Raw genomic sequence first — 57671 nt, forward strand, 5'->3', positions numbered from 1 at the left:
TTGTGCTGGCGACAATAGCAAGAGTGAACCACCTGATCCCTTCCCGAACTCAGAAGTGAAACCTCTTTGCGCTGATGGTAGTGTGGGGTTACCCATGTGAGAGTAAGTCATCGCCAGCTCATTATTCGAAACACCCCCTGCATGAGCAGGGGGTGTTTTTTTGTGTGTGGGAGTTTATAGCAAAATTAAATATAGTAAAAATAATATTCTGAATTTACTCAAGGTTATTTGCTGTTTTTAAATCAGCCTGATTATGTTTTAATCATTAAAATTTAAAGTCTAGGAATCTGCGTGTTTGAGGTATTTACACAGCTCTGTGGTGGAATCGGTTTATTTTTGCTTGGTATGACTTTAATGACCGAGAGCCTTAAAGATATTGCAGGTGAAACATTAAGACAATGGTTAGGTCGGTTTACTGGTTCTCCTTTTAAAGCAATGACTTCAGGTATTGCCTTGACCTTGATTGTGCAATCCTCCACAGCCACGACTCTAGCAACCATTGGCTTTGTCAGTGCAGGCGTACTCTCTTTTTCGCAAGCCATTGGTGTAATTATTGGCGCCAATATCGGTACAACCAGTACTGGCTGGATTGTGGCTTTTTTAGGTTTAAAGTTTTCTATTGGACAAGTGGCTTTGCCTCTTATTGCCATAGGCGCTTTACTTAAAATATTAGCACATGGACGTACAGCGCTTACCGGCTTGGCGCTTGCGGGATTCGGCCTGATTTTCTTTGGAATTGATTTGCTTCAAGTAGCAATGTCAGGTGTCGCAGAACATCTCGATCTTTCAATTTTCTCGACCGAAAGTTTTGCTGCCAAACTGTTATTGGTGCTTTTCGGTTTGGTCATGACTGTGATTTTGCAGTCCTCTAGTGCCGCCATTACAGCGACACTTGCTGCATTAGCAAGTCAGGCGATTCAGCTCGATCAAGCGCTTGTGCTCGTCATTGGTCAGAATATTGGAACCGTTGCAACTGCAGTACTGGCAGCCATCGGTGCAAATGCCAATGCAAAACGAACTGCTGCTGTGCATGTCTGTTTTAATGTCGTGAGTGCAATTTTTGCATTTTGTATTTTGGTTCCCTTGTTTTTATGGCTGTATCAACCACAGTATTTTTTATCTGGTTGGGATCATGTGGTCATTGTGGCAGCTTTTCATACAGCCTTCAGTGTATTTGGTGCCTTATTTTTTATGCCATTGATTCGCCCCTTTGAACAGCTGTTGGTGAAATATATTCCGGCACATGAAGATTCATTATTACAGGCCTTGGATGAAGCCAGTTTGGCAGTGCCTGCGGTCGCAATTAATACGGCAGAACAAGTGATCTTTAAAACCATATTGACCCAATATTCCTGGATTCTAAAAGCCATCAAGTCAGCAGAATTGGTTTCGGCCAATGAATTAAAACAGCAAGACGAATTAATTTACAAATTACAGGATTATTTAGAAAAAATTGTTGTGCCTGAAAATAGCACTGATCAAAGTCGGCTGTTTAGCTTATTAAGGATGATGGTTTATCTGAAAGTGTTGCGTAGTGATTTGGAAAATCTAAAGCATGTTGTGAGTATTCGTACCCAACCCGCGATTCATCAACTTGCCTTGGATTTTATCCAGATTCTGGAAAATGCTGGAAATAGCATGCTAGATACTCGCTCATCTGAAGATTTGAGCCAACTGTATATTGAAATGGGACATCTAAAACAGTGGAGTAAACAGCATCGTAGCGAATTACGTGAAAAAACTAATATTTATGCCTCAACGTATCAGCTGAATGCAGCCAAAACTTTTGAGTTATTGGCTGCTCAGCGTTGGTTAGATCGCTTAGTTGCGCACAGTTACCGTTTGATTAATGTACTCAATGAGCGTCAGCAAACACTTACAATGCATCAAATTGACGACGAGCATGTTTAAGAGCAGATCTGAGACCTTCTTCCAGTGTTGGGTGATAAAAAGGTTTTGCCAGGATTTGATGAATATCCTGATCGGCATCAATGGTCCAGGCCAGAAGATGGCCAAGATGTTCAGCTTGTGAACAGAAGAGTTCTGCGCCTAATAATTTGCCTGATTTTTTATCAATATAAACTTCAATACCACCTTTATTTTCAGCAAGAACCAGTGCACGTCCTTGATTTTCATAGGAGGCAAATCCTCGAATAAACTCAATATTTTGCTGTTCTAACTGTTTAAAACTTTGCCCGATAATCGCCATTTCCGGGTGAGAGAATACGATTGCCAGTGGGGTGAGTGCGGGAATCGGTTTAATCTCGGGATAATTTAAACAGTTATGAACCACTTCTTTACCAGCATGAGCAGCTTCGTGCTGAATGGGGGCATCAGGTGCGGCATCACCCACTATAAATATCGGCATATCTGCGAGTTGTTTGGTTTTTTTATTGATAGGCAATTTTTTGATATCAGCAAAATTAGGATCTAACTGATTTAAACCCAAGCGATCCAGATTAGTCTGACGGCCTGTAGCACCCAAAATATATTCAACTTGAATAGTTTGAGCTTGATCATTTTCAGTAAAATTAATCTGGATATGATCAGCTTGTTTTTTAACTTGATCTGGCAAGATTTTGAACTTGATATTGAGTTCTTTACTCAATTGCTCCTGTGCCAGCTTTTGTAAGACTGGACTGGTTAAGGCACCTACTTTTTGGCTACGAGCGAACAGGGTAGTGTCTACGCCCAGTCGTTGCATGGCTTGTGCCAGTTCAATGGCAATCACACCGCTTCCGATCACTGCTAAAGACTTGGGTAATTGAGAAAGTTCAAATATCTCATCAGAAGTTAGATATTTATCTCCTAATTCTTCCTTGAATGTTTTATCGATATTAGGTCGTGAACCAACCGCAATAATGAAGCTTTTAGCCTGATAAGCTTGTCCATTGACTTCAACTGTATGGGCATCAATAAACGTTGCATGACCAGAAATTTTATGTGAAGCCTCCCATCGATCAACGCCTTTTAGGGTTGCGCGAATGAAACGTTCTCTTAAGCTATGTAGACGTTGCATCACACCTGAAGTATCTACTACAGCATCATGTTGTAAAGCGAGGTCTTTCGCGGATTGAATGTCATGCATGCGATTTGCAGATGAAATCAGAAGTTTGCTTGGCATACAGCCGACACGTGCACAGGTTGTATCCCATGGGCCGTCATTAATAATTAAAATATTTTGGGTGTATTTGATGGCTTCGTTATAAGCACTGATCCCTGCAGTGCCTGCGCCAATAATGATGAGGTCGTACATATCTAGACTTTTTCAAAATTTGTATTCTTAATTCCAATATACAAAAAAACCCTCTATAAAAGAGGGCTTTTATTAAATCTTTACATTAATATTTTACATTTTTTGGAGAAGTAATATTGGTTGTTACACCACCTGTAGTATTGGTTGATGTTCCTTGATATTGAACTTCGTTAATAAGATGATTAAACGTCAATACTGAATTAAGTGTTGATGCTTTAAAGTTCAAAATATTTGGACCTTGTAAATAAATACTCCCAACAAATTCTTTCGCATTCAGTGTAGGTGCTTCATGCTCAACACGTGTACCCGCAATTGAAACACTTGGTAAGTTAAGTGTTTCAATATTATTTAAGATTTTGTATGTACTAGGTTTATCACCATGTGTAGATTCAATTTTGAAATTTACAGGCTCAGCATACGCGACATTGGTATTGTCATTAATCAGTGTATTAAAGCCCGAACCTGCTTCCGTCACATAGTATTCACTTTGATCAGCAGTTTTAGGGACTTTATAAATACTTAAGGCACCCATTGTGGTCACTTGATCTTCCCAAACAATTTCAGGCTCGCCTTCTTCATTCGTCACTTCAGTTGGAATTCTTTTTGTTACATCAATTTTGAAATCACTTGTTTCTTGGTTAATGAGAATAAAGCGTTTTTGAAGACCTTGTGTTTGTTTAAATGGATATGAAAATGCACCAGCAATCGTAATATCTTGTAAGTTTTTTAGAGGATTTTCATTTTCAAACACAAATAAATAGGTTTCACCATAGTAGCTATTTAAATCTGGTAGAATATCATCTGACTTTAGACGAATATTGGTCAAATCATCATAGGCAACGCCTGCTGCATTGATTCCTTTATCAATTTCAAAGTCCCACCCATCGTATTTACTGCCAAGTAAATTTCTAATTTCATTTCCTTTGAATACATAGCATGCGCGGAAATCAGTTGTGCTGTTTGCAAAACATTTCTCTAAACGATGCGTATTTTTAAAGGCAGTAATATTCACATTGCGAATATCTTGTGAAATTTTTAATACACTTTCAGCATAGGTATCTAAGGCGTGATCAATATAGCCCTTTTTTTCAGAATTAGCTTGACCAAATAAAGAAGCTGCTTCCACTTTTAAAGCATTAAAAACTTTTTGTTGATCTGCTGTTGACGGCGTTTCTGATGGATCAATAGTATTTTCTCCATTTGTAGAGGTATTATCATAATAACCACCGCCCCCACATGCAGCTAAAAAACCTGCTAAAGTGATAACAAGCACACTTTTATTAAACTTCATGTTTTACCCCAAAATAATTATATAAAGAATATAGTTTTACTATTTGAAGATTATCATATAAAAAAAATGGCGCAAAGAGCGCCATTCTCATTTGCTCAGAACCTTATAGAGTAGTTCCCACGCTTACACCCACAGTCGGCTTCAAATTCATTGAACTACAGCCAACAAAGGTCAAACTTAAACATAACACCACTAAGATTTTATTCATGAATCAATCCTTGAGATTTCGCCTGATTGAACAAAGCGGCTGAACGTGTACCGCTACGGCAGACCATCAAAATCGGCTTTGGCAGCTCATTATAAGATCGAGCAAACTCCTCAATATTGGCCTGAGAAATTTGACCACTCATGATGGGTTGATAAATAACACTGACTTGAGACTTTTCAGCAATTGAACGTAGCTGTCCAACCTTGACCTGATTGCCTTGTTCCTGGTCCGGGCGATTGACAATCACAGATTTAAAACCCTGTTGCATCAATTGCTGAAACTTGTTGGTGGTCATTTGCCCTGTAACACTCACCGTAGAGGTCAGTGCACGGCTAAGCTCTTGTGCAGCAAAAACAGGTGTAATACAGCTAAAACAGGTTACCAATACCACACCTTTCCAAAACAACTTAGTCATCCAGCAGGTCCATCTGTTTTGCCAGCTGATATAAATTATTCGAGCGGTTTCCAGTACGACAGAACATCAAGATCGGTTTTGGCAACTCATTATAATGATTGGCAAAAGTGCGTACATCAAGCTCAGTAATCTGACCGGCTACTACTGGCTGGAATACATAATCCAGACCGGCATTACGTGCAGCTTCCTCGATTTGTGCACTGGTTGGCTGCTCGGAACCACCTTCCATGTCCGGACGGTTGTTGATAATCGATTTAAAACCTTTCTCAACCACTTGAGTTACGTGTTCTGGACCAATTTGACCAGCAAAACCTACATTTTCGCTCATGACGCCACTCCATCATTTCATTTATATCGATATGCTTTATGATAGCATTAAGCGGAAAACATGCTGAAGCTGTTGTGAAATTTTTATAAATGATGATCACCATAAGATAACGCAATGGAGCGCGTATGCAGGCTTATACAGTTGAGCCACTGTATGTAAAAAGCGGTCAGGATGTGATTGCTGCAGATTTTTATCGGCCTAAAAATATAGAAAAACCGGCCGTGATCTTGATGGCCCATGGTCTGGCGGCCTTACGTCAATTTAAACTGGTGCACTATGCCCAGCATTTTGCCAGTGCCGGCTATGCGGTGGTGTTATTCGATTATCGCTATTGGGGCGGCAGTACCGGGCGACCGCGTGAGCTGGTCTCGATTTCTGCCCAGCTGGATGACTGGCGAACCATGATCAAGCATATTCAGGCACGTAAGTCGATTGACAGTCAACGGATCGTGCTCTGGGGAACTGCCTTAAGCGGAGGGCATGTACTCACCCTGGCAGCAGAACTGAAAAATATTCAGGCCGCAATGGTACAGGTGCCTTTTGTCGATGGGGCTGAAAGTGCCAGGCTTTATCCTTTGCAGCAACTCCCCAAGGCACTTAAGGTTTCTAGTCAGGACTATATGGGAAGCAAGGTCGGTATGCAGCCCAAAACCTTGCCGGTGGTCGATCCTTACGAGCTGTGTTTTATGCCGACACAGGACAGCTACGAGGGTTATCTGTCGATTGTGAATCCGGATTATTATTGGAGTGGTCAAATTCCTGCGCGGGTCTTTTTTAATTTAATGCGTTATCGCCCGATTCAGCAAGTTAGAAAAATCACCATTCCTGTGCTGTTTATTGCAGCAAAACTGGATAGTTTAATTCCGATTGAATCCAGTCGCGAAACCGTGACCAATCTTGCACCGTTTGTACAATATCAGGAGTGGAATATCCGGCATTTTGATATTTATCATGGTGAATGGTTTGAAAAAGCCGTTTCAACCCAATTAGAATTCCTACATCAACATATTGGAGTACGCTAGATGATTATTGTATGCCCAGAATGTCAGGCCAAAAATCGTGTTCCTGAAGATAAACTCACCGCCAACCCTGCCTGTGGTCAATGTCATCAGGCCCTGATTCCATTGGCCCCAATTGAATTAAATGAGCAGAATTTCAGCCAGTTTGTCACCCATAGTGACTTGCCCATTTTGATTGATCTCTGGGCAGAATGGTGTGGCCCCTGTAAAATGATGGCACCGCATTTTGCGACTGTCGCGCAGCAATATCCAAACGTGGTTTTTGCAAAAATTGATACCGAAGCGAATCCGCGCTTAAGTTCAGCATTTAATGTTCGCAGTATTCCGACGCTGGTGTTGATGAATAAAAGCAACGAAATTGCTAGAATAAGCGGTGCATTACGATCAAGCGAACTACAAAAATGGCTTGATCAGCAGTTAAATACCCAACCCTAATTCAAATGCCTGGAGTGAATGTGTCAGATTCTCAAGTAAAACCAGAGGGGATTCTTTCCCTACAAACGATCGCAATGCCTGCAGATACCAACTGGAGCGGTGATGTGTTTGGTGGCTGGATCGTTTCACAAATGGACTTGGCAGGCGCGATTCACGCAGAACGATTTTCAAAGGGACGTTGTGCCACGATTTCGATTAACCAGATGACCTTTCTGGTTCCAGTGAAAGTCGGGGATGTCATTAGCTGTTATACCCAGATTTTAAAAGTTGGCAAGACCTCTATTCAGATGGAAATTGAAGTCTGGGACAGTCATGATGATTCACGTGCGCCGATTCGTGTCACAGAAGGGGTATTTACCTTTGTCGCAGTCGATGTAAAAGGCAATAAGCGTCTGATTCCAGAGGAAGCCAAACAGAAGTTTTTAGAGTCTCAAGCAGCCCAATGATTGAATGAGATATAAAAAAATCCCAGAGATGATCTCTGGGATTTTTCTTGCTTAGAAAGAATTATGATTGCTTGAGCTGATCTTTGGCAATCCAGGCCCAGAGCATTTCACATTGAATCGGCGTTTCTCCGGATTCATCCGTGACCGTGACCTGAACCAATGTTTCGCCTTTATCGGAGCTTTGCATGAGTGCTTGTTGCTCCGGCGTCAAGGTAGCGACTGCAGTCATGGCGCCTTTGGTCGGACGTTTAAAATCAATCTTCAAACTTTTGATTAATACAATCGCGGTATCCGGCACATTCATTGCTGTCACAAAGCCGGTCGCAGTTTCTGCCACTAAGGCCATGGCGCAGGCATGTACCTGACCAATATGGTTTTGCATGACTTTATGGTTGGCGATTGTGACCACCACTTTTTCCCCACTGAGTTCTACATAGCGAATTTTGGCAGAACCTACCATGGGAATAATCCGGCCAAAGGTTTTACTCAATAAAGTACTACGAATAGCTTGAGGTAGTCTGGAAGTAGCTTTTACCAGTTTGGTCAGTCGATTGCGATGCGTCATAATTCCTTCTTTAAGACACTGTACGGTCTTAATCTTTAAAGTTATTGAACTGTAAAGGCAAACCAAATTGCTGTTCTTTTAAGAAGGTCATCACTTGTTGCAAAGTGTCGCGCTTCTTGTCCGTTACACGAATCTTGTCACCCTGAATAGAAGATTGCGCTTTAATGCCGCTTTCTTTAATGGCTTTATTGATTTTTTTTGCGGTATCAGAGTCAAGACCGTCTTTGAGTTTGATTACCTGAATCACGTTTTTACCAGAAGCCGTCATTTTCTGTGGATCAAGGGCCTGAATATCGACTTTGCGTTTAAAGAAATGACTTTCGAGCATGCTATACACTTGTTCACACTGGAAATCACTTTCAGTCGAAATCTTGATTTCCTTGTTTTTTTCATTCAGTTCAATAGAAACGTCCTGACCGCGGAAGTCAAAGCGGGTCGCAATTTCTTTTTGTGTGTTTTGAACTGCATGATTTACTTCAAAAATTTCTAATTCAGAAACAATATCGAAAGAAGGCATGGTTTAGACCTTTACAAATGGAAAGAATATCTGAGATGCTAGGGATGTTTTCTTCATTTGCCAAGTGTTGTTTACATCAAAGGAGTGCGCAATGATCCGTAAACAAGAAATTACAACATTTGAGTTCCCAGAAAATGCAATTATCTGGGATGTACGCGATACAAGTGCTTTTGCTGAAGCACACGTGAAAGGGGCGGTAAATCAGCCCATTAACGATCTTTCAGCAGAGAGCCTAACTCAGGTGTCAGCGGATCAACCCATTTACATCTTGTGTGGTGGGGGTAGTAAAGCTCCACGTGCTGCTGAAAAACTAGAGGGTTTTGACAGTTCACGTGAATATGTCATTCTGATGGGGGGTACTCGTGCCGCCCGTGATGCAGGCTTACCGCTTGAACAGGGTGCATAAGCATTCTGTTAAAAAAAAGCGCCGCAAGGCGCTTTTTTATTGGCTGAAATTTAATCCCTCCCAACCTCCCTTTTCTAAAGGGAGGAGCTACAGGCATTCTATTTATTCATAAAAGTATAAAAAAGTCCCCCTTTAAAAAAGGGGGACTTAGAGGGATTCATGCAAAAGGGTAATTAAATTTGTGGCTTAAAATAAGGCTTCTTGGTTTTTACTTTCTTTTGAAAGCGGCTCACGCTGAGTTTTTTAACCAGACTTGCTGGAACAGGACAGGCTTCACCCAGAATCTGGGCGACCAGAATTTCACTACAAAGGGGTGCAAATAAAAAACCTTTGGAGCCTAGACCGGCAAAACTATAAATTTCCTGTTCAGGCTGCATTTTACCGAGTAAAGGAAAGTAATCCTGACTTTGGGCACGTAGCGCTGCACGGCCATGCCAGGTGTCCATCGGTGCTAATGACTCGGCATAATCTGGAAAGACGCTCTGGAGCAGCTCATGATTATGTGCATGATCTTCTGGGAGCACCTCTGTATCCTCCCGGCCGGGATGGAAAGATGCACCGAGAATTAAATGTGTATCATCCAGTTGCATACAATAACCACCGTAGTTATAAGCAGTGTCTTTGCTTAAAGGCTGAGTGCTATTGTTTAGCCAGCTCACTTGTCCACGAATTGGCTTGAGTGCCGGATAATGCTCAAAGAATTGTGCTGTCTCGCGCGCGCTACAAACCAGCGCATGATCAAACTGACCCAAACAATTTTCATTTTCAAAAAGTTCGGGTTGAGATAGCTGCTCAATTTTGGTGATTTTTGCTTGGATATATTTAATATTCGGATGCTGTAAAATTTCATCACGCAATTGATGCGGAGAAATAGTTCCTGCTGCTAAAAGTTTTAAACTTGAATATTCAGTATGCAGTTTCTGCTCATCCGCCGTTTGCACTGAAAAAATATGTGCTGGATATTCATCTGCCAGACTTAAAAGAGTCTCGGGATGTTTGAGTGCCAATTGACTGACCTGAATCGGTCGAAAGGCTTTGAATTTTGCATAATGAGTCAGGGCATGTTGCCAAGCCAAGGTCATTAAATGTTCTGCACTCTGCTCAATCGGGCAGAGTTTTGGGTTCAGTAGCGCAAGCGGATTACCAGAGCCACCAGCAAGTGGCGCTGATTGATCGTAAATCGTGACTTGGTGGCCACGCTGTGCAAAGGCCCAGGCAGTACTTAAACCTGCGATTCCGGCGCCAATAACCGCAATCTGGCGTACGTTAAATTCAAGCTCAGGATTTAATGCTGTTTTTTTTTGAGTAATATCCTGATCTGCACCCGAATTGGCTGGTTCAGATAGCTTCCAGATGGCTTTGAGCATTTCACGTTTATGTCCAAAACCTCTTGGACGTGAAATAGAAATCCCATGATTCTTTAGGCCACGTTTCAGGACACCTGCGACACTAAAAGAAGCGAAAGTGGTGCCGATCTCGGATAAACGCACAATATTATTTAAAACATTTTCTTCCCACATGTCTGGATTACAAGACGGCGCAAAACCATCCAGAAACCATGCATTCACAGGTGCGGTTTTTTCCATGATGGGAAATACATCATGGGCATCTCCAAGCCACAAGTCGATTGAGAAACGTTGTTCAGGGAAGCTTAAACGGTGGCAGCCTGCAATTGGCATCGGATATTGGGAAATCAGTTGATCTGCCAATGGCTTGAGTTCAGGCCAGACATTTAAAGCGCGAATCAGATCGGGTTTAGAGAGCGGAAATTTCTCCACTGAAATCGCATGCAAATGACTGTGATTGTCCGGACGGGTCTGCTGCCAGAGCTGCCATAACGCCAGAATATTCAGTCCTGTGCCAAAGCCGGTTTCGCCCACACAAAAATATTCAAACGGTTTTAAGTCAGTCAGGCGGGTCGGCAGGTCATTGCCATTTAAAAAAACATGGCGGGTTTCCAGCAAACCATTGTCTTTAGAAAAATAAACATCGCCAAACTGTTTAGAGACAGGCACTTCAATGCCATCCACCAATTGCCAATCGAGATCGGCGGTTTGAATTGCATGCGACAAAACGACTACAACCTTAAATAAGTCCGAAAGGGGAATAGATTACCATTGACGGCGACGTTTGGTATAAACGTAACTGGCAATCAGAAAGCCCAGCAAAACGCCCACGGCCAACGTGGCAGCACCATACAGGAACATCTGCGCACTGCGTTCGCTTTGTAAAACCTGTACTTGCACGCCAAGATTGTCATTTCTGAGCTGTAGTTCCTGATTTTGTGCTAACGCTTCCAGATTGGCTTTTTCCAGCTGTTGCAGACGTGTCGCCTGATCTTTCACCAAGGCTTTTACTTTGGCATCTTGCTGAGCTTTATTTCTGGCGAGTTCTTCAGCAGTCAGTGGCTTATTTCCAGTTGCCGGAAGGGCTTGAGATGCTGTTGCAGCCACAGGGATGATTGCAGGTTTTGGCGTAGCAGTGGGGGGTGCGACTGCAGCTTGTACAGCGGCGGCGGCGACACTGTTCGGTGTTGTCTGAACTGTGGCAACTTCTACTGCCCATACAGAATGAAAGGTACAACAGAGGCCAATAACACTGGCAAGAACAACACGCATAAACCTTATCCTTGAGGGAATGCTTTGTTAAACGGTTTCACATCAATCTGTGCATATACACCTTCTTTCAGGAAGGGTTCATCCTCTAGCCAGGTATCCAGGTCTTCACGGCTGTCAAAATCGACAATGATGGTACTGCCATAAAAGCCGGCTTGTGGATTACTCGGATCTTTCGGCATCGCGCCTGCAACAATCAGACGGCCTTCATCATTCAGCTTTTGCAAGCGGGCAAGATGTTGTGGACGAATGGCAAGACGTTTCTCCACTGTACCTTCCTGATCGGTACAGCTAACGACAAATAATGGCATGATGATTCTCAATCGTTTGTAGTTGGATTTATTCAGCAGTCTTAAAGTATTTACGCAATACAATAAACTGGATAATGATAAAGGAAAACATCACGATCATGTCACCGAATGCCGTGAATTCGCCCCAATATTTTCCATCCAGCCACAAGTAGGCAAAGAAGGTATGTAAAAATGACATCAGTGCAAACATGGCGACCCAGGCATAGTTCAGTTTGATCCAGCCTTTTTCACTTAAGTTGAAAACCGGGCCAAACAGACGCTGAATCAGTGGCTTTTTATCTTTACTAAACCAAGGCGACAGCAGGAATACGCCCGCAAAGACCAGATTCAGCAATACCGCCTTTAAACGGATATAGAAATCGTCGCTCAGCATCAGAGTGATCCCACCAAAAATCACGGTCATAAACAGTACAATCCATTGCTGCTTATCCAGGCGGAATTTTTGCATGACAAATAACGCACCATAGACCACCAGCATAGCAATAATCAGACCAGTGGTTGCCACAAGAATATTATTATTGTCGACACCCCCCGCAGAACCGATCAATTGCAAAAGTTGATGGTCAGTGTCTTTTGGATCTACAGTCTTATATAAATAAAAGAAAATAATGAGTGGCACAAAGTCTAAAAGTGCTTTCATGTTAGAGTATCTAAATCTGATTAAATAAATGTCATAGTATAGAGATGCACGGCGTAGATTTACATACACATAGCAATATTTCTGATGGAACTTTAACTCCACAGCAATTGGTCGAGGCTGCCGTAGAGAAATCGGTGCATACTTTGGCATTGACAGATCACGACACTATGGATGGCCTGGAACTGGCACAAGAAGCCGCTAAAAATCATGAGATTAAGATCATTTCTGGGGTGGAAATCTCCAGCCAGTGGTCACGTCCAGCCACCAAGAAAAATTATGGCGTGCATATTGTTGCATTGGATATGCAAAATCCTGAGCCTTTACAAAAAGCCCTCAATCAGCAGAAGAAAATCAGGGCGGAACGCTCGAAACAGATCTGTGACTTACTGATTCCTTTAATTGGTCAGGATATTTATGCCGATGTACTGGTCAAAGTCGATAATATCCCTGATCGGGTAACACGGACGCATATTGCCAAAACCTTAGTAGAAAAGGGCATTGTGACTCGCCCGCAACAGGCTTTTGATAAGTACATCAAGGAAGGTAAGAAAGCCTATGTCAAATTTGATGGCTTGAGTCTTGAAGACACGGTTCAGGTGATTCATGAAAGTGGCGGTTTTGCAGTGCTGGCACATCCGACCAAATATGACCTATCTGCAACCAACATTCGTTACCTGATCGAGATCTTTGCCAAGTTTGGTGGCGACGCCGTTGAACTGCCGCCAGCGGTAGATCCAAGTTCTACTCGCCAGATGGTCGATCGGATGATTGCGGAGCATCGTCTGAAAGTTTCGATTGGCAGTGACTTTCATGGCGACCATATGCCATGGATCAGACTCGGGAATGTGCCGAGCCTAAAACCGGGACAAGTCGGGATTTGGGAGAGTTTTGTTGATTGAGTGCTTTACTCGAACTTTGTTCTTGCAAAGCAGAAGTGCCCTTTGCTGATAGAAAAGGGCAAGAGAAGAATAAATTACAGTAGGTTATGATCTTTGGCCTGAATCGGTGGTGGGGTTGGTTTGCCCAGCGTGCCTAAGAGTTCAATTTCAATGGTACGCACCATTGAGTCCAGTGGCAAATCATTACTTTGCGTGCCAAAAGGTTCTTCAATTTCTGAGCTTAAGGCATCTAGTCCTAAAAAGGTATAAGCCAAAATTCCGACCAGCAAAGGCGTAAATAAACCCAATGTTGAACCCAGGCTAAAAGGCAAAATAAAACAGAAAAAATAGACGGTACGATTCAGCAAGACCGAATAGGCAAAAGGCAAAGGCGTTGTCGCAATCCGGTCGCAACCAGTCTGGACAATACTTAGTTCTGCCACGTGATTATTCATCTGCATATAGATGATGTCTGAGATTTCACCTTCTTTGAGTGCCTGCATTAACTCCCATTGAATCAGGCTTAAGGTATATTGCGGCGCGTTGGCCTGTTGATAGAGCTGGGTCACCGCTTGCTGGCTCATGCCGCTGGTTTCAACCAGTTCGGTCGGATTGGCTGTCTGATGGCGTAGCCGGTCACGGAGAACATTGGCAAAGACAATCACGTGCTGAATCACACGTTCACGGCGACCTTGAGACAGCATCCGGCAATCCCGGTCAAAATGTCGTGAATTGGCAATTAGAATACCCCAGAGTTTGCGGGCTTCCCACCAGCGGTCATAACAGGCCGAATTCTTAAATCCGAGAAAGATCGACAGTACCACTCCAATCAGGGTAAAGCCGACCAGGGGTAATTCTGGAAAATGAAAAGAGCCAATATGTGACAAGCCACCGATAATGGCCGAGATCAACATCACTACGCCTAAAGGTGGCAAAACTTTCGGCAAAATTGTACCTCGCCAGGAAAACAGCAATTTAAAAAGACTTGGCTGGTCACGTACAATCATTTATTGGAATCATCACAGTTTTTTCATGATCTTCTTGACTTGTGCCAGCTTTGTCAAGTGCTAATCACCTGTGTATTTCGGGTTGAATGAGTTGCTGCTCGGCAAAAGAAAAACTGCCCTCTAGGGCAATGATACAGTGGTCGATTAAATAAATATCGACCAGTTGACAGGCTTGCTGAATCTGACGAGTCAGATGCAGATCTGCTGGAGATGGATAGGCCCGGCCGAGTGGGTGATTATGCGCAATTACAATCGAGGTTGCCTGCTGGGTAATTGCATAGCGCAGTAATTGATTAATCGAAATATCACATGCATTCACCGAGCCATAAAACAGTTTTTTAAAGCTGATTTTTCTTAAACTGGCATCCAGACACAGCACTGCAAACACTTCCTGAGTTTCACCGAGCAGTTCAAAACGTAAATAATCCCGTAACCGTTTGGAATTATTGAGCTCCAGTGCATCCTGTTTCAGATGTTCGGAAATATAACGCCGTCCTAATTCCTTGACCGCCATGAGCTGGGTATATTTGCTAATGCCCATGCCATGAAAGCGACTGACGTCCTCTAAGGGTGCATCCAGTAAGGCAGTGAGATGACCGAAATGCTGAATCAAGAGTCGGGCAAGTTCGACTGCGGAATGTTGCTGTGAGCCGGAACGCAGGAAAATTGCCAGTAGTTCGGCATCGGATAAACTTTCTGCACCATATTGAATTAAGCGTTCGCGCGGGCGTTCTTGTTCAGGCCAGTTTTTAATAGAAAATTGCATAGTTATTAGACTTATTTATTATGAATTATGAGTTTTCCCTGAAGCAGATCTCTTGGGAATGCCCTTATTTAATGCTATTGTGAGCCCCACTGCAACAGAAAGGTAGCCTGTTTGTGAGCTTCGACGTAAGTGTAATTCCTCATAAAAATATCATTTTAGCTGTGACTGGCGGCATTGCTGCCTATAAAAGTGCGATTCTGGTTCGTCGTCTGAAAGATGCCGGATTTAATGTGCGGGTGGTGATGACCCAAGGAGCACAGGCTTTTATTACACCTTTAACGTTTCAAGCCTTATCAGGCAATCCGGTCCATACGGCATTACTGGATCCTGAAGCGGAAGCAGGTATGGGGCATATCGAGCTGGCACGTTGGGCGGATCTGTTACTGGTTGCACCTGCAAGTTGTGACACCTTGGCAAAGTTTGCAGCAGGTCTGGCAGATGATTTGCTCAGTACTTTATATCTGGCGACCAAAGCACCGGTCTGGGTAGCGCCTGCCATGAACCAGCAAATGTGGGCAGCTAAGCCAACACAACGCAACTTGGCCACTTTAATTGAAGATGGTGTGCATGTGATCATGCCGGATGCCGGATCTCAAGCCTGTGGCGATGTGGGTTTAGGCCGTATGCCTGAGCCGGAAGATCTGGCACGACAAGTCACAGAATATTTCCATCAAGCACAGCGTGCGATCGCAGAAAAATTTGGTCAGCTTGCGGGTAAACGTGTCACCATCACCGCCGGTCCAACCCGTGAAGCGATTGATCCGGTACGTTATATTTCCAATCACAGTACCGGTAAAATGGGCTTTGCTCTGGCAGCTGCCTGTTATGCCGCTGGGGCAGATGTGACCCTGATTGCAGGGCCAGTGACTCTGGATACACCAAATGGTGTCAAACGCAAAAATGTCAGTTCTGCCGTAAAAATGCTCAATGAAAGCATGCAGATGCTGGAAGATGGCTGTGATATTTTTATTGCAACTGCTGCGGTGGCGGATTACCGCGTGGCCGAAGTTGCAGAACACAAAATTAAAAAATCTGGCGATGAGCTGAATGTGGCGCTTGTGAAAAATCCGGATATTGTGGCGACTATTGCCCAGCAAGAGAAACGTCCATTTATGGTCGGTTTTGCGGCGGAAACCCGCAATATTGAAGAATATGCCGCGGGCAAACTGGTCGCGAAAAAACTGGATATGATTGCCTGCAATGATGTCTCACGTGCCGATATCGGTTTTGCGTCGGATGAAAATGCCATGACCGTATTCTTTGCCGAACAGTATCAGATGGATAAACGTGATCTGGAAAAAGCCTCCAAGCAGGAAATTGCCCAGCAACTGATCGAAGCAATTCATGATGCCTTGCATCGTGATCCATCCAGTGATGACGATTTTTAAAAGAATCTTCACAAAAAAAAAGCCCTGTTAGACTCAGGGCTTTTTTATGAGTAAATTTTTATCATTTATTCAAAAAGCTGTAGAAATCTTAAATAATTTAGTCATGATTCATGCACTGCTTATTTCTTGTTTTTTCAAAAAAGCATAAAATAGGTCACAGAATAAGCAAGCATAACAATACTGCATATATCAGCTATAAGCAGGAACAGGAAAGAAAAAGAAGGAGGCGCTATGAGAACAATCATTGTGTTATGGATGATCGCCTGTCTGGCTGGATGCAGTTACTTTGTCTCGATGGATGAATTGGCCAGAAATATTCAAGCGCAGATGCAACAGGAATTTAATTCCAATCAGGATTATCAACGCTATCGTTTTACTGTGCAGAAGGTCAAAATTGTCCAGCGGCAGGGTAATCAATTTAAAGCGATTTCTCATCTGAATTATCAGGGGGAGGCATATCCGGTCAATGTCAAAATTTTTAAGGTCGATGGAGGCTATAGGTGGGCGATCGAAGAGGATGCCTTTGCTTTTATTGATGAAATTGAAATAGAGCAATACCGGCAGCAACTGGATCGGGAGTTACAGCAGCTGGCTGCAGCCTTAGATGACCTGGAACCTGTAGATGAGTCAAAAGAGCATGAGCGCGGTTCTCTGGTCACACCCATTGCCGAGCCAGAATTTCAAGGTGTTTCTTATCAGGAAGAACCGGTTCCGGTCGGTAATATCACCGCATATACTCAATAACGTCTTCGCTCATCTCTATAAAAAAGCACCGATGATCGGTGCTTTTTTATATCGATTAAACTTTTAAATTCTTTAGGATTCAACTTGCTGATGTTCACGCACATAGTCTTCAGTACGTTGCATTGCTTCTTGAATATTAAACAGCGCAGTTTCCACATCTTTCAAGGTTTTGGCATTGCCACCGCTTAGTGCCTGACGCCATTTACGTGCACCCGGCAAGTTCTGGAACAGTCCTAAAATATGACGGCTAATAATTGACAATGGTGCACCTTCTGCCATGCGCTGGGCAATATAAGGCAGCATTTGTTGCATGATCTCGAAACGATCAGGTGCATCCAGATTCCACAATTGGCCCAGTTCAGCCAATAAGTACGGATTATGATAGGCTTCGCGACCAATCATCACGCCATCGACATGTTTGAGATGTTCCAGCGTTTCGGCATAGGTCTTGATCCCGCCATTGATTTCAATCAGCAGATCAGGACGATCCTGCTTCAGGCGATAAACATCTTCATAACGCAGGGGCGGCACATCGCGGTTTTCTTTAGGCGATAGACCTTTTAATAAGGCAATGCGCGCGTGTACGATAAAATTATTGCAGCCGGTTTTAGCCACGGTATCGACAAAATGCAGCATTTCTTCATAAGACTGCATATCATCAATCCCGATCCGGTGTTTTACAGTCACTGGAATATCCACCGCATGCTGCATTTCAGCAATACATTCCGCGACTAAATCGGGTTCAGCCATGAGGCAGGCCCCAATTTTATTATTCTGTACCCGGTCACTCGGGCAACCCACATTTAAATTGACTTCGTTATAACCCCAATCCTGTGCCATCTTGGTACAGATCGCGAGATCTTTAGGATTCGAGCCACCAAGTTGTAGCACGATCGGCTGTTCTTCGGTGTTAAAGTCCAAATGCCGTTTGGCATCCCCATAAATGATGGCACCTGTGGTGACCATTTCAGTGTACATAATCACATTTGGGTTAAACAGACGGGCAAAGAAGCGATAGTCTTTGGTGGTCCAATCCATCATCGGGGCAACACTGATTCGTGGTTGAAGTTTATTTTCAATGGTGGTCAGATCAGTCATTCAAAATTATGCCTTAACGAAATGGAAGAAGAAGGGATGAATAAATCACCCAAAGATTATTTTTTTTGCCCAAGCTCGCTAGGCCAACATCGCAAAAAAAGAGGGCGTAATACTAGCATAAAATCAGCAGAACGACCCGGCGAACTTGAGTCAAGCCAGTAAGTCCAGGACATAAAACAAGAAATAAAATTAGAATTCCAAGTCATTCCAGAATGGTATATTTTGATAGTAGAAACACCAATATAAAAAATGATAGAAATAAGGAGAATAATTATGCTGTTATTGGAGGAGATTTATAAAAGCCATAAAGCACAAAATTCAGCACATTTTAACTTAAAAATTCATCGTGGCTTAGGCTGGTTTAAAAAAGCGCTAGACTTGGATCAAGATCTGGATTTTAAATTCATCAGTCTATGGATTGGTTTTCAGGCTATTTATGCAGAAGAGGATGATCGGGTTCAGGGAAAGGATAAGCTGCGTCAATTTCTAGAAATACTTTGCCAAAATGATCTGGACCAGAAGATTAATCATATTGTCTGGGAAAAGTACAGTCAGCCAATCCACTCACTCTTAGTGAACCCCTATATGGAACAAAGTTTTTGGGATTATCGTCACCAGAAAATTAGTCTGGAAAGCTGTAATGCTGAACTGGAAACACAGAAAAAAATCATACAGCATGCTTTAAATGAGCGAAATTCTGTCGAAATTTTAGTCGGGGTGTTTCGTCGTTTATATACATTACATCATCAGCTCATGCAGGGCGGAGTTACCTATCATAGTTCCCTGAATCACAAGTCACTCGAGGAAAGCTGCCGGATTCTGGCCGCTTTGCTGCCGGTCTTTATCTGTATTTTATTGGAAAATTCAGTTGCTCTAGATTTAAATAAACCTTTCTATCCAGCGGCTCAAGTCAGCTAAGTATAGTTAAGCATCTAGGCTGCTGTCCGGGCGTGATGCCATTGATCCAGTAAGGCGAATAGGGTAGCGCCTAGGGCCAGCCCGAGTCCTGCCATACAGGTCATGCTCCAGCCCCCATGATGCCAGGCATAAACCCCTAAGGCTGAACCACAGGCACCGCCAATAAAATACAGGGTCATATACAGTGAATTGACCCGTGATTTGGCATCGGGGCGCAGGCGGAAAATCACATTCTGATTACAGCTATGCGTAATCGCCAACCCCAGATTAATCAGTCCATAGCCCAGAATATAGCTCAGCAGCGATACCGCACCAAAATATAGGAACAGCCAGCTCCCAATCAGGATCGAACAGCCAATCCAGCTCAAGGTTTTGATATGGCCCCGATCGGCCCATTTACCAATGAATTGAGTCGACAATGCGCCAAAGACACCAACCAGTGTCACCAGACCGACCATGACATCAGAAAGCTGGAAAGGTTCTTGGGTCAGCAGCAGGGCAATGGTCGAGAACAGCATGCTCATGGCGGCAAAAGCACAGGCACCGGTAAGAGAGCGCAAGACCAGTCGTGGTTCATGTGTTAATAAGCTCGCCATAGATTTGAAAATCGCTGTATAGCTGATTCTTAGACGTGGCAGACTCGGTAATTTTCCTCGTAGATAAAAACTTAAAGCCAGCATGCTGATGCCACTGACGATATAGATCATTTTCCAGTGAAACAGGTCGGACAATAATCCCGCAATACTGGTCGAGAGCAGAATACCGACCAGCAAGCCGCTCATCAGGAAACCCACCACTTCTCCAGTTTTTTCCGGTTTGACTGCCATGGTGGCCAGGGGAATCAGGATCTGTGCCGCCACGGAAAACAGTCCGGCAATGATGGTGCCAACCCACAGCATCGGCAGGTTTATCGCACTGGCACAAATAAATAAACCTGCAGCTGCACCCAGCATGAGAAAGGGAATCAGCTTGGTTTTATTCAGCATATCGCCCAAAGGTACAATAAACAGCAGGCCTAATGCATAAGAGATTTGAGCAAAGGTAACGGTGAGCGCCACTTGTGATTCCGGCACCTGATAATATTGCTGAATCGATGAAATCAGTGGCTGGCAATAATAGTTGGCGCCGGCACATAAACCACAGGCAATCGCCATCAGCCATAATAAGGGCTTGTTTTGACTGATATCGAGGGGCGTGTTCATAGCAGCAACCTTATCTAAGCCGAGGAGAATTTAAAACAAGCAGCGCATTGATGCAGGAATGAAAGGCACTATAAGTGAGAACTTTAGGCTTTAAAAGTAGAAAAATATTACAATGACTCAATGAAAAGATCTTAGATCGCAAGGATTACACAGGACTTGAATTAGAAAACCAGTCAGGAATGATCAGGTTGCCAGATTTTTGATCAATAGTTGGCTTTATTACAATGCATAGGACAAAGAAAGAACGGAAAATCCCCTGAAAATGAAAAAAATTAAATAATGGCTCTCATTTTATGCGCAGATATGGTGCATAAACTTTATTTTAGTCACTTATTCGGTTTATGACATTAATATAATAAATGGTCAGCAAGATTTTTGTTCCTCTTGGTCTGATCATTTTAGAGATAAGTGACCCTTAGACCCACAGATCTCGTTGTGTCACATCCATCAATTCAACCCTAGCTCGATGGGTGCTAAATCATAACTAAATTGAATAAAAGGTATTACTTTACAGATCAGATAGCTTATCGGGAATAAGTTCTTTATTTGTCAATAAAGTCAAATTTAGAAAACTTGGAAAGCTAAAGTGCCGCTGTCCTTAGCAGAGAGACCTATTCAGAAACGGGTAGCCTAAAGAACCAAAACAGGAATTTTGGTCAGAAAGATCAATGTAACAAAAGAAATCTCAAGTAGGCGGCTTATCAGCCGAGCGCATTTTCAGGTTTTCATTCAGGTAAATGAATATCGTTTATAAAATAATCAAATATAAATATTTGGCGTATGTAAGCCACGCACCAGTACAGCAACATTTTTATGAATCATCAGTTCAATATATAGGCATTTATTAAATAAATAGTAGGTAGTAATTTCAAACAGTTTGATTAGAATCCAAAAATTCAACAAGAACACATCCTGAGGGGAAGCATCGTTTAAGCGATGTTTACTTAAGAAAAATTAGCTTGAGGAACGCTCATGCAGATCGGAATTCCAGCCGAAACTGTTGTCGGTGAAAATCGCGTCGCTGCGACGCCAGAGACAGTAAAGAAATTGATCAGCGCAGGACATAGCGTGATTATCGAACGTAGTGCAGGGCTTAAAGCTGCCTATATCGATAGTGCCTATGAACAAGTTGGTGCCAAAATTACGGATGATGCCTACACCGGCAGTCAATTGATTTTAAAAGTTCGTGCACCGAAAGGTGAGGAAATTCAAAAACTCAATCCGAACACCGCCATCGTGGCGATGTTTGATCCTTACCGTAATACTGAGCTTGACCAATTTGCGGCACAGAACGTGTCTGCATTTGCATTGGAACTTTTGCCACGGACCTTGTCTCGTGCGCAGAATATGGATGTCTTGTCTTCTCAAGCCAACCTTGCAGGATACAAATCGGTGCTTTTGGCTGCGGCTGAATACCAGCGCATGTTCCCGATGCTAATGACGGCTGCGGGGACGGTCAAACCGGCCCGTGTGGTGATCATGGGCGTCGGGGTCGCGGGTCTGCAAGCCATTGCCACTGCAAAACGCTTAGGCGCTATTGTGGAAGCCACAGACTTGCGTCCAACAGCAAAAGACCAAGTGGAATCATTGGGCGGTAAATGGCTGGATGTGCCGATGTCAGCCGAAGAGCAGCAAAAAGCGGCGGATGCGGCCAAGAATGGTTATGGCTGGATGCCGGGTGAGGAATACATCCGCGATCAGGCTGCCATTGTGGATAAAGCCGTATCAAATGCTGACATTGTGATTACCACAGCGCTTTTACCCGGCCGTGATGCACCGCGTTTAATCCGTGCTGAAACAGTTGCGAAAATGAAACCGGGTTCAGTCATTTTAGATATGGCAGTGGAATCGGGCGGTAACGTTGAAGGTTCGAAATGCGGTGAAACCGTACATACTGAAAACGGCGTCAAAATTCTCGGTATTCCCAATATTCCTTCGACTGTATCGACTGAAGCATCGGCTTTATATGCACGTAACGTGTTTAATTTTGTCGAAACGCTGTTTGATGCCGATAAGAATTTTGTCCTGAATCCAGAAGAAGAAATTCAAAAAGCCCTACTTGTCACTCATGCCGGCCAAGTGCTGCTGAAACGTGGTTAAGGAGAAGACTCATGGTTGAAACAATTACGATTTTTGTCCTTGCCATTTTCGTAGGTTACTACGTGGTGTGGGGGGTAACGCCAGCATTGCATACGCCGTTGATGGCGGTCACCAATGCCTTGTCATCGATCATTATTGTCGGTGCAATGATCCAGACTGTTGGTCTGCCGGTGATCGGCGTTGAAGGCAGCGTGGATTTCCAGACCATTAACGTGGTGAGCGTACTTGGCGCAATTGCAGTATTCCTGGCGAGCATTAACATTTTCGGTGGCTTTGCCGTGACTGCTCGTATGCTGGAAATGTTTAAACCTAAGCAAAAGAAAAAAGAGGGTTAATTCATGGAAATGATTCGAGAATATGCGGATTGGTTCTACCTGATTGGTGCCGTTCTTTTTATCCTGACGCTACGTGGTTTATCAGGTCCTAAAACTGCAATCCAAGGTAACCGTTACGGTATGATCGCCATGGCGATTGCAGTATTGACCACCTTCTTTGTTGCAGATAATCCTGTGGTGTGGATGATTGTGGGCGCAATGGTAGCAGGTGCGGTGGTGGGTATTGCCCGTGCGCGTACTGTCCCTATGACCCAAATGCCAGAAACTGTGGCGCTGATGCACTCATTGGTGGGTCTGGCTGCGGTCTTGATTGCGATTGCTGCAATTATTCATAACAACAAACTGATTGAACTCGGTCCAGACCTGTTGGCGGCCAATGGTGTCAATTTCCATGAAATGAGCCGTGTTCATTTATTTGAACTGTTCGTGGGTTGTTTTGTCGGTGCAATTACCTTTACAGCATCAGTCTTTGCTTATGGAAAACTGGCTGCGAAGAAATGGGCAAAAACCATTTCTGGCGCATGGGTAAAACCTGTTCAGGCCATCATCTTTATTGCCATGTTGGTGTTTGGTTTCATGTTCTTCTCAACAGGGAATATGACCGCATTCTGGGCAATGACAGCACTTGCACTGATCTTTGGCTGGGTCTGGATTGCACCTGTCGGCGGTGGTGATATGCCGGTGGTGGTCTCGCTACTCAACTCATTCTCTGGTTGGGCTGCAGCAGGGATTGGTTTCACGCTTGAAAACAACATGCTGATTGTGGCGGGTTCACTGGTCGGTTCTTCAGGTGCGATTCTGTCTTATATCATGTGTAAAGCCATGAACCGTTCAATCATCAACGTTCTGTTTGGTGGCGCAATGGGCGGTACAGCGGTTGCAGCAGCTGATGCAGGCGATAAAGCGCCACGTAACCACCGTTCTGGTTCAGCAGATGATGCGGGCTTCCTCATGTCAAATGCGGACAGCGTGGTGATTGTACCGGGTTATGGTATGGCGCAAGGTCGTGCACAGAATGCGGTCAAAGAACTTGCGAACATCTTAAAAGAGCAGGGCGTAACCGTACGTTTTGCAATTCATCCGGTGGCAGGTCGTATGCCAGGTCATATGAACGTATTGCTGGCTGAAGCTGACGTACCCTATGAAGATATTTTAGAGATGGATGAAATCAACTCTGACTTCCCGGCAACGGATGTGGTGCTGGTGATTGGTGCAAACGACGTTGTCAACCCGGCAGCCAAAGATGATCCAACATCGCCGATTTATGGCATGCCGATTCTGGAAGCGCATAAAGCACGTACTATTATGGTAATCAAACGTTCAATGGCGACCGGTTATGCAGGTCTGGACAATGACTTGTTCTATAACGACAAGACCATGATGATCTTCGGTGATGCCAAGAAAGTGGTGGAAGATATGACCAAAGCCATTAATGGTACGGGTCACTAATCATTTAAATCCCCCTAAGTCCCCCTTTAATAAAGGGGGATTTTTTATTTTATATTTTGGAAAAAGGATGATTGAGCGGTCATCGAACGTCTATGTTTATGATGAATTTATCCTAAAATACCCATCAAATCGGTGCATAAGACAAGATGAAAATTAAAGAAAAATAGTTAACAGATTGAGTTGTATTAATGCTTATAAAGTCCGATGAACAGGCAATAAAAAAGCGACCTATACAGGTCGCTTTTTTGAATATTCGGTTTTTACGCTACAGAGTCAGTATCTGTAGGATTGCGCCATAAGCTTTCTAGGTCATAGAATTTACGCGCTGTTGGAAGCATACAATGAACCACTACATAACCGAGGTCGATGAGGATCCATTCAGCATCACGTTCGCCTTCAATACCAAGCGGACGGAAGCCAGCTTTACGTGCTTCTTCAGCAACGTTATTGGCCAGTGATTTGATATGACGTGTCGATGTGCCGCTTGCAATGACCATAGCATCAGCCACATTACTGATACCGCTGACATCAAGCTCAACAATTTCTTTTGCTTTTACATCTTCAAGTGCAGCATGTACGACTTTTAAGCAGTCCTGTACAGCTTGAGAATTTGAATTCATAGTAAGATCGTGAGAATTAGAAGCGCTGGGCGATGGTTCTAAATTCATGGGGTGTGTAATTTCCTAACAATTATGCATGGTCTAATATAGCGGTTTTAGTGCTGAATTTCAAATGAAGCCGCAGTCCACTCAGTCATGCTCCGGAAAGAATTCGGCTTTCCAGACAAAGGAGTCATTGGAATGCTGCATCGGCTTATATTCGGCAGCGACATAAGCTTGATATTGACTATGTTTTAACCACTGAAATATATCATGATATTGAATGGACGCCGTATTGGGTTGATGTCGTCCCGGACAATCCGCAAACTGGATATGACCAATCAGGTGAATATTTTCTTTTAAACTTTCCAGTACATCTTCGCCCATCATCGCCATGTGATAGCAGTCATACTGCATTTTTAAGGCTGGATGATTGACTGCTTCCAGCATTTCCTGAGCTTGTGCAACATTTTGAATCAAAAAACGTGGCATATCGGTGCCATTGACCATTTCAAAGACCGGTTCAATTTGATGCTCAAGCAGCATTGAACAGGCCATTTTCAGATTACTTGCCAGCGTATTCAGGCAGGGCAACAGGTCACAATCCAGAGGCTGTTTGCCGGCCAGAATATTGACCCGAGGTACATTTAAGGCCGTAGCATACTGGATGGCTTGTTCAACAGCATGACGGAACTCGATTTCCCGCCCCGGGATACCTGCCAGACCATGGCCGCCCTGCATTAAATCACCGGCAGGCACATTAATCAGGCATAAATCCAGTTGATGGAGACTGAGCTGATTTTGAATCTGGCCAATCGTCAATTCATAAGGAAACTGGATTTCGACATGATTAAAGCCCTGTGCTCGCGCCAGTGCAAAGCGTTCGATGAGTGGCACTTCGGTAAAAATCATCGACAGGTTAACGGCGAGTTTAATCATGTATTTTCCTTATATATTCAGGGTATTACAAAAGTAAAAATTATGCGTGCTTGAGCTGTTGAATCACAGTGGCCAGATCGGCCTCGGCAAAGCCCTGGGCCTGATGGATTTGCAGCTGTGATAAGGCCTGAGTCGCGACCGGAACATCCAGGTCAAAGCTTTGGGCCAGTTGCACGGCATTGTTCAGATCTTTAGATAAGGTCTGCACTTTCCATTGCACCGGTTCGAAAGTTTGTGTGGCCATACGTGGCGCCAGAATCTGGAAAGGTTTGGAATCGGCAAAACCACCCGCCAAGGCAGGTGCCAGTAGGCGTGTATCTACACCTGCAAGGCCCGCCAATGCCACTGCTTCCGCGATCAGGGTACTATTGGCTGCGACAATGAGCTGATTACAAATTTTGGTCGCCTGACCAGTACCGGTGTCGCCCATACGGGTAACGCGCTGTGAAAGTGCTGCATAAATTGGGTCAAGATGTTCAATCATTGTGGCATCACCACCGGCAAAAATCACCAGACTGCCTTGTTCAGCACCTGCGGTACCGCCTGAAACTGGGGAGTCAATCCAGTTCACCTGTCTGGTCTGTGCTTGTGCTGCAAGCGCGTGGGTTTGCTGCACCGAAAGGCTGGAAAAATCCACAATGATTTGATCGGCAACCAAATACGGCACGATCTGCTCAAAGACCGATTGCACCGCCTGATCATCTGCCAAGCAAGTCAAAATCACTGGATAATCCGCAATCTGATTCAAAGACAGCGCAGTTGCACCCAAGTCGATTAAGGGATGGCAAGCTGCCGGGGTGCGGTTCCATACCGCGACCTGAAAACCTGCCTGTAGTAGACGGGTCGCCATCCGGCGTCCCATCAGGCCCATACCCAAAAAGGCAATCTTAGTATCGCGATTTAACTGCATGCTTTTTCTTATTCCTTGCTTGGACTCTAACTCGATTTAGTTATATTGGCGTGGCACGAACTGGACTTCCGGATTCTTGTCCTTTTTTCGAGCCAGCTGACTGTTTTTACCTAGCAATAATTTGAGCTGCCAGATTTTTTCCATACGTAAAGATTTATTTGGGCGATGCTGCATGGCATCCAGTACAAACTTAGAGGCCATCAGGGCATCCGGAGAGCGTTGCAGCATTTCCTCAGCCAATGCTTGTGCGCGTGCCAACGGTTCTTGATCCACATGGGTAACCAGACCAATCTCTTTGGCATAGGCACTGTCAAAAATCCGGGCAGTCAAAGTCAGTTCTTTGGCCAGATCAATCCCAATCAGACCTTTCAGCGAACGGCTGAGCCCCATATCTGGTACCAGTCCCCAACGGGTTTCCATAATCGACATTTTGGTATCAGGATGTGCAATACGGATATCTGCAGCCAGAGCAAGCTGCATACCAGCGCCAAAACAGAAGCCCTGCATCGCAGCGATCACCGGCACAGGTAATTCCTGCCAGACCAGAAAGGCTTTCTGGAACAGGCTCTGACCCGGACGGATTAACTCCCAGGCCGCATAGACACGATTTTTAGGATTATTTAAATCGGCCAGATCAATGCCGGCACTAAACACCTGCGCCTCGCCGGTTAAAATGACGCAACGGATACTTTTATCTTTTTTGATTTTCTGCGCAGTCGCAACCAGTTCACGCAGCAGGGCAAAGCTCATGGCATTGCGTTTATCCGGGCGATTCAGTGTAACTGTGGCAATGCCGTTATTTTTTTCCAAGCGCACGAGTGACATGGCATTCTTCCTTATTTTTCCTGAGCCGAGCATAGCATGTGGCCTATGAGCTTGCATGACAGCTCAGTCATACTTCTTCAGTCACGGACTGAGCAGCTCCAAGTTTTAATTCAAATGTTGTTTCAGAATTTGCTGGGCGGCCTGTTCAACTTGTTCGATCACGGCTTTAAGTTCATCAAAATGTTTCAGCACGTCTTGAACAAAGTTTTCGTCGGCCTTGCGACGTTCTTTGCGCAGGGTTGAAACGAACTGTTCGAATCCGCCCGTGACTTTCTGCAAAGTCGGTGCGCCGACATAGCGGGTTGCACCATATAAACGATGCAAGACATGTTCCAGTTGCGGGAAATCTTCCAGTTCAATTAACTGATGCATTTCAGTGAGTTCATCGGCAAAACTGTCGACCAGCATGCGTAACAGGTCTACTGCCAGATCTTCCTTATTGGCTGCCAGTTGCAGGCTTTGCTGCCAGTCCAGAATATTCGGATCCAGTGCATCAATCACATGGGCGCGTTCCAGCACTGGAAGCCGTTTAAAATGTTCGGTGGTCCAGTGGGTCAGAATCTGCACAATCTGCTCGATCTGGATCGGCTTGGTGACATAATCATCCATGCCATTTTGCAGCAGCTTATGTTTTTCATCCGACAGCGCATGCGCAGTCAGGGCAATAATCGGCAGTCGGTTATGGTTTTCAAAGGTCGATTCCAGTGAGCGAATCGCACGTGTGGTATCAATTCCCGACATCACCGGCATCTGAATATCCATAAAGACCAGATCAAAAGCTGGCTGTTTCTGCTCATAACGGCGCTGGATGATATCAATCGCTTCCTGTCCGCTCAGGGCTTTGCTGGTGGTGACATTCAGTTCAGCAAGTAATGCTTCCAAAACAATCAGGTTGGGTAAATGATCATCGACGGCCAGAATATGCAGGCCCTGACCATTAAAGTCTTCATGCTGTTCCTGATCGAAGACCGGTTGATTGCCCAGCAGCTGAATCAAGGCACTGCGGCTGAGTGGCTGATGCAGAGCACGGGCACGATGGTCGTTCAGCATGCTTGGATCGAGTTGCATCTGATAACCATATACGGCCAAATGACCCTGATAACGCGAACGGATCTCGCGTAACAGGACTTCGCTGTCGCCACTATGATCGACGATGAGCCAGGTGTTTTCAGAGTTCTGTAGATGATTCAGGCGGCTAAACAGATCCAGAATCGATGCGCATTCAATATGCTTGACCTGATAATTTTCCAGATAATGACGCAAGACGTTCGCGGTTGCCGGATGGGCCAGATAAGACACCACCGTCAATTCATTGAAATCTGGATGATCAATTACAGTATCTTCATCGACCAGGAATTGTGCAGTAAACCAGAAAGTCGAGCCTTTTTCGGTTGGGGCACGTTCCTGATTATCTTCAAAGCCAATCTGGCCATGCATCAGGCTGACCAGTTGCTTGGAAATGGCTAGCCCCAGTCCTGTACCGCCAAACTGACGGGTGACCGAAGTATCGCCCTGTGAGAAAGATTCAAACAACTTCTTACGATCGGTACCACTCAGGCCAATGCCGCTGTCCTGTACACTAAAATGCAAGACACATCGATCGATCCCCTCATGTTCCATACGTGCCCGCACGATGATTTCGCCATCCGGCGTGAATTTGATCGCATTGGAAATCAGGTTGGTCAGAATCTGCTTAAAGCGTAGCGCATCGCCAATCACATGTTTCGGTACGCTATCTGCGTAGTAGAAGGCCATATCAATATGTTTTTGTGCCGCCAGTGGCGAGAGCATGTCCATCACATCAAAAATGGCTTCTTCCAGATCGAAAGCTGCGGTTTCCAGTTCCAGTTTGCCGGCATCAATTTTGGAAAAATCCAGCACATCATTAATCAGCGCCAGTAAATGTGCGGAAGATTTACGAATAGTCTGCAAATATAGACTTTGCTCATTGCTGAGATTGCCCTGACGCAAGAGCAGATGAATAAAGCCATCAATACTGTTGAGCGGGGTACGCAGTTCATGGGAAATATTGGCCAGAAACACCGACTTGGCCTGGTTGGCTGAAATCGCCTGGTCACGTGCCTGACGGTAAGTAATATTCTGTACTTCGAGCGTATCTAAAGTACGACGTAAATCATCTTCAGTCTGTTCAGTATGTTCGCGCAGTTCCAGAAAACTAAAATGCAGACGTTTTACCACATTGGCAATATCCCGTTGTAGTAAACGCAGCTCTCCGGTGCTGTTAATCACCATATGCTGGCCGAGGGTATCGGCATTCAGGCGTTGCAACTGCATGCGAATTTCATACATCGGTGCAATCCAGCGCCGTGAGTAGAAATTCAGACAGAGTAATAACAATAATAAGGTTAATAGACCCGTTGCAATCAATACGATCAATACCCGGTAGCGGGCAATGGCCAGCGGCTGATTATCCAGTTCAATTGCCAGCCAGCCTTTAGAAAAACTGTTTTCATTCACTTTAATGGCATAAATATGATTGTCTTTATGCAGAATCGGGCCAATAAAGTTACCGCTTTTATCAAAATCGGGCCAAGCGGCCTGTTCCTGAAAGCCGATACCTAAACGATTCTTGCCACTGTCATCCAGAATGGCTGCCCGAACCAGATGTTTTTCATTGAGCATATTCTGCATGGCATTGTGGGCCTGATCATATTGCCAGGGATACAGGCTTAAAATATCCAGTGCATACTCAGACGTGCCTTGAAAACGCGTCATAATGGCAATTGCCATCTGCTTTTGCTGGGCACGTGCGGCATTCGAGGTTTCAGTCAACACCAGCATCGCGCCAACACAGGCCAAAATAGTAATCGGCACAAAAATCAGCGCAATCAACTGTCCATAGGCGTGATTTAAGTGTAGGCGTTTAAACAGCTTTTTATTGATCGTTGACATGATTTGAGCAGTATTTTCTTTATGTCTGGCATATTAGCATGCTTTAAATCGACAGTTAAAATTTAAGCATTATTTTTATAAGGGTTCAGATCAACCTCTAAAAATACAAGAGATTTCAGTTAAATGATTGCTGAAATACAGTGAAAAGCGGGCGATGAAGACTTCAGTCGTCTGAAAATCCGGGGCTGAAAATAACGCTTTTATATTCACACCTGAGCTGCTTGACCTTGCTAAATCACAGGGAAATGAAGTTTATAGCGGGATACTGAGTCCGTTTTAGAGAGTTTCCTGAAAAAGCAGTGCTAAATGGATGCAGGGAAAAGCATTTTTTCATACAATAGCCGCACCTCGATATAGGTGCACACAATGAGTAATACCACCCCCGATTTTCAAGCAGATGAATTTTTGTTAGACCACTATGTTGGCAAAACGCCACTGGTGCGTTTACAGCGTCTGGCAAGTCACACTCAAGCTACAGTACTTGCGAAACTCGAAGGCAATAATCCGGCAGGATCGGTCAAAGACCGTCCGGCCTATAATATGATCATGCAGGCCGAGAAGCGTGGACAGATCAAGCCGGGTGATACCCTGATTGAAGCAACGAGCGGAAATACGGGGATTGCATTGGCGATGGTCGCAGCGATGCGTGGCTATAAAATGAAGCTGATCATGCCGAACAATATGAGTCAGGAACGTAAGGATGCGATGCGTGCTTATGGTGCCGAACTGATTGAAGTCACCAAAGAACAAGGCATGGAAGGTGCACGTGATCTGGCCGCTCAAATGCAAAATGATGGCGTGGGTCTGGTACTGAACCAGTTTGGCAATCCGGATAATGTCGAGGCACATTATCTGACTACAGGTCCTGAAATCTGGCAGCAAACCGGTGGCAAGATTACCCACTTTGTCAGTTCTATGGGTACCACCGGCACTATTATGGGTGTCTCGAAATATCTGAAGGAAATGAATCCGGAGATTCAGATCGTGGGTTTACAGCCATCTGATGGTTCAAGCATTGCCGGAATCCGTCGCTGGCCGGAAGAATATCTGCCGACCATTTTTGACCGCAGTCGCGTGGATCGTATTATTGATATTCCACAAATTGAAGCTGAAAAAACCATGCGCAAGCTGGCGCAGAAAGAAGGCATCAGTGCTGGTACTTCATCTGGTGGTGCAGTGTGGGCTTCCATCAAGCTGGCGGAAGAACATCCGGATGCCGTCATTGTGTGTATTATTTGTGACCGTGGTGACCGTTACTTGTCTACAGGGTTATTCTCTGTGCAAGATTCTGAATAATTATTTGAGCACTGTGTTATGCGCCTGCCTGTTTTAACTTTCGATATTGAAACCCAAACCGATCTCAAATCAGGCGCGCATTTATTTGGTCTGGACCTGCCTGAAGCAGATCTGGATCAGGCCCTGACCAAACTGCGCCGTCAGGATTCAGGCTCTGATTTTCAGCGTCCGCCCTTGCATGAAATTGTCTGTATTTCCGGTTTATGGATCGATGAGCAGGGCATGAAGCTGTTTTCTTTTAGCCGGGAACAGCATTCTGAAGCGGAAATTTTAAGAAAATTCTTATCGATTTTTGATAAGCGTCATCCGACGCTGGTCAGCTGGAATGGTTCACAGTTTGATTTACCGGTGATTTTATACCGTGCCATGTATCATGGACTCTCTGCACCGAGTCTATTCGATCAGGGCGAAATTGACACGCAAAAGCGTTATAATAACTACCAGAATCGTTACCATCATCGTCATGTCGACTTAATGGATGTGATGGCCATGTTCCATGCGCGTCATTTCCAGAAGCTGGACGATGTTGCACATTTGCTGGGTTATCCGGGTAAACGCGGTGACGGGGCCTATCGGGTTCCTGAATATGTCCGCAATCAGCAATGGACCGAACTGACCTCTTATTGTGAAGGCGATGTGCTGAATACCTGGCTGGTCTATATCCGCTGGCTGTTGTTAAAAGGACAGCTGTTATTGCCGGATTATCAGCATTTGCTGCACAGTACGATTCAATATTTGCATACCCAACCGCAGCATGCGGACTTTTTATCGGTTTGGCGTGAAACGTCACAAAGAACTGACTTTACCCGTTTTGATTTTCCAACTCCCACATCCTAGGTTTTCATGAAGCATCGAGCACACACACGTCCTACCCAGCAACCCGAGTACATTTTTCAGGTTGAGTCACTTTCGCATGAGGGACGTGGCATCGCTCATTATGGTTCACACCCGGATCATCCACCGCATAAACACGGCAAGAAAGTCTTTATCCGTTATGCCTTGCCCGGTGAAACCGTGCGTGCTCGCATTACCCGTGAAGTTAAAAAACTGGAAGAAGCTGACAGTCTTGAATTACTCAGCGAAGCTTCCGAAATTCGCGTCAAGCCGATCTGTGCACATTTTGGGGTCTGTGGCGGCTGTAATATGCAGCATATCGCAGCCGATGCACAGATTGAACTAAAACAGAATGTGCTGAAATCGCATTTACAGCATTTTGCTGGCATCCAGCCTGTGCAGTGGCTTGCACCGCTACGTTCCGAGCGTGAAGATTATCGCCGTAAAGCCCGGATCGGAGTGCGTTATCTGCCGGCTAAAGACACATTGGTGGTGGGTTTTCGTGAGAATCAAAGCAATAAATTAACCTCGATTGAGCGCTGCATGATTCTGGATCGTGAATTTGGATCGCTTACAAGCCTTAAACAATTGCTGCAAAGTCTCAATGGCAAGGCTGACATTGGTCATATAGAATTGGCCATGGGGGATCAGGATATTGCCTTACTGGTGCGTGAAACTGCAAAATTATCAGTGGCTGATGTCAACCAATTGCGCGAATTTACGTTACAGAAAGGCTGGCAACTGTATGTGCAGCCTGCCGGCAAAGATACACTCTCGCGAATTGATGCTCCAGATGCCGCGGCGCGCTTGCACTATAGTCTTGATGACTTTGATGTGAAATTCGGTTTTAATCCTGTGGACTTCACTCAGGTGAATTCGACTATCAATCCACAAATGGTAGCGCTGGCATGTAATTTGCTACAGTTGCAACAGGGTGAGCGGGTTCTGGATCTATTTTGTGGATTAGGAAATTTTTCTCTAGCACTGGCACGCTGTGTAGGCACATCTGGTCAGGTGATTGCAGTGGAAGGGAGTGAAGAAATGGTGCAACGCGGTGCGGAAAATGCCAAAAATAATGGTATTGCCCAAGTTGCTTTTTATTCACAAGATTTAACCAAAGATTTCTCGCACCAGACTTGGGCAAATCAAGGTTTTGATGCATTATTGATTGACCCGCCACGTGCTGGCGCAGAAGAAGTCATGCATTATCTTCCTCAGTTTGGCGCAAAAAGAATCGTTTATGTGTCATGTAATCCTGCGACACTCGCAAGAGATGCAGGGCTCTTGGTACAACAGGGTTATCGCCTCACTCAAGCCGGAGTGATGGATATGTTCACGCATACTGGGCATGTTGAATCGATTGCATTGTTCGAAAAAGAAAATTAAATGAACGATTGAAGAAATGATGTATTTACAAGTAGGAGAAGGGTATGGTCACAGTACGTGAGCAACTCCCTGGACGACTCAATGAGTTGTCACAGGAGACGACTGTAGAACATGCCGAACAAGCACACCACGATCTGACTGAGTGGTTGGATCGGGTTCGTGGCATATTAGATGGGGCACCTTTACAGCAGCTCGAAGAAGTCGCCCACTTAACATTAGAAAGAGAGCTGCAAAGTACGGTTCAGCATCGTTCCAATACCTTTTATACCGGTATTGAGATGGCGGATATTTTGGCACATCTGCATGTCGATGAAGATACCCTGTCCGCGGCCATGCTCTATCGTTCGGTGCGTGAAGGCGTCATGCCACTGACTGAAGTGTTAGAGAAGTTTGGCGAGCAAGTGCATAGCCTGGTCAAGGGCACGCTGGCCATGGGTAAACTGTCTGAACTGATCGAAAAAAATAAACGTCTGGAAGACCATTTCGATAATAATCAGCGTGAACATCTGTCCGGCATTTATAAAATGCTGATTTCAGTGACTGAAGATGTGCGTGTGGTTCTGGTGAAGTTGGCAGAGCGTACCTATGCCTTGCGTGAGCTGACCAATTCCTCGCGTGAACGTCAGGAGCGGGTTGCCCGAGAAATTCTGACGATCTACTCACCACTGGCGCACCGTTTAGGCATCGCCCAGTTAAAGTGGGAACTGGAAGACTTGGCCTTCCGTTATCTTGCGCCAGAACGTTATAAAGAAATTGCTTCTTTACTGAATGAAAAACGTTTAGAGCGAGAGCAATATATTCAATTCGTGATTGATAAATTACGCAATGAATTGTCTGAATATGGCATCGAAGCTGAAATTAACGGACGCGTAAAACACATTTATTCGATTTATCGAAAAATGAAAAGCAAGAGCCTGAGTTTTGACCAGCTCTATGATATTCGTGCCTTAAGGGTATTGGTCAAGAGCGTACCGGAGTGTTACCACAGTTTAGGGATTGTACATCAGATCTGGCGACATATTCCGCATCAGTTTGATGACTATATTACCAATCCAAAAGCCAATGGCTATCGTTCCCTGCATACGGCTGTAATTGCCGAGAACAAATCACTTGAAGTGCAGATTCGTACTTACAGCATGCATGAAGAAGCAGAGCTGGGGGTGTGTTCGCACTTTAATTATAAAGAAGGCTCGAAAACCACCGATCATTCTTTTAACCATCGTTTGCATTCCTTACGCGCAGTTCTCGAGCATTATCAGGAACGTAATGAGTCCAGTGCACATAAAGAAGCAGAAGATGAAATCGAAAACTTCGAACATATTCAAGACTTCGAAGGCTTCGAAAAAATTTATGTGTTTAGTCGTGATGGTGATATCAAAGAGTTGCCGCGTGATTCAACTGTGCTCGACTTTGCTTATCATGTGCATACCGAAGTTGGTAACAAATGCTATGCGGCGCGTGTCAATCAGCGCTATGTGCCACTGACCTATACCCTGAAAACCGGGGAACAGGTCGAGATTCTGACCAAAAAAGACCGTGAGCCGAATCGGGACTGGCTGGTTAACTCTCTGGGTTATATCAAGACTGCACGTGCGCGTGACAAGTTGCGTCACTGGTTCCGTCAACAGGACCGCAGTAAAAACCTGGAAGTCGGCCGTGAAGTGCTGAATAAAGAATTGTCACGTCTGGCGATTCATCCAAAATCGATCGATTTGAGTGATTATTGCAATCATTTTAATGTCAAAACCGGTGATGACATTCTGGTGAATCTGGTCAATGGTGATATCAGCCTGCATGCCTTGATTAATCAGGTGAATCGTCATATGCATCTGGATCAGGATGAACCTGAGCTGGTGCTGAAGCCAGCGCTGAATCCGCGTGCCAGTCATACGCTGTCAGCGCACGGTATTCTGATTGACGGGCTGGATAACGTAGAGCTGCATGTCGCGCAATGTTGCCAACCGGTGCATGGTGAGTCGATCGCCGGTTATATTACCCTGAATCGTGGGGTAAGCATTCATAAGGTGGCTTGTCCGGACTATGTGCGCATGATCACCCAAGAGCCTGAACGTGCGGTAGAAGCCGACTGGGAAATGCAGCCAACACGTGGCCAGAGCGTACAGATTGTGGTGGAAGCCTATGATCGACGTGGTCTGCTCAAAGATCTGACGCAAGTGATTTTTTCCGACCAGATCAATATCCGTCAGGTCAATACTATTTCGGAAGCGGACGGTATTGCCAATATGAAGCTATTGATTGAAGTTAAAGGTCTGGCGCAACTTTCCAAACTGCTGGCGCGTCTTGAACAGCAGCCGGGCATTATCAGCGCCCGCCGTCTGGTACAGGGCACTTAATTCTTTATTTCTAAGCTGAAGAAAGCCTGCAATTCAATTGTGGGCTTTTTTATTGTAAGGTATTTGAACAAAATGGATAAAAACAGATCAACAGACCGATATGAGTGCGCCAGAAATATTTGAACGAAGACGACATCATCTGACAAAAGTGATTGATCAGCTGATTGACACCCAGCAATTTAAAACCGGCAAAGAGATCTGCGAGCATTTTGGCTTGTCTGCTGCCTATATCGCACAGTTACTGAATAGCAAACGTCAGATCGGGGAGAAGGCGGCAAGGGAACTGGAACAGCAGCTTGGCTTAGCCCGTTTAATTCTGGATCAGACGGTCGAGCCGAAGATTGAACTTGCTACAGCTATAGAACAGGTCGCTTTGTTTCAGATGCAGGTGGTACAGCAGCAGGCCTTTAAACTCAATCCCATAGATTCTACGGTTTCGTTCAATCCGGATATTTTTCATCTGCAAGCACAGCATTATGCGATTCAGGTGGCAGAGCGCTATTATTTTCCCAGTCTGAAACCGGACTGGTGGCTGGTTTGTGATAAAGAGTTGCCAGTTTTTGGGATGTGCTGTGTGTATCTGGCCAACGGCTTGCAGCTCATTTTAGAAGAGTTGGGCGAAGCTCAGGATGTTTATGAATTTCGAAGTCTGGATGAAAATCGGAAAGTCATTTTCCAAAAAACAGATATTGAAAAAATCCATCCAGTGATTGCGATTCTGCCGGCTACTTCAACATTCAAACAGCAGAAATAATTCAGCCCATCCTAGGACGGGCTGAACGATGAAAATGAGATCTCAGATTAGGGAATCTGGTTTTCGTCTTCAAATTCTGGCTTGACTTGCACGATAAAGTCCTGACGGTTTAAACCACGCCAAAGTGCAAATCCAGTCCCGATATAGATTGAAGAATAAGTACCGACAAAAACGCCGACAAACATCGCAATCGAGAACCATTTCAGGCCATCACCACCCATGAGCATCATTGCAACAACAACCAGCAATAGCGTCATAGAGGTATGAATGGTACGGCGTAAGGTTTCGGTCAGGGCAATGTTAATCACTTCAAGCGGTTCTGCACCCCGAATCTTACGGAAGTTCTCACGGATACGGTCAGAGACCACGATATTATCGTTCAGTGAGAAACCAATGATCGCAAGGAGTGCCGCAAGTACCGTCAGGTCAAATGGCCACTGCATCATGGCAAAAATCCCGAGGGTCACCACGATGTCATGGAACAGTGATAATACTGCACCGATCGCCAGTTTGAGCTCAAAGCGGATGGTGACATAGACCAGCATCAGTAAGAGCGCCAGTGCCACCGCGCCACCAGAGCGGACATACAGCTCATTACCCACCTGTCCGCCGACCACATCAAGCTTCGGTACCTCTGCCGCATTATTTGGCAGCTGAACCGCTGCTGTGACCGCTTTGGTCAGGTCTTCAGCTTCAATGTCTTCCTGAACTGGCATACGCACCATCAGGTCACGTTCCGAACCCAAAGTTTGTACGACAGCATCGTTGAAACCGGCCTGGCTCAGTGCCTTGGAAACATCTTCAGGCTTGACCGGATTGGTATAGTTCAGCTCGGCTGCCACACCACCGGTAAAGTCTAGCCCCAGGTTAAGGCCTTTGGTCGTAATAAAGAACAGACTCGCAACAGTTAAGATGATTGAAAACAATGCCGCAGGCAAAGCAATCTTCATAAACGGAATGACGCGTTCGTCTTCAGGGCGACCGTACTGTTTTTGATTCAGTTGAGTATTTTCAGTCATCATCGATCTCCTTAAATGCTCAACTTTTTCAAGTTACGTTTTTTGCCATAAATGAGCTGTACCACGGCACGGGTTACTGTAATCGCAGTAAACATCGAGCAGACAATACCAATCATCAGGGTCACGGCAAAGCCTTTGATCGGACCTGTACCAATCGCGAACAGAATGAAGGCTACCAGGAAGGTAGTAAGGTTCGAGTCGAAAATGGTGTTATAGGCCCGATCATAACCGGCCACAATCGCCTGTTTCGGCGAAGCTCCCCATTTCATCTCTTCCCGTATTCGTTCACAGATCAGAACGTTGGCATCGACTGCCATCCCGATGGTAATCACGATACCGGCAATACCAGGCAAGGTCAGAGAAGCACCAATCCATGACATGACGGTCAGAATCATTGCCAGGTTAAAGACCAGGGCAAAGTTCGCAATCACACCAAACAGACGGAAGAATACCACCATCCAGATCGCCACCAGAAGGAAGCCAATTTGTGTTGAAAGTACACCTTTGTCGATGTTTTCCTGACCCAGACTTGGACCAATCACACGTTCTTCAACAAAGTACATTGGCGCAGCCAGGGCACCGGCACGTAGCATCAAGGCAAGTTCAGCAGCTTCCTGCGGAGAATCCAGACCAGTAATACGGAACTGAGAGCCGAGTACCGCCTGAATAGTTGCAGCATTAATCACGACAGATTCAGTATATGGGGTACGCACTTCAGTTTGAGTACCGGTCGCAGGGTCTTCCACATAGCTAATGCGCTGTTTGTTCTCGATGAACAATACTGCCATCCGTTTGCCGACCGCATTACGGGTCGCATCCGACATCAGTTTGCCGCCTGCGCTGTCTAGCGTAATGTTGACTTCAGCACCGCCGGTGTCCTGACTAAAGCCAGAAGATGCATTCTGAACACGTTCACCAGTCAAGATCCGGTTGCGGTTCAAAAGCAGCTGACGACCACTGTCCAGGGATTCATAAGCGAATACTTCTGTACCTGGTGGCAATGTGCCAGTCGCCTGACCGGTATATGGATCAATATATTGATCATTCAGATCAGAAACCAGACGAAACTCGAGGTTCGCAGTACGACCCAAGACACGTTTTGCTTCTGCAGTATCCTGTACACCCGGCAATTCAACCACAATACGGTTGCTGCCCTGGGTTTGCACCAGTGCTTCTGCCACACCCAATTCGTTAATACGGTTACGTAACGTGGTCAAGTTCTGGTTGACTGCATAAGACTCGATTTCTTGCTTACGTACATCAGTATAAGTCAAACGTAAAGTCGAGCCGGTATCAGTCGCAACAGCCTGCTGGGTAAACTCATTGCCATTACGGCGCAAGAAGTCCATCGCTGCAGCACGATCATCGTTGCTGGCAAACTGCACCACAATGGTGTTGCTGCTTAAGTTCAGGCTATTAAATTTCAGGTTGTTATCACGCAACTGACGACGTAGGTCTGTCGCAGAGGTTTCCATGCGCTGCGCAATCGCTTTGTCCATGTCCACTTCAAGCAGGAAGTGAACACCGCCACGTAAATCCAGACCCAGCTTCATTGGCTTGGCACCAATTTTTTGCAGCCATTCTGGCGTGGTCGGGGCAAGGTTCAGTGCAACCACGTAATCATCACCTAATCCGCGACGTAAAGCTTCTTTGGCTTTAAGTTGCAATTCACTTGAATCTACACGTAATAAGGCAGCATTGTTGCTAAAGCTATTGTCATGGGTGGCAATATTTTCAGTTGTTAAAATTTGCTCTGCTTTTTGTACGATGCTTGCATCAATTTGAGTACCGGCTTTGGCACCCGAAATCTGTACAGCAGGTTCATCTGGATACAAACTTGGCAGGGCATATAAGGTACTGATGACTAGTACAACTAGAATCAGTACATATTTCCATGCTGGGTAACGCATTTATTTTCTTCTTAAAATGAAAAAGTCGTGCAAGGGCACGACTATTTTTGATTAAAGGTTATTTAAAGTGCCTTCAGGAAGGACTGAAATCACACTCGCACGCTGAACTTTAACTTCTACGCCACGGTTCAATTCAACCACTGCGAAGTCACCTTCAATCTTGGTGATTTTGCCCATTAATCCGCCTGCAAAAACGACTTCACTGCCAACACCAAGGCTTTCAACCAAAGCACGATGTTCTTTGGCACGTTTAGATTGAGGGCGCCAGATCAAAAAATAGAAGATTGCAATAAAAACCGCAATCATCAAAAGGTTCGCCATCATGCTGGGTTGTTGTGCAGCTTCACCTGCAGCGTGAGCAGTCGAAATAAAAAGGCTCATTACATTTTCCTAAAATAAAAAAACTGGTGATCAACTTGATAATAAATTGACATATTCTTGCAATTTACATTGTCTTTTTCCTCAGCGCAAATGCTGATGGATTAATCTTGCGGGCAAGGGGGTACTTCCAGGCCACGACGGGCATAAAAGTCCTGCACAAACGCATCAAATGTACCGTTGTCCAAGGCATCACGCATGGATTCAGTCAAGCGCAGGTAATAACGCAAGTTATGAATGGTACCGAGCATCGAACCGAGCATTTCCCCACATTTTTCGAGGTGGAATAAATAAGCACGAGTAAAGTTGGTACAGGTGTAGCAATCGCAATGTGGATCAAGCGGGCTTTGATCGTGACGATATTTCGCATTACGGATCCGTACTAGACCATCTGTGACAAAATAATGACCATTACGTGCATTTCGGGTTGGCATCACGCAGTCAAACATATCGACACCACGGCGCACCGCTTCCACAATATCTTCCGGCTTGCCGACACCCATCAAATAGCGCGGTTTATCTGCCGGCATTTGTTCTGGAAGATAATCCAGTACCTTGATCATTTCCTCTTTAGGCTCGCCAACGGACAGACCGCCAATTGCGTAACCATCAAAATCAATATCAAGCAGGCCTTTTAACGATTCTTCACGTAAGTCTTCATACATGCCACCCTGAATAATCCCAAACAGTGCATTACGGTTTTTCAGAACCTCATGATGTTGGGTTTTACAGCGCTTCGCCCAGCGCAAAGACAGTTGCAAGGATTTTTGCGCTTCTTCATACGTCGCAGGGTAGGGCGTACATTCATCAAAAATCATCACAATGTCAGAGTTCAGCGTGTGCTGAATGTCCATTGAAATTTCAGGCGATAAAAATACTTTTGAACCATCGATGGGTGAGCGGAAGGTGACACCTTCTTCTTTAATTTTACGCATTGCGCCCAGACTGAACACCTGGAAGCCGCCGGAATCGGTCAAAATGGGATTATTCCACTTCATAAATTCGTGCAGGCCACCATGTTCACGAATCACATCGAGTCCTGGACGTAAATACAAATGGAAGGTATTGCCCAAAATGACTTGAGACTTGATCTCTTTAATATCACGCGGCAACAGGCCTTTCACCGTACCGTAAGTGCCGACAGGCATAAACATCGGGGTTTCAACCACACCATGTTCAAGCGTTAAACGACCACGACGGGCGCGACCCGACTGACCTAATTTTTCAAACTTCATAGGAGTTCCACATCCAGGCGAAAAAACAGTTCGCTGCTAGTTCATAGCTAAAGGGCGCTATTTTCCTTGATTCTTACGCTAAACGCCAGCATTGTAGAGCATTCGCTCTGTAATTTTATTTATCGTTGAATAAATGCAAGATCAGGTGAAATAGTCGAATTTGCAGAAAACTGTTGCAAGCGCTGCTGGATATCTTCCCGGCTAAGAGCACAGCTGCCATCCGGTTCAGAGGCCATGGCGGCAATATGCTGGATCAGTTTCTGGATATAGATATTGCTGTCGATAAAGTAGGATTCCAAGGTCAGCAAATAGGCATCGTGCGCCACTTGCAGATAATCATAAGGCTCCATCACCAGCATTTGTTCCAGATCAATCAGAATGTCCTTGTCATTTTGCGAGAGTTTTAATCGCTTGCTGATTTCAGAAAAAGGCTGGGCATGTCGGGAGACTAAAAAGTTTTGCAATAAGGCGCTTTCTGGGTTGAGTTCCAGTGCAGATCGGCGCTCAAATTCGGCCTGGTTCGGCAGGCTCAGGAAAAAAAGTATATTGCCCAGATCCAGACCATAGGCTTCGGAGAGGCGGTATTTGGTCTGTTTAAACGTGTGCAGTAATAAGTCCAGATGTGTTGTGTGGAGCTGTTGCTGTCCCAATAGCGGATGACCAAAACTATGCTGGGTTTTAAAATAATCGGCCAGCAAAGTTTTGAACGGGATCAGTCCAGAGTCGGGCGCAGCTTGTGCCCGATAACGCCATTTTGGGACATTCCAGCGATCTTGTTCAGCCAGATATTGTCGCTGATCTTCCGGATCTTTAAAAATACTGCATTCAGTCGAAATGGCCAGATCATCCAGCAGTAAAAATTCGTCAAAGACCAGACTACAGGCATAGATTCCATCGTCCTGATAATGGTCATAAAGCTGATAAAATTCCTCGACCAGCGTCTGCTCTAAGCACTCTACATAATTCAGCATAATTTTTATTCTTTATTTTATTGGTTTTATAAAGGTGTAGCTTCATCCTGGGTCATTTTATTATAAGTTGAGTACGCCAGGATGAGAAAGTCGATCAGATGAGATAGTTGCTCAGTGAAAATTTGGACGATAGTCAAAACTCTGGGTTGCGCTCTGATCGCGAAAAGGGCGAACTGCTTTTTTTCCTAACAGCATATTATTAATCACATTGTGTGGGAAAATCTGGATCTGGTTATTAAACAGTTCCACATTGCGATTATAAATGGTAATTGCCGCACCGACATTTTCATTCTGTTCTTCAATTTCAGCCATCATTTTCAGATAAATGTCATTGGCTTTTAGCTCGGGATAGTTTTCAACCACTACATTGAGGCTATGCATGAGTTGTTTGTTCAGGCTTTCAATACGCTGTAACTGAGAAATGTCGGCATCGTTGATATTTAAATTCATGATATTCTGACGCAGTTCGGTGACTTTTTCCAGTGTGCCTTTTTCAAAAGAAGAATATTGCTCGACCAGCGGCTGCAGCCCATCCAGAATTTTCAGTTTCTGCCGTTCATAACTGGCAACATCCGACCAGGCGCGAATCGTCGCGTTGTGATGACGGACAATACTGTTGCGGATCATAATGATCAGCACAATCAGCGCAATAATGATCAAACATAAAACCAAAAATCCCATGCGAGATCTCCCCAATTCATATTTATATTCTGAAAATATTGATTTAAAAAAAGCAGTTATTTTAAAAACTGCACAAGATCATGTTGTAACTGTTCGAGTTATCTTAATTTAAACGTTCTGAGATGGCCGCGCAATGTCGAAATATCATTGATATGACGATGCTTGCTCGACACCTGAAATAAATCATGAGGCCCCAGATAGCAGAGCATCCGATTTTCTGGATGAAACAGTAAATCCCCCTGACGCTGTGCAAAAAAATCGGCCAGACGCAGTACAAAACCCGGACTGAGTAATTTGGCGGTTTGCATCGGATCACTGCCATAAAAGCTTAAGCGTTGATTGGTACGAATATCGCTACTATGCCAAGGATGGCTATAAGGATAATAAAATTTACGTCGAGAAGTCGTGACCGCCAGCCCCTGAATCTGGATATCAAATACAAATACGCCCCACAGGTCTTTGTGAACCTGCATTAATTTAACCGGCTGCCCTTGCTTGTTGCGAACCTGTACTTCATCAATATAGTGATATTGAAACAGCAGCACCTGATGTTGCTGGCCGTTTTCATCTTCCCATATCGTACTGGCATAACGTGTAATCTCATTACTCAAAGAACCTTGATTGAATAAGGGGAATAAACGTTTTAAATGTCCAATAAAATGCAGGGGATTTAAAGGAATTGAAATATGCTGTGGCTGTTGCTGAAAGGCAAGCTGATATTTTTTGGTCAGTGCTACATCTTCCAGAAAACCAATAACTTCATCTAGTGGTTGCTGCTGCTCATAGCAAAGATAGGCCCAGAACAGCAGCAGGCCGCCCAGAAAAACGCCACTTTGAATCCAGATATTTTCCGGTGCAATAAAAATGCTGACGATGAGCAACAAACCAATACCAGCCAGCGCCAATGGCAGATTATTTTCAAATTTTAGCGTTATCGGGCCATTCCAGGGATGCAATCCGTCCAGCAGGTCTTGATGACTCTTGGCTTGACGGCCCAAATCCCACAGCCGGGCGATATTCTGAAACACCACTGCATTTTTCTTGCGGCGAATATGAATGGACTGTTGTACAGACTCGATCGGCATGGGCAGCTATTCTCGCTATTGTGCCTGATCAATCAGCATGGCATCGCCATAACTGAAGAAGCGATAGTGGCTGTCTACTGCATGCTTGTAAGCATTCAGAATGTTGTCACGATTGGATAGGGCAGAAACCAGCATCAGCAGGGTCGATTCCGGTAAATGGAAATTGGTAATCAGACGATCGACCACTTTGAACTGATAACCCGGATAAATGAAAATCTGGGTATCACCGGTCCAGCCTTTCAGCTCACCGCCATTGGCCTGCGCCGCACTTTCTGTGGCACGGGTAGCCGTTGTACCGACAGCAATCACTTTATTGCCACGCGCTTTAGTTGTTTTGATGAGTTCCATCGACTCATCGGACACCTGACACCATTCGCTGTGCATGATGTGATTTTCAATATCGGTAGTGCGGACTGGTAAGAATGTACCTGCGCCCACATGTAGTGTGACAAAGGTGGTTTGAATTCCTTTGGCTGCTAACTTTTTCAATAAGTCTTTATCGAAATGCAGAGAAGCCGTAGGTGCTGCGACACTGGCCAGCTTGGTTGGATCATTAAACACAGTTTGATAACGTTCGGTATCAATTTCTTCTGCTTCACGGTTGAAATAGGGCGGAATAGGGAGGGCGCCATATTTGTCTAAGACGTCTAAAATCGGCTGTGAAAATTCCACAATAAACAGGTTTTCATGACGACCTTGCACGGTCACTTTTACTGCATCTGGGCCAATAAACAGTTCTGCACCGGCTTTCGGTGAGTTGCTGGCCTTGATATGACAATGTGCAATGAACTGATCCATCATGCGTTCAACCAGTACTTCTATGGCACCGCCTGAGGCACGTTTGCCTTTTAGACGTGCTTTCATGACTTTGGTGTCGTTCAATACCAGTAAGTCGCCGTCTTCAAGCAAGTCCAGAATGTCGGTAAATTGATGGTCGTGATATTGACCGTGTGCATCGAGGTGCAGCAGGCGAGAGGCACTGCGTGTTTCCAGAGGATAGCGAGCAATCAGCTCATCGGGGAGATCAAAATTAAAATCAGAAAGTTGCATGATGATTTACGCTAAAAAAACTGCGGCTAGTATAAACTTTTTTCTTTTTTATGGCGGGAATTGCTCGATTTTAAAACGAAAAAATGCCATTTGTTTTAAAAATAAACAAATGTAAATATTCTGCGTTGACAGTGCCGAGAAATCGCGTATTATACCTTTCATCCACTCCCGAGGTGGTGAAATTGGTAGACGCGGCGGACTCAAAATCCGCTGTCAGAGATGACGTGTCGGTTCGAGTCCGACCCTCGGGACCAAAATTCTAAAAAACCCCAAGCACATTCAGTCTTGGGGTTTTTTATTGTCTGTATATTTAAAAGTATTTATTTTCATCATTTCTTAAAATGGTTTTTGACTGAATTTGAGTGGTTTTGTCAGTAAGATGATGATTTATATCTATAGCGAAAAATAGATTAATTGAATAACTTTGATACATCAATCAGACATAAAAAACCGGCGCCTAGACGCCGGTTTTTTTATTTTACATTACTGATCAAGTCAGTTTTGCAAAAGCTTAGATCGTAGCAAGTGCTGCATTCAAAGTAGCACTTGGACGCATCACTGCATTTACTTTCTCTTGATCAACAGCGTAGTAACCACCGATGTCTACTGATTTACCTTGAACTTCAGCAAGCTCAGTAACGATTTTCTCTTCATTTTCAGCTAAAGTTTTTGCAAGTGGTGCAAATTTCGCTTTCAATTCAGCATTTTCGTCTTGAGCAGCAAGTTCTTCAGCCCAGAACTTCGCCAGGTAGAAATGGCTACCACGGTTGTCGAGTTCGCCAGTACGACGAGAAGGTGACTTGTCGTTATCTAGCAATTTGCCAGTTGCACGGTCTAAAGTTTTAGCAAGTAACTTGATGTTGTCATTGCCTTCTTTAATACCCATTTCTTCTAGAGAAACTGCAAGCGCCATGAATTCACCGAGTGAATCCCAGCGTAAGTGGTTTTCTTCAACTAACTGCTGTACGTGTTTAGGCGCAGAACCGCCTGCACCTGTTTCATACATGCCGCCACCCGCCATTAACGGCACGATTGACAACATTTTTGCAGATGTACCCAATTCCATGATCGGGAACAAGTCAGTCAGGTAGTCACGTAAAATGTTACCTGTTACAGAAATGGTATCTAGACCGCGCGCAACACGTTCAAGCGTATAACGCATTGCACGTACTTGTGACATGATCTGGATATCAAGACCGGTAGTGTCGTGATCTTTCAGGTATTTTTCAACTTTCTTGATCAGTTCATTTTCGTGTGGACGGTACGGGTCAAGCCAGAAGATTGCCGGCATGCCAGAGTTACGTGCACGCGTTACTGCAAGTTTCACCCAGTCGCGGATCGGTGCGTCTTTCACCTGACACATACGCCAGATATCGCCTTCTTCCACGTTTTGTGACATCAACACTTCGCCAGTTTCAAGATCAACGATGTTGGCAATACCTGCTTCAGAGATCTCGAAAGTTTTGTCGTGTGAACCGTATTCTTCCGCTTTTTGCGCCATCAAACCAACGTTCGGTACGGTACCCATTGTACGTGGATCAAAATTGCCATTCCACTTACAGAAGTTGATCATTTCCTGGTAAATACGTGCGAATGTTGATTCAGGCATGACGGCTTTACAGTCATAAGGTTTGCCATCAGCGCCCCACATTTTACCGCCACCACGGATCATTGCAGGCATAGAAGCATCTACAATCACGTCGTTTGGTGAATGGAAGTTCGTGATGCCTTTGGCAGAATCAACCATCGCAAGCGCTGGACGGTGTTCTTGGCAAGCATGTAGATCTGCAATGATTTCTTCACGTACAGAGGTTGGTAGAGTTTCGATCTTTTCATAAAGACCAGCCATACCGTTGTTTACGTTCACGCCCAGCTCATCAAATAACTTGCCGTGTTTTTCAAATGCGTCTTTGTAGTAAATTCTCACACAGTGACCGAATACGATCGGGTGTGAAACTTTCATCATGGTTGCTTTGACGTGAAGTGAGAACAAGATGCCGGCTTCTTTACAATCATCTAATTCTTTTTCATAGAAATCGCAAAGCGCTTTTTTGCTCATGAACATTGAATCGATGATTTCGCCATCTTGAAGTGCAACTTTTGGCTTAAGAACGATGGTTTCACCAGACTTGGTGATCAATTCCATTTTCACATTACGTGCACGGTCTAAAGTCATCGACTTTTCGCCATGGTAGAAGTCGCCTTCGTCCATGTGTGAAACGTGAGTTTGAGACCACTGTTTCCACTCGCTCATAGAGTGCGGGTGTTTTTTCACATAGTTTTTAACGGCAGCAGGTGCACGACGGTCTGAGTTACCTTCACGTAGTACCGGGTTTACTGCTGAACCAAGACATTTGCTATAACGTGCCTTGATTGCTTTTTCTTCTTCAGTGGCCGGGTTTTCAGGATAGTCAGGAAGGGCATAGCCTTTAGACTGGAGTTCCTTGATACACGCTGTTAGCTGGCCAACAGAAGCACTGATATTTGGGAGTTTGATAATGTTCGTGTCTGGATCTTGTGTAAGACGACCTAGCTCAGCTAGAGTGTCAGGCACCTTTTGCTCTTCGCTTAGGTAATCTGTAAATTCAGAGAGCACGCGCACAGCTACAGAGATGTCACTTTTGACGATCTCAACGCCAGCTGGCTTAGTAAAGGTCTCAATGATCGGCAGCAGAGAATAAGTCGCCAGTAATGGCGCCTCGTCGGTCAGTGTGTAAATGATAGTTGACTTTCCACCAGCCATATATAGCCCCTTGCGTTGGATTGAGTTTCTGAGGACCGAACTTTTGGTCCAGCCTCATTGAACCGATTTGCTTAAATAAAAACATTGAGAGTATCGTCTTTCAGCGCATTTCAGTCAACGAAATATGCTTTTAGATTGAAATTTGGGCGAAAATTTGTACAGATTTGTATGGTTTAGCTGTGTTTGTATTTTGTACAAAAAAATAATTTTCGGCGCTTAGAAATCATTGTGGTGCTGGAAAGAAATTTTATGCTACCAGATTGTATTCACTGAAGATGAGTTTTTGAGCATTGGGCGGGATCGTGATGATCTCGAAATACAAATAAATGTTGAGTAAGCAGATACTATTTCGGGACAATTTCTTCGGGTCAATTGAGGAAATTTGTCTTGACGAATCATCACCTCAATATCATTGAATTACTTTGCGATATACTTCTAAGTATTGATCAAATCATTCTTAAAATTGCAGCGAAATAAGGAAATCGAATGCCCAGTTTATTTATTGTGATGCTTGGTGGCCGTCATGCCTGTGCCAATACAGAAGTTCATGATGTGGTACTGGCAGTAGGCGAAACTCTGGAAGAAACCTATCCTCAACTGAAAAATGCCTGGTTTGCCGAGCAAAAAGGGCTGCATATTGATGCCTGGGCGCAAATTAATGGACTGGAATTCGAGGGCAAAAATTATCACGTTCAATTTAGCGATGCTGCCCCGAATCAGGCTGCCGAAAAGCTTTGGCTGATTAATTTAGGGGGGTATGATGCACGTGAATTTGGTGAGCTGCACCGTTATGTGCTGGTGGTGGCACAGAATGCCATGGTGGCAAAACAGCGCGGTAAAGCTTATTTCGCCAAGCACTGGCAAAAACAGCATACTGACCGGGTGCTGGATGTCGATGATTGCATTGCGATTGATCAGGTGTATGGCCGATATGTACAGCTGGTCGAGGGACATTTTAGTGCGAATCGCTGGGAAAATACCTATCTCACGATTTAAAACTGAAGCATAGGGCTATAGCGTGGCTGAGGGTCAGGATTCGACGAGTGACTTAAAAAAAATCTTTATCAAAGTTCAATAATCTGCATAATACCGGAAAGGAAAAACAGCTTTTGACTGAGATGGAACATCTTAAATGGATTTAATTCAGGCAAATGGACAACCGCACTATGGACGTTTCAAGGAACTTCCAAAAAGTATTGACTATCAGGCATATCAATACAAGAACCCTTATGGTCAGGTGCTGTCAGGCTGGCGTAAGCATCTAAAATATAAGAAATTCAAATTTTGTAGTATTCAGCACGAACATTATACCATTGGGCTGGCGATTGCCGATATTGCATGGGCAGGGCACAGTTTTGTCTATGTCTACAACCATATGACCAATGACGTTCTGGAATGGAATGCGATTAATTTCCTGTCTCGCCATACTGTGCTGGATGAACAACCATTATTCAATCACAGTTATTTTCATAAATCGCCTTTTCAGGTCGATATTCAGCATGCCAACGGTGTGCGCTATATCAATGTCAGTAAATACGGCGAAATTCAGCTCAGTGCACGAATCTTTTGTGCAGGAACCGATCCTTTAAGTATGTGTAGCCCAACTGGTATTAATGGTTGGACTTATACGCAAAAGCTCACGACCTTAGGTTGCGAAGGCTATTTTCTAAATAAACAAAAACAAAAGATTCAATTTAACGAACGAACTTTTGCCTTGCTGGATGACACCTGTGGTTTTCTACGTCCAGAAACTGCCTGGTTTTGGTTGTCGTGTAACTTTTGGGATGCGACCAATCAGCGGATTGGAATTAATTTAGCATCCGGTGTTAACGAAAGCTTTGGTAATGAAAACTGTTTGTGGATCAACGGGAAAATTTATCCATTGGCTGATGTGCTCTTTCAGCAGGAATCCGAAACTCAATGGACGATTCAATCGCTAGATGAAAAGCTAAATCTGACTGTAAGCACAGGCTGGCGACGTTATGAAAATCTGAATTTGCGTCTGGTCGGCAGCCAGTTTAGCCAGTGGCAGGCCAAAGTCTGTGGCACCATTCAGCAGGATGATCAGGAAATTATTTTACTGAATGAATATGCCTTGCTTGAGCAGCATTATGCCAAATGGTAAATCAGCTTAAATCAAAAAGCCTTCAATTTTGAAGGCTTTTTGATTTAAGCGATGCTCACGTTTAGTCTTTTGCGGCCTGCCAGAAGGCTTCACCGGCTTGAATCGGATCGCCGGTTTCATTTAGGGTGTTGATCCAGACCTCGTATTGGGCAATCACTGGGTGCTGACTCGGATGAAAGTCTTTTTTAAACCAGTCTCGATACTGTTTGCCCATTCGGGTCAATGTGCCTTTTGGGCCAAAAAACCAGGGTAAGCTCTTGATATTCATCTGCAAGCGTTGCAAGAGGCTAAAGCCATCATGTTTCAGCATGACATTGGCACGGTAGACGGTAAAACTAAACATTAAAATGGTCGTGCTGACTAAGGTGGCTCGACGGGTAAATTCTGGGGTTTTAGCCACATTTTTCATCACATCAAAAGCTACATCGCGGTGTTCCATTTCCTCAATGGCATGCCAGGCCAATAATGCCCGTACAAAAGGATGGGCATCTTTCAGGGTCTGTTTTTGTCCATAAAAAGTTTCTGCCATAAGCGCCGTTAAATGCTCTGCCGCAGCGGTAATGGCAATATTAAACTGGGGTGAGCGGTGCTTCAGATCATAATTGAAAATTTTATTTAAACGTTCAATAAATTGGTCTACAGGCATGCCTTGCTCGCGCATCAACTGATTCATTTTGTCATGCGCGATGCCGTGCTGGGCTTCCTGGCGGATAAAATCCGCGACACGTTGTTGCAGCTCCGGGTCCTGGATCTGATCGCGGAACAGGCGGATACTCTGAATAAAATAGCGCTCGCCGTCTGGAAAGGTCAGGCTCAGGGCATCGAACATGCGTGTCATAAAGGGATCGCCGCCGAACCAGTAACGTGGAATTTCATCCAGTTTAAAATCAAGTTGGGTGCGAACCACAGGCTGTAGGGCGGATTTTAATATGGCATTCATCTTGTAGATTCTTTTTTGTGACGATGCTGACAGTATGTCGGCGAATCTCGCCATTGTTTTGACAGAGCTTGCCAATTTTTATACATTTTATGCCAAATGAAAATAAAACTGGTCAGATTAGAGCTGCCAGCGAGAATCGCACATGCAAGACATAAAAATATCCAATGGTTATCTTCAGCTCTGGGCGACTTATTTGCGTGATTTGGAGATTGAACCCTTAACTGCCGACTTTCTGCAAGATGTGCGTGACTCGCTTGTGACCCTCATCGATCAGCCTTTTGATACACAAGTACCTTTGGAATTGTTGAATCATATTATTTTAACTACTCGGCAACATCTGAACTGTCAGCAGCTGATTTTTGAAATCGTGCAGGTCATTCGTCCTGAGCATTTTGGTGTACTGGGTTATATGGTTTCACGTAGCAGTAGTGTCGCGGAAATGATCGGCTATAGCATGCGCTTTCAGCGGCTGGTGATTGATGGCAGTGAATTCGTGCCTTTACAGTTGAAGCAGCATGAACACAGTATGGAACTCTATTGGGGCTATTTAGATGAAAAATATAATTTGTTAAATGAGCTCACCATGGCAGCAATGGTGCAACTGGGACGGGTTATTTTGCAAGAGCAGCCACTTTTATTGCGTTGTGTACGACTGGCTCATGCAGCTGAAATGGCACAAATGCATTATCAAAAATTCTTTGCCTGTGAGGTTCAGTTTTCTCAAGATTATTATGCTCTGGAACTGGATGTACAGGGGTTAGCTCATGGGTCTGAGCATGCTGACCCCATATTATTGCAGTTGCTGACTCTTCAGGCGGAACAGGCGATTGCAGCAAAAGTACCTGTTGAAAATACCTTGCAGCAAGCACAGCAAATCATTGCCGAACAGTTGCGAACCAGGCAACAGGCGATCAAAATTGAGCAGCTTGCCCAGCAGTTGTGGATGTCGACCCGAAGCTTGCAACGCTTATTCAGCATATATCAAACTTCATTTAAAAAACTGCTGCAACAGCAGCGCATCAAACGCTGTGAGATTTTGTTACAGCAGGGGCTTAGTCTGAGCGAGATTGCTGAAGCGCTGGATTATTCCGACCAGTCGGCCTTGGCCCGCGCCTATAAAGCAGCCACCGGACAGACTTTGTTCCAGCGCAAGAAACAGTTAAAGCATGCACAGCAATAAAAAAGCGACCCAATCAGATCGCTTTTTGATGTGAGGATGATACAGAGATTAAGCGGTTGCTTTAAGGTTGGGGAATCTCAACGCAATCGCAGCAATTGCGAAGATGGCCAGAATCCAGCAATAGTACAAGCCGCCAATCAGTTCAACCGGTGAGATTTTTGCAATCGAGCAGGCGAGGAGCAACTGTGCACCATAAGGAATCAGACCTTGTACCACGCAGGAGAAAATATCCATTAGCGCAGCAGAGCGTCTGGGATCCACGCCGTATTCTTTGGCCACTTCACGTGCCATATCGCCAGACAGAATAATCGCCACGGTATTATTGGCCACAAAGATATTCGAAAACACCACCAGAAAGCTGATCCCGATTTCACCGGCACGTTGACGGCCGAGCTTAAACAGACGGGTCAGGCTATAAATACGTTCGATCAGCCAGCGTAAACCACCTTCACGTTGCATGATTGCCGATAGGCCACCCAGGAACATGGACAATAATGCCACTTCAAACATGCCGACAAAGCCGTCATAAATGGAATTATTCAGCTTGAGCAGATCAAATTCAGTTGTGACAAACAGGCCAAATACACCGGAAAGCAGAACCCCGATGCTCAGAACAGCCAGAACATGCAGCCGACTAAACGCCAAAATAAACACTGCAATATAAGGTAAGACCAGTAACCAGTTAAAATCTTTATATTCTACAGCGCTGGAACTACTGCTACTCAAAGCATAAATCAAGATGGTGGCAATCGATGCCGGTACAGCAATCCAGACATTGACTTTAAACTTGTCACGCAATTGCACCCGTTGGCTGGTGGTGGCTGCAATGGTGGTATCTGAAATCATGGAAAGGTTGTCACCGAACATGGCACCGCCTACGACTGCACCAATGGCGTAGATCACATTAATATCGGTGACCTGGGTAAAACCAAAGGCAATCGGGGCACAGGCAGCAATGGTTCCCATGGAGGTGCCCATCGCCGTGGCAATAAAAGCCGAGATAATAAACAGCATTGGCAGGATAAATTCAGGCGGAATAATCGACAGGCCCAGTTGTACCGTGGCATCCACACTGCCAATGGCACTACTGACGCTGGCAAAGGCACCGGCCAGCATAAACACCATAAACATCAAAATTAAGTTCGGATGACTGGCCCCTTTTAGAAAGGCTTCAATGCCCTGATTGAGTTTGCCGCGATACACCAATGCAGCCAAAATAATCGCAGGCAGGGCAGCAACAGGCGCTTTCACCTGATAGAACGCGAATTCGGTTCCAATCAGGGAATGATAGATCCCGCTACCCAAAAACAGGGTTAAAAATACAATAAGCGGCAGCAGTGCAATGGCGCGTGCCTGCACTGTAGCCTCAGAATCAGTCTGCATAGGAGATAAAAAAGTAAGAGAATAGGACTAGTATAAAGCAGGTTTTGCAATTTCAGAAAACTTTAAATGAATGCGCTAACATCTGCATTTTTATTAATTTTTGCATGATAAAAATAAGTTTATCTAAATATTCAGGATTTTAGCTAATAGCAAAATTAGGCATCTTTGATCATTGTGAAAAAAATCAAAATAATCGTAAATAGACCCTTCCGAATTGTTTTGAAATCTTCGTACAGGAAATGAAATACTCGAGGTCGGTATCGCAGACTGTTCATTGGACAAAAAATAGCGTTACAATGCGACGTCTTGTATTTTTACATAGTCAATGCCTCAAGTTTGAAACACGTTAAGGAAAGCTCAGCCCTATGTCACGTTTAGCCACACGATTTGAACAACTTAAATCTCAACAGCGTAAAGCTTTAGTTTCTTATGTGATGGCTGGTGATCCGCATCCAGAGGTCACTGTACCTTTGCTCCATGCAATGGTAGAGGCGGGTGTCGATGTGATTGAGCTGGGTCTTCCTTTCTCCGACCCGATGGCAGATGGTCCCGTAATTGCTTTAGCGGCTGAACGTGCGCTGGCAGGCGGAACCAATACTTTGGACGCACTGCACATGGTGAAAGAATTTCGCTTGAAAGATCGCGAAACACCTGTGGTGCTGATGGGTTATCTGAATCCGGTCGAAGTGATTGGCTATGAAAAGTTTGTGGCTTATGCTTACGAATGTGGAGTAGATGGCGTGCTGCTGGTGGACTTACCGCCAGAGGAAGCACAAAGTCTGGGTGAAGTACTGGAAAAATATGACATGGATCAGATTTTCCTGCTGGCACCCACTTCAACCGATGCACGTATTCAACACGTAGCGAAACAGGCCACTGGCTTTATCTACTATGTATCCTTGAAAGGCGTGACCGGTGCAGCAACTTTAGATGTCTCTGAAGCCGCTGCCCGCATTCAAAAGATTAAAGCTGTGACTGATGTTCCTGTAGGCGTAGGTTTCGGTATCAGCGATGCTGCATCTGCGAAAGCGATGGGTGTTGCTGCCGATGCAGTTATTGTGGGAAGTGCGTTTGTAAAGCAGTTTGCAACGCTTGCACCAGAACAAGCCGTTATTGCGACGGTGAATAAAGTCAAGGAGCTTCGAGCAGCGCTCGATGAGTTATAGTATGAGTCAACCCGTGAAATCAGGCAAAATTCTGAGCCCATCGACCCCATGGACGGAACGCATTGTTCCAGGCATTCATGTACCTGATGAGCAAACGATCTACAAAGCGACATTTACCGAGCCTACGGTCGAGTGTCCTGAATGTCATGCTTTGGTGACCCGTACCGCGATGTCATTCAATGCCTATGTTTGTCCGCAGTGTGATGAGCATTTACGCATGAAAGCCCGTGATCGCCTGAACTGGTTCTTTGACCAGGTACAGACTGAACTGGGTCAGGAGTTTAAGGCTAAAGATCCGTTAAAGTTTGTCGATAGCAAAGCTTATCCAGAGCGTATGGCAGAAGCGCAAAAGAAAACCGGCGAAACCGAAGCGTTGGTCGTGATTCAAGGCCTGCTAAAAGATGTCCCAATGATTGCCTGTGCATTTGAATTCGATTTCATGGGCGGCTCTATGGGGACAGTGGTCGGTGACCGTTTTGTTCAGGCGGCAGAGCGTGCGATTGAAGCCCGTCAGCCCTTGATCTGCTTTGCTGCTTCAGGCGGTGCACGTATGCAGGAAGGCATGTTGTCCTTGATGCAAATGGCACGTACTTCGGCTGCTATCCAGCGTTTAAAAGAAGCAGGCCTGCCTTATGTGGTGGTATTGACGCATCCGGTATACGGTGGTGTCACTGCATCATTGGCGATGCTGGGTGATGTACATCTGGCTGAACCGAAGGCGATGATTGGCTTTGCCGGTAAACGAGTGATCGAACAAACTGTCCGTGAAAAACTGGAAGAACCGTTCCAGCGCGCGGAATATTTGCTTGATCATGGGGTAATCGATCAGATTGTTCACCGTCACGCATTACGTGATACAGTTTACCGTATTGTTACGAAATTGATGAACCTGCATTGAACACAGCACCGCTAGCAACAGATTCTTTAAGTACATGGCTCGATTATTGGAGCCATGTTCACGTTACGGGTATTGATTTAGGTCTGGAACGGGTTATTCCGGTGGCTGAAAAGCTCGGTGTGACACGTCCGGCGGCCAAAGTGCTGACGGTGGCTGGAACCAATGGTAAGGGTTCAACCACCACCACACTGGCTGCGATTTTGAATGCACAAGGCTTCAAGGTCGGACTGTATCAATCTCCACACGTGTACCGTTTCAATGAGCGGGTAAAATTGCGCGGCATTGAAGTTGAAGATCAGTTGTTGGTGGATGCTTTTGTTCAGGTGGACCAGGCTCGTCGCGAATGTGATTTGAGCCTGTCTTTCTTTGAAGCGACCACTTTGGCCGCTTTTGTGATTTTTAAAGATCAGTTATGTGATGTCTGGGTGCTGGAAGTCGGTCTGGGCGGTCGTCTAGATGTGGTCAATGTGGTTAATCCGGATGTAGCAGTGATTACCAATATTGGTCTGGATCATACCGATTGGCTCGGTGATAGCATCGAGAAAATTGCCTTTGAAAAAGCCGGAATTATCCGGCCGAATATTCCGGTGGTGTTTGGTGGACAGCAACAGATTCCACAAGCCATTTTAGATAAAACTCAGCAATGCAACGCGCCCCTATATGCGGTGAATCGTGATTATTTCTATGAAGCCTTTGAAGATGGGCAAAGCTGGGCATTTGCTTCTTCAGGTACGACCTTAAAACTCCCAACAGGTTCACTGGCGCTAGATAATATTTCTACCGCTGTGGCTACCATTCTGCTGAGCGGATTAAACGTCAGTCAGCAGGCGATTGCACAAGGGATTCAAACGGCAAAGTTGCCGGGACGTTTTGAAGTCTGTCAAATCCAGAATAAAACCGTGATTTTTGATGCCGGACATAATCCGCATGGGGTCGAGTTTCTGCTGAAACAGTTGCGAAACTATTTAAATTACAATCAAAACTATAAAAATATCGTTTGTGTGTTTTCAATGTTGGCAGATAAAGATATAAATTCTGTCACCAAGTTATTGAAAGACACGGTTCAATTGTGGAAAATTGCACCATTATCCGTCCCACGTGCGGCAGAGCTCACAGTTTTGGCTGAAGCTCTAGGCGGTGAGGCGGTAGAACAATTTGACAATGTGAAATTAGCTTTTAAATCAGCACTGGATCAAACAGATAATAATCAGCTGATTTTGGTATGTGGATCATTTCATACCTTAGAAGCGGTATGGGAGTATTTGGAAGAATGTCAATGAATAACAAACAGCGCTGGATGGGCGGTGTTGTTTTACTCGGTGGTGGTGTTTTATTGGCAGCATTACTCCTGAAAGGTCAAGATGAAATCAAGCAGGATCGTCAGCAGAAACCGGCACAGGTTGCGGAAGTGGAAACTAAGGATGCAGTGAATCATTCGCTGGGTTCCTTGACGGTCGATGTGGAAACAGAAAAGCGTTTACTTGAACAGCAACGCCGTGATCGGGAAAAATCTGTGGCAGAGCAGGAGGCTCGTGCGGCTGAATTTTTAGCGATGCAGCAGCAGGCAGAAGCAGATGCGGCGCGTAAAGCGGCTGAAGAATATGCTGCACTTAATGCGCATCGTATGGGACAGCAAAGCTCGGATAATATTCCACCAGAACTGGTCGAAGACGAACAGGCCAAACAGAAACGCTTGGCTGAAGAAAAGGCTGCACAAGACAAAAAGCTAGCCCTGCAGAAGCTTGAGCAGCAAAAAGCCA

At 44.8% G+C, this 57671-nt stretch carries 55 protein-coding genes, 1 tRNA gene and 1 rRNA gene (1 of these 57 running past the window's edge); 26 read left to right on the top strand and 31 right to left on the bottom strand.

Going from position 1 to position 57671, the window contains the following annotated elements; all coding sequences use genetic code 11:
• Nucleotides 1-4 precede the first annotated feature (4 nt).
• Nucleotides 5-119: ribosomal RNA gene (gene rrf / locus FTT75_RS10715) — 5S ribosomal RNA — on the top strand.
• 172 nt (nt 120-291) lie between these two features.
• A complete protein-coding gene (locus tag FTT75_RS10720; RefSeq protein WP_005168665.1) occupies nt 292-1911 on the top strand; it encodes a Na/Pi cotransporter family protein in 1620 nt (539 codons plus the stop codon).
• On the opposite strand, the gene FTT75_RS10725 is transcribed toward FTT75_RS10720, so the two are convergent.
• The 4 genes from FTT75_RS10725 to FTT75_RS10740 all read right to left on the bottom strand — a co-directional run bounded on the left by FTT75_RS10725 (nt 1877) and on the right by FTT75_RS10740 (nt 5498).
• Entirely contained in the window at nt 1877-3256 is a 1380-nt protein-coding gene (locus FTT75_RS10725) for a dihydrolipoyl dehydrogenase (protein ID WP_180186402.1), read from the bottom strand. The genes FTT75_RS10720 and FTT75_RS10725 overlap by 35 nt on opposite strands.
• 85 nt (nt 3257-3341) lie before the next feature.
• Nucleotides 3342-4547, bottom strand: coding sequence for a hypothetical protein (locus FTT75_RS10730; RefSeq protein ID WP_180186403.1), 1206 nt, complete (start codon nt 4545-4547; stop codon nt 3342-3344).
• 200 nt (nt 4548-4747) lie between these two features.
• Nucleotides 4748-5170: a beta-lactamase hydrolase domain-containing protein gene (locus tag FTT75_RS10735; protein WP_180186404.1), complete on the bottom strand. Its 423-nt coding sequence runs from the start codon at nt 5168-5170 to the stop codon at nt 4748-4750.
• A complete protein-coding gene (locus FTT75_RS10740; protein ID WP_004281596.1) occupies nt 5163-5498 on the bottom strand; it encodes a TIGR01244 family sulfur transferase in 336 nt (111 codons plus the stop codon). The genes FTT75_RS10735 and FTT75_RS10740 overlap by 8 nt, the downstream gene beginning before the upstream one ends.
• Before the next feature lie 125 nt (nt 5499-5623).
• On the opposite strand from FTT75_RS10740, the gene FTT75_RS10745 reads away from it, so the two are divergent.
• The 3 genes from FTT75_RS10745 to FTT75_RS10755 are packed head-to-tail and all read left to right on the top strand — an operon-like array spanning nt 5624 to nt 7398.
• On the top strand, nt 5624-6520 hold the full coding sequence (locus tag FTT75_RS10745; RefSeq protein WP_005168660.1) for an alpha/beta hydrolase: 897 nt from the start codon (nt 5624-5626) through the stop codon (nt 6518-6520).
• Nucleotides 6521-6952 (top strand): thioredoxin TrxC, encoded by a 432-nt coding sequence (gene trxC, locus FTT75_RS10750; RefSeq protein WP_005098120.1) that lies wholly within the window; start codon nt 6521-6523, stop codon nt 6950-6952.
• 5 nt (nt 6953-6957) lie between these two features.
• Nucleotides 6958-7398, top strand: a complete 441-nt coding sequence (locus tag FTT75_RS10755; RefSeq protein WP_218944670.1) for an acyl-CoA thioesterase — start codon at nt 6958-6960, stop codon at nt 7396-7398.
• 61 nt (nt 7399-7459) lie between these two features.
• On the opposite strand, the gene FTT75_RS10760 is transcribed toward FTT75_RS10755, so the two are convergent.
• Nucleotides 7460-7963, bottom strand: coding sequence for a DUF4442 domain-containing protein (locus FTT75_RS10760; protein WP_159138799.1), 504 nt, complete (start codon nt 7961-7963; stop codon nt 7460-7462).
• A gap of 28 nt (nt 7964-7991) precedes the next feature.
• On the bottom strand, nt 7992-8480 hold the full coding sequence (locus tag FTT75_RS10765) for a YajQ family cyclic di-GMP-binding protein (protein WP_005098115.1): 489 nt from the start codon (nt 8478-8480) through the stop codon (nt 7992-7994).
• Between the two features lie 91 nt (nt 8481-8571).
• Here FTT75_RS10765 and FTT75_RS10770 point away from each other — a divergent pair, with 91 nt between their 5' ends.
• Complete coding sequence (locus FTT75_RS10770) at nt 8572-8886, top strand: rhodanese-like domain-containing protein (protein ID WP_005098114.1); 315 nt, start codon at nt 8572-8574, stop codon at nt 8884-8886.
• A 173-nt stretch (nt 8887-9059) separates the two neighbouring features.
• Here FTT75_RS10770 and mnmC read toward each other — a convergent pair whose 3' ends face one another.
• Genes mnmC through FTT75_RS10790 form a run of 4 tightly spaced genes read right to left on the bottom strand, consistent with a single transcriptional unit; the run spans nt 9060 to nt 12452 of the window.
• Entirely contained in the window at nt 9060-10958 is a 1899-nt protein-coding gene (gene mnmC / locus FTT75_RS10775) for an FAD-dependent 5-carboxymethylaminomethyl-2-thiouridine(34) oxidoreductase MnmC (RefSeq protein WP_180186405.1), read from the bottom strand.
• 39 nt (nt 10959-10997) lie between these two features.
• On the bottom strand, nt 10998-11504 hold the full coding sequence (locus tag FTT75_RS10780; RefSeq protein WP_100329844.1) for a hypothetical protein: 507 nt from the start codon (nt 11502-11504) through the stop codon (nt 10998-11000).
• A gap of 5 nt (nt 11505-11509) precedes the next feature.
• A complete protein-coding gene (locus FTT75_RS10785; protein WP_005098111.1) occupies nt 11510-11812 on the bottom strand; it encodes a YciI family protein in 303 nt (100 codons plus the stop codon).
• 28 nt (nt 11813-11840) lie between these two features.
• Nucleotides 11841-12452, bottom strand: a complete 612-nt coding sequence (locus tag FTT75_RS10790; protein WP_005168649.1) for a septation protein IspZ — start codon at nt 12450-12452, stop codon at nt 11841-11843.
• Between the two features lie 44 nt (nt 12453-12496).
• Between FTT75_RS10790 and FTT75_RS10795 the strand changes: the two genes are divergently transcribed.
• Entirely contained in the window at nt 12497-13351 is an 855-nt protein-coding gene (locus FTT75_RS10795; RefSeq protein WP_180075585.1) for a PHP domain-containing protein, read from the top strand.
• Nucleotides 13352-13425: 74 nt separating this feature from the next.
• Here the strand turns inward: FTT75_RS10795 and FTT75_RS10800 are convergent, their stop codons facing one another.
• Both FTT75_RS10800 and radC read right to left on the bottom strand, forming a co-directional pair.
• Entirely contained in the window at nt 13426-14337 is a 912-nt protein-coding gene (locus FTT75_RS10800; protein ID WP_005168648.1) for a bestrophin family protein, read from the bottom strand.
• Nucleotides 14338-14401: 64 nt separating this feature from the next.
• Entirely contained in the window at nt 14402-15103 is a 702-nt protein-coding gene (gene radC / locus FTT75_RS10805; RefSeq protein ID WP_100357998.1) for a DNA repair protein RadC, read from the bottom strand.
• 113 nt (nt 15104-15216) lie between these two features.
• On the opposite strand from radC, the gene coaBC reads away from it, so the two are divergent.
• Both coaBC and FTT75_RS10815 read left to right on the top strand, forming a co-directional pair.
• Nucleotides 15217-16491 (top strand): bifunctional phosphopantothenoylcysteine decarboxylase/phosphopantothenate--cysteine ligase CoaBC, encoded by a 1275-nt coding sequence (coaBC, locus tag FTT75_RS10810; protein ID WP_005098105.1) that lies wholly within the window; start codon nt 15217-15219, stop codon nt 16489-16491.
• Nucleotides 16492-16722: 231 nt separating this feature from the next.
• Nucleotides 16723-17235: a hypothetical protein gene (locus FTT75_RS10815; protein WP_180075584.1), complete on the top strand. Its 513-nt coding sequence runs from the start codon at nt 16723-16725 to the stop codon at nt 17233-17235.
• A 72-nt stretch (nt 17236-17307) separates the two neighbouring features.
• Here the strand turns inward: FTT75_RS10815 and dusA are convergent, their stop codons facing one another.
• A complete protein-coding gene (dusA, locus tag FTT75_RS10820; protein ID WP_005098100.1) occupies nt 17308-18333 on the bottom strand; it encodes a tRNA dihydrouridine(20/20a) synthase DusA in 1026 nt (341 codons plus the stop codon).
• Nucleotides 18334-18606: 273 nt separating this feature from the next.
• Between dusA and FTT75_RS10825 the strand changes: the two genes are divergently transcribed.
• Nucleotides 18607-19251: a hypothetical protein gene (locus FTT75_RS10825; protein WP_179999656.1), complete on the top strand. Its 645-nt coding sequence runs from the start codon at nt 18607-18609 to the stop codon at nt 19249-19251.
• Nucleotides 19252-19265: 14 nt separating this feature from the next.
• Here FTT75_RS10825 and FTT75_RS10830 read toward each other — a convergent pair whose 3' ends face one another.
• Both FTT75_RS10830 and FTT75_RS10835 read right to left on the bottom strand, forming a co-directional pair.
• Nucleotides 19266-20453 (bottom strand): MFS transporter, encoded by a 1188-nt coding sequence (locus FTT75_RS10830; RefSeq protein ID WP_005168640.1) that lies wholly within the window; start codon nt 20451-20453, stop codon nt 19266-19268.
• Between the two features lie 759 nt (nt 20454-21212).
• Nucleotides 21213-21356 (bottom strand): hypothetical protein, encoded by a 144-nt coding sequence (locus FTT75_RS10835; RefSeq protein ID WP_228127723.1) that lies wholly within the window; start codon nt 21354-21356, stop codon nt 21213-21215.
• Nucleotides 21357-21425: 69 nt separating this feature from the next.
• On the opposite strand from FTT75_RS10835, the gene FTT75_RS10840 reads away from it, so the two are divergent.
• Genes FTT75_RS10840 through FTT75_RS10850 form a run of 3 tightly spaced genes read left to right on the top strand, consistent with a single transcriptional unit; the run spans nt 21426 to nt 24337 of the window.
• Nucleotides 21426-22553, top strand: a complete 1128-nt coding sequence (locus tag FTT75_RS10840; RefSeq protein WP_180186406.1) for a Re/Si-specific NAD(P)(+) transhydrogenase subunit alpha — start codon at nt 21426-21428, stop codon at nt 22551-22553.
• Nucleotides 22554-22564: 11 nt separating this feature from the next.
• Complete coding sequence (locus FTT75_RS10845; RefSeq protein WP_004281642.1) at nt 22565-22888, top strand: proton-translocating transhydrogenase family protein; 324 nt, start codon at nt 22565-22567, stop codon at nt 22886-22888.
• A gap of 3 nt (nt 22889-22891) precedes the next feature.
• Nucleotides 22892-24337: an NAD(P)(+) transhydrogenase (Re/Si-specific) subunit beta gene (locus FTT75_RS10850; RefSeq protein ID WP_180186407.1), complete on the top strand. Its 1446-nt coding sequence runs from the start codon at nt 22892-22894 to the stop codon at nt 24335-24337.
• Between the two features lie 260 nt (nt 24338-24597).
• On the opposite strand, the gene rsfS is transcribed toward FTT75_RS10850, so the two are convergent.
• The 5 genes from rsfS to FTT75_RS10875 all read right to left on the bottom strand — a co-directional run bounded on the left by rsfS (nt 24598) and on the right by FTT75_RS10875 (nt 30523).
• On the bottom strand, nt 24598-25005 hold the full coding sequence (gene rsfS, locus FTT75_RS10855; RefSeq protein ID WP_004645144.1) for a ribosome silencing factor: 408 nt from the start codon (nt 25003-25005) through the stop codon (nt 24598-24600).
• A gap of 81 nt (nt 25006-25086) precedes the next feature.
• A complete protein-coding gene (locus FTT75_RS10860; RefSeq protein ID WP_180186408.1) occupies nt 25087-25875 on the bottom strand; it encodes a hydroxypyruvate isomerase family protein in 789 nt (262 codons plus the stop codon).
• A 40-nt stretch (nt 25876-25915) separates the two neighbouring features.
• Entirely contained in the window at nt 25916-26785 is an 870-nt protein-coding gene (locus FTT75_RS10865; RefSeq protein ID WP_180186409.1) for an NAD(P)-dependent oxidoreductase, read from the bottom strand.
• A gap of 36 nt (nt 26786-26821) precedes the next feature.
• The gene (locus FTT75_RS10870; protein ID WP_180186410.1) at nt 26822-27610 is read right to left on the bottom strand and encodes a crotonase/enoyl-CoA hydratase family protein; all 789 of its coding nucleotides are present in this window, start codon (nt 27608-27610) and stop codon (nt 26822-26824) included.
• Nucleotides 27611-27715: 105 nt separating this feature from the next.
• Nucleotides 27716-30523, bottom strand: coding sequence for an ATP-binding protein (locus tag FTT75_RS10875; RefSeq protein ID WP_180186411.1), 2808 nt, complete (start codon nt 30521-30523; stop codon nt 27716-27718).
• A 366-nt stretch (nt 30524-30889) separates the two neighbouring features.
• On the opposite strand from FTT75_RS10875, the gene cysM reads away from it, so the two are divergent.
• The 5 genes from cysM (at nt 30890) to FTT75_RS10900 (ending at nt 37147) form a co-directional block, all read left to right on the top strand.
• Complete coding sequence (gene cysM, locus FTT75_RS10880) at nt 30890-31819, top strand: cysteine synthase CysM (RefSeq protein ID WP_005168623.1); 930 nt, start codon at nt 30890-30892, stop codon at nt 31817-31819.
• Between the two features lie 18 nt (nt 31820-31837).
• Nucleotides 31838-32656 (top strand): 3'-5' exonuclease, encoded by an 819-nt coding sequence (locus tag FTT75_RS10885; RefSeq protein WP_005098085.1) that lies wholly within the window; start codon nt 31838-31840, stop codon nt 32654-32656.
• 6 nt (nt 32657-32662) lie between these two features.
• Entirely contained in the window at nt 32663-34039 is a 1377-nt protein-coding gene (gene rlmD, locus FTT75_RS10890) for a 23S rRNA (uracil(1939)-C(5))-methyltransferase RlmD (protein WP_180186412.1), read from the top strand.
• Nucleotides 34040-34083: 44 nt separating this feature from the next.
• On the top strand, nt 34084-36393 hold the full coding sequence (locus FTT75_RS10895; RefSeq protein ID WP_005098082.1) for a bifunctional (p)ppGpp synthetase/guanosine-3',5'-bis(diphosphate) 3'-pyrophosphohydrolase: 2310 nt from the start codon (nt 34084-34086) through the stop codon (nt 36391-36393).
• A 100-nt stretch (nt 36394-36493) separates the two neighbouring features.
• Nucleotides 36494-37147, top strand: a complete 654-nt coding sequence (locus FTT75_RS10900) for a hypothetical protein (RefSeq protein WP_005098080.1) — start codon at nt 36494-36496, stop codon at nt 37145-37147.
• 47 nt (nt 37148-37194) lie between these two features.
• Here the strand turns inward: FTT75_RS10900 and secF are convergent, their stop codons facing one another.
• The 8 genes from secF to queA form a co-directional block, all read right to left on the bottom strand.
• Nucleotides 37195-38169, bottom strand: a complete 975-nt coding sequence (gene secF / locus FTT75_RS10905) for a protein translocase subunit SecF (protein WP_180186413.1) — start codon at nt 38167-38169, stop codon at nt 37195-37197.
• Nucleotides 38170-38177: 8 nt separating this feature from the next.
• Entirely contained in the window at nt 38178-40076 is a 1899-nt protein-coding gene (secD, locus tag FTT75_RS10910; protein WP_180186414.1) for a protein translocase subunit SecD, read from the bottom strand.
• Between the two features lie 51 nt (nt 40077-40127).
• A complete protein-coding gene (gene yajC, locus FTT75_RS10915) occupies nt 40128-40457 on the bottom strand; it encodes a preprotein translocase subunit YajC (protein ID WP_005098077.1) in 330 nt (109 codons plus the stop codon).
• A 101-nt stretch (nt 40458-40558) separates the two neighbouring features.
• The gene (tgt, locus tag FTT75_RS10920; protein ID WP_180186415.1) at nt 40559-41689 is read right to left on the bottom strand and encodes a tRNA guanosine(34) transglycosylase Tgt; all 1131 of its coding nucleotides are present in this window, start codon (nt 41687-41689) and stop codon (nt 40559-40561) included.
• 119 nt (nt 41690-41808) lie between these two features.
• Nucleotides 41809-42660: a DUF4303 domain-containing protein gene (locus FTT75_RS10925; protein WP_180186416.1), complete on the bottom strand. Its 852-nt coding sequence runs from the start codon at nt 42658-42660 to the stop codon at nt 41809-41811.
• Nucleotides 42661-42771: 111 nt separating this feature from the next.
• Nucleotides 42772-43341, bottom strand: a complete 570-nt coding sequence (locus FTT75_RS10930) for a LemA family protein (RefSeq protein WP_005098074.1) — start codon at nt 43339-43341, stop codon at nt 42772-42774.
• A gap of 98 nt (nt 43342-43439) precedes the next feature.
• On the bottom strand, nt 43440-44426 hold the full coding sequence (locus FTT75_RS10935; RefSeq protein ID WP_180186417.1) for a hypothetical protein: 987 nt from the start codon (nt 44424-44426) through the stop codon (nt 43440-43442).
• A 15-nt stretch (nt 44427-44441) separates the two neighbouring features.
• Nucleotides 44442-45476, bottom strand: coding sequence for a tRNA preQ1(34) S-adenosylmethionine ribosyltransferase-isomerase QueA (queA, locus tag FTT75_RS10940; protein ID WP_180186418.1), 1035 nt, complete (start codon nt 45474-45476; stop codon nt 44442-44444).
• 167 nt (nt 45477-45643) lie between these two features.
• On the opposite strand from queA, the gene FTT75_RS10945 reads away from it, so the two are divergent.
• Nucleotides 45644-45730 (top strand) — tRNA-Leu (locus tag FTT75_RS10945).
• 257 nt (nt 45731-45987) lie between these two features.
• On the opposite strand, the gene FTT75_RS10950 is transcribed toward FTT75_RS10945, so the two are convergent.
• Nucleotides 45988-48219: an NADP-dependent isocitrate dehydrogenase gene (locus tag FTT75_RS10950; protein WP_100357986.1), complete on the bottom strand. Its 2232-nt coding sequence runs from the start codon at nt 48217-48219 to the stop codon at nt 45988-45990.
• Between the two features lie 486 nt (nt 48220-48705).
• On the opposite strand from FTT75_RS10950, the gene FTT75_RS10955 reads away from it, so the two are divergent.
• The gene (locus FTT75_RS10955) at nt 48706-49215 is read left to right on the top strand and encodes a DUF1543 domain-containing protein (protein WP_180186419.1); all 510 of its coding nucleotides are present in this window, start codon (nt 48706-48708) and stop codon (nt 49213-49215) included.
• Between the two features lie 136 nt (nt 49216-49351).
• Nucleotides 49352-50344: a DUF2804 domain-containing protein gene (locus FTT75_RS10960; protein WP_005168593.1), complete on the top strand. Its 993-nt coding sequence runs from the start codon at nt 49352-49354 to the stop codon at nt 50342-50344.
• Nucleotides 50345-50405: 61 nt separating this feature from the next.
• On the opposite strand, the gene FTT75_RS10965 is transcribed toward FTT75_RS10960, so the two are convergent.
• On the bottom strand, nt 50406-51284 hold the full coding sequence (locus FTT75_RS10965; protein ID WP_180186420.1) for a metal-dependent hydrolase: 879 nt from the start codon (nt 51282-51284) through the stop codon (nt 50406-50408).
• Between the two features lie 142 nt (nt 51285-51426).
• Here FTT75_RS10965 and FTT75_RS10970 point away from each other — a divergent pair, with 142 nt between their 5' ends.
• Nucleotides 51427-52464, top strand: a complete 1038-nt coding sequence (locus tag FTT75_RS10970; protein ID WP_180186421.1) for an AraC family transcriptional regulator — start codon at nt 51427-51429, stop codon at nt 52462-52464.
• A gap of 48 nt (nt 52465-52512) precedes the next feature.
• Here FTT75_RS10970 and FTT75_RS10975 read toward each other — a convergent pair whose 3' ends face one another.
• Nucleotides 52513-53847 carry a Na+/H+ antiporter NhaC family protein gene (locus tag FTT75_RS10975; protein WP_180186422.1) on the bottom strand — a complete coding sequence of 445 codons (1335 nt, stop codon included), beginning with the start codon at nt 53845-53847 and terminating at the stop codon, nt 52513-52515.
• Between the two features lie 365 nt (nt 53848-54212).
• Between FTT75_RS10975 and trpA the strand changes: the two genes are divergently transcribed.
• The 4 genes in view from trpA to FTT75_RS10995 are tightly spaced (at most 1 nt apart) and all read left to right on the top strand, a layout consistent with a single transcriptional unit that may run on beyond the window.
• Nucleotides 54213-55013, top strand: coding sequence for a tryptophan synthase subunit alpha (gene trpA, locus FTT75_RS10980; protein ID WP_005098062.1), 801 nt, complete (start codon nt 54213-54215; stop codon nt 55011-55013).
• A 1-nt stretch (nt 55014) separates the two neighbouring features.
• Nucleotides 55015-55911, top strand: a complete 897-nt coding sequence (accD, locus tag FTT75_RS10985; RefSeq protein ID WP_034608357.1) for an acetyl-CoA carboxylase, carboxyltransferase subunit beta — start codon at nt 55015-55017, stop codon at nt 55909-55911.
• Nucleotides 55908-57191, top strand: a complete 1284-nt coding sequence (gene folC, locus FTT75_RS10990; RefSeq protein ID WP_100355751.1) for a bifunctional tetrahydrofolate synthase/dihydrofolate synthase — start codon at nt 55908-55910, stop codon at nt 57189-57191. The genes accD and folC overlap by 4 nt, the downstream gene beginning before the upstream one ends.
• Nucleotides 57182-57671: the 5' portion of an SPOR domain-containing protein gene (locus tag FTT75_RS10995; RefSeq protein ID WP_373686587.1), read on the top strand. Its footprint extends 560 nt past the window's final position; 490 of the gene's 1050 nt are visible here — the first part of the coding sequence; it begins with the start codon at nt 57182-57184; its stop codon lies beyond the right edge, outside the window. Before folC ends, FTT75_RS10995 begins: the two co-directional genes overlap by 10 nt.

The organism is Acinetobacter sp. YH01008 (assembly GCF_013420435.1).
GTDB lineage: Bacteria > Pseudomonadota > Gammaproteobacteria > Pseudomonadales > Moraxellaceae > Acinetobacter > Acinetobacter pseudolwoffii.

Bases quoted from the DNA above. Each gene is read 5' to 3' on its own strand.
- FTT75_RS10725 (WP_180186402.1), bottom strand. From the start codon at position 3,256: ATGTACGACCTCATCATTATTGGCGCAGGCACTGCAGGGATCAGTGCT.
- FTT75_RS10730 (WP_180186403.1), bottom strand. From the start codon at position 4,547: ATGAAGTTTAATAAAAGTGTGCTTGTTATCACTTTAGCAGGTTTTTTA.
- FTT75_RS10735 (WP_180186404.1), bottom strand. From the start codon at position 5,170: ATGACTAAGTTGTTTTGGAAAGGTGTGGTATTGGTAACCTGTTTTAGC.
- FTT75_RS10740 (WP_004281596.1), bottom strand. From the start codon at position 5,498: ATGAGCGAAAATGTAGGTTTTGCTGGTCAAATTGGTCCAGAACACGTA.
- FTT75_RS10745 (WP_005168660.1), top strand. From the start codon at position 5,624: ATGCAGGCTTATACAGTTGAGCCACTGTATGTAAAAAGCGGTCAGGAT.
- trxC (WP_005098120.1), top strand. From the start codon at position 6,521: ATGATTATTGTATGCCCAGAATGTCAGGCCAAAAATCGTGTTCCTGAA.
- FTT75_RS10755 (WP_218944670.1), top strand. From the start codon at position 6,958: ATGCCTGGAGTGAATGTGTCAGATTCTCAAGTAAAACCAGAGGGGATT.
- FTT75_RS10760 (WP_159138799.1), bottom strand. From the start codon at position 7,963: ATGACGCATCGCAATCGACTGACCAAACTGGTAAAAGCTACTTCCAGA.
- FTT75_RS10765 (WP_005098115.1), bottom strand. From the start codon at position 8,480: ATGCCTTCTTTCGATATTGTTTCTGAATTAGAAATTTTTGAAGTAAAT.
- FTT75_RS10770 (WP_005098114.1), top strand. From the start codon at position 8,572: ATGATCCGTAAACAAGAAATTACAACATTTGAGTTCCCAGAAAATGCA.
- FTT75_RS10780 (WP_100329844.1), bottom strand. From the start codon at position 11,504: ATGCGTGTTGTTCTTGCCAGTGTTATTGGCCTCTGTTGTACCTTTCAT.
- FTT75_RS10785 (WP_005098111.1), bottom strand. From the start codon at position 11,812: ATGCCATTATTTGTCGTTAGCTGTACCGATCAGGAAGGTACAGTGGAG.
- FTT75_RS10790 (WP_005168649.1), bottom strand. From the start codon at position 12,452: ATGAAAGCACTTTTAGACTTTGTGCCACTCATTATTTTCTTTTATTTA.
- FTT75_RS10795 (WP_180075585.1), top strand. From the start codon at position 12,497: ATGCACGGCGTAGATTTACATACACATAGCAATATTTCTGATGGAACT.
- FTT75_RS10800 (WP_005168648.1), bottom strand. From the start codon at position 14,337: ATGATTGTACGTGACCAGCCAAGTCTTTTTAAATTGCTGTTTTCCTGG.
- radC (WP_100357998.1), bottom strand. From the start codon at position 15,103: ATGCAATTTTCTATTAAAAACTGGCCTGAACAAGAACGCCCGCGCGAA.
- FTT75_RS10815 (WP_180075584.1), top strand. From the start codon at position 16,723: ATGAGAACAATCATTGTGTTATGGATGATCGCCTGTCTGGCTGGATGC.
- dusA (WP_005098100.1), bottom strand. From the start codon at position 18,333: ATGACTGATCTGACCACCATTGAAAATAAACTTCAACCACGAATCAGT.
- FTT75_RS10825 (WP_179999656.1), top strand. From the start codon at position 18,607: ATGCTGTTATTGGAGGAGATTTATAAAAGCCATAAAGCACAAAATTCA.
- FTT75_RS10830 (WP_005168640.1), bottom strand. From the start codon at position 20,453: ATGAACACGCCCCTCGATATCAGTCAAAACAAGCCCTTATTATGGCTG.
- FTT75_RS10840 (WP_180186406.1), top strand. From the start codon at position 21,426: ATGCAGATCGGAATTCCAGCCGAAACTGTTGTCGGTGAAAATCGCGTC.
- FTT75_RS10845 (WP_004281642.1), top strand. From the start codon at position 22,565: ATGGTTGAAACAATTACGATTTTTGTCCTTGCCATTTTCGTAGGTTAC.
- FTT75_RS10850 (WP_180186407.1), top strand. From the start codon at position 22,892: ATGGAAATGATTCGAGAATATGCGGATTGGTTCTACCTGATTGGTGCC.
- rsfS (WP_004645144.1), bottom strand. From the start codon at position 25,005: ATGAATTTAGAACCATCGCCCAGCGCTTCTAATTCTCACGATCTTACT.
- FTT75_RS10860 (WP_180186408.1), bottom strand. From the start codon at position 25,875: ATGATTAAACTCGCCGTTAACCTGTCGATGATTTTTACCGAAGTGCCA.
- FTT75_RS10865 (WP_180186409.1), bottom strand. From the start codon at position 26,785: ATGCAGTTAAATCGCGATACTAAGATTGCCTTTTTGGGTATGGGCCTG.
- FTT75_RS10870 (WP_180186410.1), bottom strand. From the start codon at position 27,610: ATGTCACTCGTGCGCTTGGAAAAAAATAACGGCATTGCCACAGTTACA.
- FTT75_RS10875 (WP_180186411.1), bottom strand. From the start codon at position 30,523: ATGTCAACGATCAATAAAAAGCTGTTTAAACGCCTACACTTAAATCAC.
- cysM (WP_005168623.1), top strand. From the start codon at position 30,890: ATGAGTAATACCACCCCCGATTTTCAAGCAGATGAATTTTTGTTAGAC.
- FTT75_RS10885 (WP_005098085.1), top strand. From the start codon at position 31,838: ATGCGCCTGCCTGTTTTAACTTTCGATATTGAAACCCAAACCGATCTC.
- rlmD (WP_180186412.1), top strand. From the start codon at position 32,663: ATGAAGCATCGAGCACACACACGTCCTACCCAGCAACCCGAGTACATT.
- FTT75_RS10895 (WP_005098082.1), top strand. From the start codon at position 34,084: ATGGTCACAGTACGTGAGCAACTCCCTGGACGACTCAATGAGTTGTCA.
- FTT75_RS10900 (WP_005098080.1), top strand. From the start codon at position 36,494: ATGAGTGCGCCAGAAATATTTGAACGAAGACGACATCATCTGACAAAA.
- secF (WP_180186413.1), bottom strand. From the start codon at position 38,169: ATGATGACTGAAAATACTCAACTGAATCAAAAACAGTACGGTCGCCCT.
- secD (WP_180186414.1), bottom strand. From the start codon at position 40,076: ATGCGTTACCCAGCATGGAAATATGTACTGATTCTAGTTGTACTAGTC.
- yajC (WP_005098077.1), bottom strand. From the start codon at position 40,457: ATGAGCCTTTTTATTTCGACTGCTCACGCTGCAGGTGAAGCTGCACAA.
- tgt (WP_180186415.1), bottom strand. From the start codon at position 41,689: ATGAAGTTTGAAAAATTAGGTCAGTCGGGTCGCGCCCGTCGTGGTCGT.
- FTT75_RS10925 (WP_180186416.1), bottom strand. From the start codon at position 42,660: ATGCTGAATTATGTAGAGTGCTTAGAGCAGACGCTGGTCGAGGAATTT.
- FTT75_RS10930 (WP_005098074.1), bottom strand. From the start codon at position 43,341: ATGGGATTTTTGGTTTTATGTTTGATCATTATTGCGCTGATTGTGCTG.
- FTT75_RS10935 (WP_180186417.1), bottom strand. From the start codon at position 44,426: ATGCCGATCGAGTCTGTACAACAGTCCATTCATATTCGCCGCAAGAAA.
- queA (WP_180186418.1), bottom strand. From the start codon at position 45,476: ATGCAACTTTCTGATTTTAATTTTGATCTCCCCGATGAGCTGATTGCT.
- FTT75_RS10950 (WP_100357986.1), bottom strand. From the start codon at position 48,219: ATGGCTGGTGGAAAGTCAACTATCATTTACACACTGACCGACGAGGCG.
- FTT75_RS10955 (WP_180186419.1), top strand. From the start codon at position 48,706: ATGCCCAGTTTATTTATTGTGATGCTTGGTGGCCGTCATGCCTGTGCC.
- FTT75_RS10960 (WP_005168593.1), top strand. From the start codon at position 49,352: ATGGATTTAATTCAGGCAAATGGACAACCGCACTATGGACGTTTCAAG.
- FTT75_RS10965 (WP_180186420.1), bottom strand. From the start codon at position 51,284: ATGAATGCCATATTAAAATCCGCCCTACAGCCTGTGGTTCGCACCCAA.
- FTT75_RS10970 (WP_180186421.1), top strand. From the start codon at position 51,427: ATGCAAGACATAAAAATATCCAATGGTTATCTTCAGCTCTGGGCGACT.
- FTT75_RS10975 (WP_180186422.1), bottom strand. From the start codon at position 53,847: ATGCAGACTGATTCTGAGGCTACAGTGCAGGCACGCGCCATTGCACTG.
- trpA (WP_005098062.1), top strand. From the start codon at position 54,213: ATGTCACGTTTAGCCACACGATTTGAACAACTTAAATCTCAACAGCGT.
- accD (WP_034608357.1), top strand. From the start codon at position 55,015: ATGAGTCAACCCGTGAAATCAGGCAAAATTCTGAGCCCATCGACCCCA.